This is a genomic window from Streptomyces sp. MS191 (assembly GCF_008042125.1).
Classification (GTDB): domain Bacteria; phylum Actinomycetota; class Actinomycetes; order Streptomycetales; family Streptomycetaceae; genus Streptomyces.
This window is the reverse complement of record NZ_RDBI01000081.1, coordinates 1763-57737: the sequence shown is the minus strand read 5'-3', so window position 1 is coordinate 57737 and position 55975 is coordinate 1763. Positions and strand designations below refer to the sequence as shown.

Annotated in this window: 51 protein-coding genes and 3 pseudogenes (1 of these 54 only partly in view); 19 read left to right on the top strand and 35 right to left on the bottom strand. The window is 73.4% G+C overall.

The window, feature by feature from the left end:
* From hydA to EAO71_RS34385, 6 genes are all read right to left on the bottom strand, one after another.
* Positions 1 to 481: the 5' end (the start) of a dihydropyrimidinase gene (gene hydA / locus EAO71_RS34410; RefSeq protein WP_147981752.1), read on the bottom strand. 923 nt of this gene lie to the left of the window's left edge; the window shows 481 of its 1404 coding nt (coding positions 1–481); its start codon is at positions 479 to 481; its stop codon lies off the left edge, out of view.
* A gap of 45 nt (positions 482 to 526) precedes the next feature.
* Positions 527 to 1807 carry an aspartate aminotransferase family protein gene (locus tag EAO71_RS34405; protein ID WP_147981751.1) on the bottom strand — a complete coding sequence of 427 codons (1281 nt, stop codon included), beginning with the start codon at positions 1805 to 1807 and terminating at the stop codon, positions 527 to 529.
* Positions 1804 to 2646 (bottom strand): nitrilase-related carbon-nitrogen hydrolase, encoded by an 843-nt coding sequence (locus tag EAO71_RS34400; protein WP_147981750.1) that lies wholly within the window; start codon positions 2644 to 2646, stop codon positions 1804 to 1806. The genes EAO71_RS34405 and EAO71_RS34400 overlap by 4 nt, the downstream gene beginning before the upstream one ends.
* Positions 2647 to 2834: 188 nt before the next feature.
* A complete protein-coding gene (locus EAO71_RS34395; RefSeq protein ID WP_187282939.1) occupies positions 2835 to 4112 on the bottom strand; it encodes a UL36 very large tegument protein in 1278 nt (425 codons plus the stop codon).
* 191 nt (positions 4113 to 4303) lie between these two features.
* The gene (locus tag EAO71_RS34390) at positions 4304 to 4684 is read right to left on the bottom strand and encodes a PPOX class F420-dependent oxidoreductase (RefSeq protein WP_147981749.1); all 381 of its coding nucleotides are present in this window, start codon (positions 4682 to 4684) and stop codon (positions 4304 to 4306) included.
* A gap of 107 nt (positions 4685 to 4791) precedes the next feature.
* On the bottom strand, positions 4792 to 5043 hold the full coding sequence (locus tag EAO71_RS34385; protein ID WP_147981748.1) for a helix-turn-helix domain-containing protein: 252 nt from the start codon (positions 5041 to 5043) through the stop codon (positions 4792 to 4794).
* A 32-nt stretch (positions 5044 to 5075) separates the two neighbouring features.
* Here EAO71_RS34385 and map point away from each other — a divergent pair, with 32 nt between their 5' ends.
* A complete protein-coding gene (gene map / locus EAO71_RS34380) occupies positions 5076 to 5843 on the top strand; it encodes a type I methionyl aminopeptidase (RefSeq protein ID WP_147981747.1) in 768 nt (255 codons plus the stop codon).
* A gap of 150 nt (positions 5844 to 5993) precedes the next feature.
* Here the strand turns inward: map and ggt are convergent, their stop codons facing one another.
* On the bottom strand, positions 5994 to 7796 hold the full coding sequence (gene ggt / locus EAO71_RS34375) for a gamma-glutamyltransferase (RefSeq protein WP_147981746.1): 1803 nt from the start codon (positions 7794 to 7796) through the stop codon (positions 5994 to 5996).
* Between the two features lie 104 nt (positions 7797 to 7900).
* Here ggt and EAO71_RS34370 point away from each other — a divergent pair, with 104 nt between their 5' ends.
* Entirely contained in the window at positions 7901 to 8653 is a 753-nt protein-coding gene (locus EAO71_RS34370; protein ID WP_147981745.1) for a hypothetical protein, read from the top strand.
* On the opposite strand, the gene EAO71_RS34365 is transcribed toward EAO71_RS34370, so the two are convergent.
* Positions 8586 to 9860 (bottom strand): cytochrome P450, encoded by a 1275-nt coding sequence (locus EAO71_RS34365; protein ID WP_147981744.1) that lies wholly within the window; start codon positions 9858 to 9860, stop codon positions 8586 to 8588. The two genes, EAO71_RS34370 and EAO71_RS34365, sit on opposite strands and share 68 nt — an antisense overlap.
* A gap of 128 nt (positions 9861 to 9988) precedes the next feature.
* Positions 9989 to 10666 carry a formylglycine-generating enzyme family protein gene (locus EAO71_RS34360; protein ID WP_147981743.1) on the bottom strand — a complete coding sequence of 226 codons (678 nt, stop codon included), beginning with the start codon at positions 10664 to 10666 and terminating at the stop codon, positions 9989 to 9991.
* 291 nt (positions 10667 to 10957) lie between these two features.
* On the opposite strand from EAO71_RS34360, the gene EAO71_RS34355 reads away from it, so the two are divergent.
* Positions 10958 to 12520: an alpha/beta fold hydrolase gene (locus tag EAO71_RS34355; RefSeq protein WP_147981742.1), complete on the top strand. Its 1563-nt coding sequence runs from the start codon at positions 10958 to 10960 to the stop codon at positions 12518 to 12520.
* A gap of 52 nt (positions 12521 to 12572) precedes the next feature.
* On the opposite strand, the pseudogene EAO71_RS39405 reads toward EAO71_RS34355, so the two are convergent.
* The 6 genes and pseudogenes from EAO71_RS39405 to pcaDC all read right to left on the bottom strand — a co-directional run.
* Positions 12573 to 12800, bottom strand: a pseudogene (locus tag EAO71_RS39405) (amino acid ABC transporter permease); the annotation flags it as partial.
* Between the two features lie 512 nt (positions 12801 to 13312).
* Positions 13313 to 13432: pseudogene (locus tag EAO71_RS34345) on the bottom strand (amino acid ABC transporter ATP-binding protein); the annotation flags it as partial.
* 245 nt (positions 13433 to 13677) lie between these two features.
* Positions 13678 to 14121, bottom strand: a complete 444-nt coding sequence (locus EAO71_RS34340; protein WP_147981740.1) for a DUF6278 family protein — start codon at positions 14119 to 14121, stop codon at positions 13678 to 13680.
* Positions 14122 to 14229: 108 nt separating this feature from the next.
* A complete protein-coding gene (locus tag EAO71_RS34335) occupies positions 14230 to 15009 on the bottom strand; it encodes an exodeoxyribonuclease III (RefSeq protein WP_147981739.1) in 780 nt (259 codons plus the stop codon).
* Positions 15010 to 15054: 45 nt separating this feature from the next.
* Positions 15055 to 15687: an MBL fold metallo-hydrolase gene (locus tag EAO71_RS34330; protein WP_147981738.1), complete on the bottom strand. Its 633-nt coding sequence runs from the start codon at positions 15685 to 15687 to the stop codon at positions 15055 to 15057.
* Positions 15688 to 15839: 152 nt separating this feature from the next.
* A complete protein-coding gene (pcaDC, locus tag EAO71_RS34325) occupies positions 15840 to 17102 on the bottom strand; it encodes a bifunctional 3-oxoadipate enol-lactonase/4-carboxymuconolactone decarboxylase PcaDC (RefSeq protein WP_147981737.1) in 1263 nt (420 codons plus the stop codon).
* A gap of 147 nt (positions 17103 to 17249) precedes the next feature.
* On the opposite strand from pcaDC, the gene EAO71_RS34320 reads away from it, so the two are divergent.
* The 4 genes from EAO71_RS34320 to EAO71_RS34305 are packed head-to-tail and all read left to right on the top strand — an operon-like array spanning position 17250 to position 23871.
* Positions 17250 to 17681 carry a hypothetical protein gene (locus EAO71_RS34320; RefSeq protein ID WP_187282938.1) on the top strand — a complete coding sequence of 144 codons (432 nt, stop codon included), beginning with the start codon at positions 17250 to 17252 and terminating at the stop codon, positions 17679 to 17681.
* Positions 17671 to 18324, top strand: a complete 654-nt coding sequence (locus tag EAO71_RS34315) for a hypothetical protein (RefSeq protein WP_147981736.1) — start codon at positions 17671 to 17673, stop codon at positions 18322 to 18324. Before EAO71_RS34320 ends, EAO71_RS34315 begins: the two co-directional genes overlap by 11 nt.
* A 2-nt stretch (positions 18325 to 18326) precedes the next feature.
* A complete protein-coding gene (locus tag EAO71_RS34310) occupies positions 18327 to 23099 on the top strand; it encodes a putative T7SS-secreted protein (protein ID WP_147981735.1) in 4773 nt (1590 codons plus the stop codon).
* A gap of 13 nt (positions 23100 to 23112) precedes the next feature.
* Positions 23113 to 23871: a hypothetical protein gene (locus tag EAO71_RS34305; RefSeq protein ID WP_147981734.1), complete on the top strand. Its 759-nt coding sequence runs from the start codon at positions 23113 to 23115 to the stop codon at positions 23869 to 23871.
* An 89-nt stretch (positions 23872 to 23960) separates the two neighbouring features.
* On the opposite strand, the gene EAO71_RS34300 is transcribed toward EAO71_RS34305, so the two are convergent.
* The 6 genes from EAO71_RS34300 to EAO71_RS34275 all read right to left on the bottom strand — a co-directional run bounded on the left by EAO71_RS34300 (position 23961) and on the right by EAO71_RS34275 (position 29423).
* Positions 23961 to 24536 (bottom strand): hypothetical protein, encoded by a 576-nt coding sequence (locus tag EAO71_RS34300; RefSeq protein ID WP_187282937.1) that lies wholly within the window; start codon positions 24534 to 24536, stop codon positions 23961 to 23963.
* Positions 24533 to 25711 carry an ROK family glucokinase gene (locus EAO71_RS34295; RefSeq protein ID WP_147981733.1) on the bottom strand — a complete coding sequence of 393 codons (1179 nt, stop codon included), beginning with the start codon at positions 25709 to 25711 and terminating at the stop codon, positions 24533 to 24535. Before EAO71_RS34295 ends, EAO71_RS34300 begins: the two co-directional genes overlap by 4 nt.
* A 37-nt stretch (positions 25712 to 25748) precedes the next feature.
* Positions 25749 to 26549, bottom strand: a complete 801-nt coding sequence (locus tag EAO71_RS34290; protein WP_147981732.1) for an ATP-binding cassette domain-containing protein — start codon at positions 26547 to 26549, stop codon at positions 25749 to 25751.
* A complete protein-coding gene (locus EAO71_RS34285; protein WP_147981731.1) occupies positions 26546 to 27595 on the bottom strand; it encodes an ABC transporter permease in 1050 nt (349 codons plus the stop codon). Before EAO71_RS34285 ends, EAO71_RS34290 begins: the two co-directional genes overlap by 4 nt.
* Positions 27592 to 28611, bottom strand: a complete 1020-nt coding sequence (locus EAO71_RS34280; protein WP_261992487.1) for a sugar ABC transporter substrate-binding protein — start codon at positions 28609 to 28611, stop codon at positions 27592 to 27594. Before EAO71_RS34280 ends, EAO71_RS34285 begins: the two co-directional genes overlap by 4 nt.
* A 92-nt stretch (positions 28612 to 28703) precedes the next feature.
* Entirely contained in the window at positions 28704 to 29423 is a 720-nt protein-coding gene (locus tag EAO71_RS34275; RefSeq protein WP_147981818.1) for a GntR family transcriptional regulator, read from the bottom strand.
* 140 nt (positions 29424 to 29563) lie between these two features.
* Between EAO71_RS34275 and EAO71_RS34270 the strand changes: the two genes are divergently transcribed.
* On the top strand, positions 29564 to 30574 hold the full coding sequence (locus EAO71_RS34270; protein WP_147981730.1) for a Gfo/Idh/MocA family protein: 1011 nt from the start codon (positions 29564 to 29566) through the stop codon (positions 30572 to 30574).
* A 136-nt stretch (positions 30575 to 30710) separates the two neighbouring features.
* Here the strand turns inward: EAO71_RS34270 and EAO71_RS34265 are convergent, their stop codons facing one another.
* The 4 genes and pseudogenes from EAO71_RS34265 to EAO71_RS39400 all read right to left on the bottom strand — a co-directional run.
* Complete coding sequence (locus EAO71_RS34265) at positions 30711 to 31127, bottom strand: PaaI family thioesterase (protein ID WP_147981729.1); 417 nt, start codon at positions 31125 to 31127, stop codon at positions 30711 to 30713.
* Between the two features lie 4 nt (positions 31128 to 31131).
* A complete protein-coding gene (locus EAO71_RS34260) occupies positions 31132 to 32310 on the bottom strand; it encodes a cytochrome P450 family protein (protein WP_147981728.1) in 1179 nt (392 codons plus the stop codon).
* Between the two features lie 9 nt (positions 32311 to 32319).
* Complete coding sequence (locus tag EAO71_RS34255; RefSeq protein ID WP_147981727.1) at positions 32320 to 32991, bottom strand: response regulator transcription factor; 672 nt, start codon at positions 32989 to 32991, stop codon at positions 32320 to 32322.
* Positions 32988 to 33131: pseudogene (locus tag EAO71_RS39400) on the bottom strand (sensor histidine kinase); the annotation flags it as partial. The pseudogene EAO71_RS39400 and the gene EAO71_RS34255, both read right to left, overlap by 4 nt.
* Before the next feature lie 14 nt (positions 33132 to 33145).
* On the opposite strand from EAO71_RS39400, the gene EAO71_RS34245 reads away from it, so the two are divergent.
* The 4 genes from EAO71_RS34245 (at position 33146) to EAO71_RS34230 (ending at position 37673) form a co-directional block, all read left to right on the top strand.
* Positions 33146 to 35581 (top strand): polysaccharide lyase 8 family protein, encoded by a 2436-nt coding sequence (locus EAO71_RS34245; RefSeq protein ID WP_147981726.1) that lies wholly within the window; start codon positions 33146 to 33148, stop codon positions 35579 to 35581.
* 288 nt (positions 35582 to 35869) lie between these two features.
* The gene (locus tag EAO71_RS34240; protein ID WP_147981725.1) at positions 35870 to 36127 is read left to right on the top strand and encodes a hypothetical protein; all 258 of its coding nucleotides are present in this window, start codon (positions 35870 to 35872) and stop codon (positions 36125 to 36127) included.
* Entirely contained in the window at positions 36124 to 37092 is a 969-nt protein-coding gene (locus tag EAO71_RS34235) for an ATP-grasp domain-containing protein (RefSeq protein ID WP_147981724.1), read from the top strand. Before EAO71_RS34240 ends, EAO71_RS34235 begins: the two co-directional genes overlap by 4 nt.
* 86 nt (positions 37093 to 37178) lie before the next feature.
* Positions 37179 to 37673 (top strand): hypothetical protein, encoded by a 495-nt coding sequence (locus EAO71_RS34230; RefSeq protein WP_147981723.1) that lies wholly within the window; start codon positions 37179 to 37181, stop codon positions 37671 to 37673.
* Between the two features lie 144 nt (positions 37674 to 37817).
* Here EAO71_RS34230 and EAO71_RS34225 read toward each other — a convergent pair whose 3' ends face one another.
* The 3 genes from EAO71_RS34225 to EAO71_RS34215 form a co-directional block, all read right to left on the bottom strand.
* Positions 37818 to 38180 carry a hypothetical protein gene (locus EAO71_RS34225; RefSeq protein WP_147981722.1) on the bottom strand — a complete coding sequence of 121 codons (363 nt, stop codon included), beginning with the start codon at positions 38178 to 38180 and terminating at the stop codon, positions 37818 to 37820.
* Between the two features lie 11 nt (positions 38181 to 38191).
* Entirely contained in the window at positions 38192 to 39118 is a 927-nt protein-coding gene (locus EAO71_RS34220; RefSeq protein ID WP_147981721.1) for a DMT family transporter, read from the bottom strand.
* A gap of 156 nt (positions 39119 to 39274) precedes the next feature.
* Positions 39275 to 39886, bottom strand: a complete 612-nt coding sequence (locus EAO71_RS34215) for a dihydrofolate reductase family protein (protein ID WP_147981720.1) — start codon at positions 39884 to 39886, stop codon at positions 39275 to 39277.
* 217 nt (positions 39887 to 40103) lie between these two features.
* On the opposite strand from EAO71_RS34215, the gene EAO71_RS34210 reads away from it, so the two are divergent.
* Positions 40104 to 40844 (top strand): SDR family NAD(P)-dependent oxidoreductase, encoded by a 741-nt coding sequence (locus EAO71_RS34210; RefSeq protein ID WP_147981719.1) that lies wholly within the window; start codon positions 40104 to 40106, stop codon positions 40842 to 40844.
* 102 nt (positions 40845 to 40946) lie between these two features.
* Here the strand turns inward: EAO71_RS34210 and alc are convergent, their stop codons facing one another.
* Complete coding sequence (gene alc / locus EAO71_RS34205; protein WP_147981718.1) at positions 40947 to 42062, bottom strand: allantoicase; 1116 nt, start codon at positions 42060 to 42062, stop codon at positions 40947 to 40949.
* Between the two features lie 3 nt (positions 42063 to 42065).
* Positions 42066 to 43400, bottom strand: coding sequence for an allantoinase AllB (allB, locus tag EAO71_RS34200; RefSeq protein WP_147981717.1), 1335 nt, complete (start codon positions 43398 to 43400; stop codon positions 42066 to 42068).
* A 348-nt stretch (positions 43401 to 43748) separates the two neighbouring features.
* Here allB and EAO71_RS34195 point away from each other — a divergent pair, with 348 nt between their 5' ends.
* Positions 43749 to 44558 carry an IclR family transcriptional regulator gene (locus EAO71_RS34195; protein ID WP_147981716.1) on the top strand — a complete coding sequence of 270 codons (810 nt, stop codon included), beginning with the start codon at positions 43749 to 43751 and terminating at the stop codon, positions 44556 to 44558.
* Between the two features lie 307 nt (positions 44559 to 44865).
* On the opposite strand, the gene EAO71_RS34190 is transcribed toward EAO71_RS34195, so the two are convergent.
* Together EAO71_RS34190 and EAO71_RS34185 are read right to left on the bottom strand one after the other, a co-directional pair.
* Complete coding sequence (locus EAO71_RS34190) at positions 44866 to 45564, bottom strand: ABC transporter ATP-binding protein (RefSeq protein ID WP_147981715.1); 699 nt, start codon at positions 45562 to 45564, stop codon at positions 44866 to 44868.
* The gene (locus EAO71_RS34185; RefSeq protein ID WP_147981714.1) at positions 45561 to 46646 is read right to left on the bottom strand and encodes an ABC transporter permease; all 1086 of its coding nucleotides are present in this window, start codon (positions 46644 to 46646) and stop codon (positions 45561 to 45563) included. The genes EAO71_RS34190 and EAO71_RS34185 overlap by 4 nt, the downstream gene beginning before the upstream one ends.
* A 112-nt stretch (positions 46647 to 46758) precedes the next feature.
* Between EAO71_RS34185 and EAO71_RS34180 the strand changes: the two genes are divergently transcribed.
* Together EAO71_RS34180 and EAO71_RS34175 are read left to right on the top strand one after the other, a co-directional pair.
* A complete protein-coding gene (locus tag EAO71_RS34180) occupies positions 46759 to 48069 on the top strand; it encodes a sensor histidine kinase (protein ID WP_147981713.1) in 1311 nt (436 codons plus the stop codon).
* Complete coding sequence (locus tag EAO71_RS34175; RefSeq protein WP_147981712.1) at positions 48066 to 48692, top strand: response regulator; 627 nt, start codon at positions 48066 to 48068, stop codon at positions 48690 to 48692. The genes EAO71_RS34180 and EAO71_RS34175 overlap by 4 nt, the downstream gene beginning before the upstream one ends.
* Before the next feature lie 75 nt (positions 48693 to 48767).
* Here EAO71_RS34175 and EAO71_RS34170 read toward each other — a convergent pair whose 3' ends face one another.
* Positions 48768 to 49088 carry a DUF5955 family protein gene (locus tag EAO71_RS34170; protein ID WP_147981711.1) on the bottom strand — a complete coding sequence of 107 codons (321 nt, stop codon included), beginning with the start codon at positions 49086 to 49088 and terminating at the stop codon, positions 48768 to 48770.
* 178 nt (positions 49089 to 49266) lie between these two features.
* Here EAO71_RS34170 and EAO71_RS34165 point away from each other — a divergent pair, with 178 nt between their 5' ends.
* From EAO71_RS34165 to EAO71_RS34155, 3 genes are all read left to right on the top strand, one after another.
* Positions 49267 to 49881, top strand: a complete 615-nt coding sequence (locus EAO71_RS34165; protein ID WP_261992485.1) for a nucleotidyltransferase family protein — start codon at positions 49267 to 49269, stop codon at positions 49879 to 49881.
* Between the two features lie 226 nt (positions 49882 to 50107).
* Positions 50108 to 51739 (top strand): malate synthase A, encoded by a 1632-nt coding sequence (aceB, locus tag EAO71_RS34160; protein ID WP_147981709.1) that lies wholly within the window; start codon positions 50108 to 50110, stop codon positions 51737 to 51739.
* Positions 51740 to 52010: 271 nt separating this feature from the next.
* Entirely contained in the window at positions 52011 to 53177 is a 1167-nt protein-coding gene (locus EAO71_RS34155; RefSeq protein ID WP_147981708.1) for a GDSL-type esterase/lipase family protein, read from the top strand.
* Positions 53178 to 53202: 25 nt separating this feature from the next.
* On the opposite strand, the gene EAO71_RS34150 is transcribed toward EAO71_RS34155, so the two are convergent.
* Together EAO71_RS34150 and EAO71_RS34145 are read right to left on the bottom strand one after the other, a co-directional pair.
* Entirely contained in the window at positions 53203 to 55056 is a 1854-nt protein-coding gene (locus tag EAO71_RS34150; RefSeq protein ID WP_147981707.1) for a hypothetical protein, read from the bottom strand.
* 59 nt (positions 55057 to 55115) lie between these two features.
* Positions 55116 to 55975, bottom strand: an 860-nt coding sequence (locus tag EAO71_RS34145) for a fibronectin type III domain-containing protein (RefSeq protein WP_147981817.1), incomplete at its 5' end; no start/stop codon positions are given.

Below are 55975 nucleotides of genomic sequence, written 5' to 3'. Positions count from 1 at the left end.
AGGCCATGAAGAGCTTGAAGGAGGTGATGCCCTCCTCGACCAGCTTGTCCATCTCCTTGAGCGTGTGCTCGTTCACGTCGGAGAGGATCATGTGGAAGGCGTAGTCGATGGCGCACCGGCCGTCGGCCTTCGCGTACCAGGTGTCGAGCCCCTCGCGCAGGGTGTGGCCGACGGTCTGTACGGCGAAGTCGACGATGGTGGTGGTGCCGCCCCAGGCCGCGGCCCGGGTCCCGGTCTCGAAGGTGTCGGAGGCCGCGGTGCCGCCGAACGGCAGCTCCATGTGGGTGTGCGCGTCGACGCCGCCCGGGATGACGTAGCGGTCGGTGGCGTCGATGGTCCGCGCCGCGGTCCAGCCGGCGGCGGCGTCCGAGCCGTGGGCGGCCAGGGCGGCGATGCGGCCGTCCTCGATCAGGACGTCGGCGTGCAGCTCGTCCGCGGCGGTGACGACCAGGCCGCCGCGGATGAGGGTACGGGTACTCACGGGTCTCCCCCTGACATGGGCCGGGCTGGGGTTGGGGTCGGGTGGCTACAGCGAGCGGAGGGCCTCTTCGATGATCGAGGCGCCTTCCTCGGCCTCGGCGACGGTGAGCGACAGCGGCGGGGCGATGCGCAGGGAGCTGGTGCTGTGGCCGCCGCCCTTGCCGATGAGCAGGCCGCCCTCGCGGGCCGCCTCCAGAACGGCGGACGCCGCGGCCGGGTCGGCCTCGTCGGTGCCGGGGCGGGTGAGCTCGATGCCGATCATGAGGCCGCGGCCGCGGACCTCCCGTACGGCCTCGACGCGGGCCGTGGCGGCGCGCAGCCGTTCGAGGAGCAGTCCGCCGACGCGGCGCGCGTTGCCCTGCAGGTCGTGTTCGAGCAGGTAGCCCAGGTTGGCGAGGCCGGCGGCCATGGTGACGGGCGAGCCGCCGAAGGTCGAGATGGAGTTGGCGTCCAGGCAGTTCATCACCTCGGCGCGGGCGACGACGCCGCCCACGGACATGCCGTTGCCGATTCCCTTGGCGAAGGTGAGGATGTCCGGCGGCCCGGCCTCGGCGTGCGCCTGCCAGCCCCAGAAGTGGTCGCCGGTACGGCCCCAGCCGGTCTGCACCTCGTCGCTGATCCAGAGGATGCCGTGCCGGTCGAGGACCCGGCGGAAGGCCGCGTAGAGGCCGTCGGGCGGGGAGGTGAAGCCGCCGACTCCCTGGACGGGTTCCGCGATCAGCGCGGCGACGTCGCGGGTGTGGCCGAGCAGGTCCTCCAGGTCGGCCACGCACGCCTCGATGAACTCCGCGTCGCCGTACCGGGCGTAGGGGCCGCGGGTGCGGACGCCGCCGTGCACGTACAGGGTCTGGAGCGGCGACAGGCCGGTGGGCGACCAGGACCGGTTCCCGGTGATGGAGACGGTGGAGAACGAACGGCCGTGGTAGCTGTTGCGCATCGCCAGGATCTGGGAGGACCGCCGGTACGCGGTGGCGAGCAGCAGGGCCGTGTCGTTGGCCTCGGTGCCGGAGGTGGTGAAGAAGACGCGGGCGTCGGGGATGCCGGAGAGCGTGGCGATCCGCTCGGCCAGTTCCACCATCGGGCGGTTGAGGTAGAGCGTGGAGGAGTGGATGATGCGGCCGGCCTGCTCGCTGATCGCCTTGGTGACCTCGGGCAGCGCGTGGGCCGTCATGGTGGTGAGGATGCCGCCGAAGAAGTCGAGGTACCGGCGGCCCTCGGCGTCCCAGACGTGGCGGCCCTCGCCGTGGGTGATCTCCAGCGGGTCGCGGTAGTAGAGGGCGACCCAGTCGGGGATGACGGCGCGATGGCGGTCGTGGAGGCTGCTCACGGCTGTACCAGCCCGTCGTACGCGTCGGGGCGGCGGTCCCGGTAGAACGCCCACTGCTGCCTGACCTCGTCGATGACGCCGAAGTCGAGGTCGCGGACGATCAGCTCCTCGGCCTTGTCGGAGGCGACCTCGCCGACGAACCGGCCGCGCGGGTCGACGAAGTAGCTGGTGCCGTAGAAGTCGTTGTCGCCGTACTCCTCCTGGCCGACGCGGTTGATGGCGGCGACGAAGTACTCGTTGGCGACGGCGGCCGCGGGCTGTTCCAGCTGCCAGAGGTAGCTGGAGAGGCCGCGCGAGGTGGCGGACGGGTTGTACACCAACTGGGCTCCGTTGAGGCCGAGTTGGCGCCAGCCCTCCGGGAAGTGGCGGTCGTAGCAGATGTAGACGCCGATCTTGCCGACGGCGGTGTCGAACACCGGCCAGCCGGCGTTCCCCGGCCGGAAGTAGTACTTCTCCCAGAAGCCCTTGACCTGCGGGATGTGGTGCTTGCGGTACTTGCCGAGGTAGCTGCCGTCGGCGTCGATCACGGCGGCGGTGTTGTAGTAGAAGCCCGAGTCCTCGATCTCGAAGACCGGGACGACGATCACCATGCCGGTCTCGCGGGCGAGGTCGCTCATCCGGCGGACGGTCGGCCCGTCCGGTACGGGCTCGGCCCACCGGTAGTGCTCCGGCTCCTGCACCTGGCAGAAGTAGGGGGCGTTGAAGACCTCCTGGAACCCGATGACCTTGGCACCCTGCCGGGCCGCCTCGCGGGCGTGCTCCTCGTGCTTGGCGATCATGGATTCGGTGTCGCCGGTCCAGGTCGCCTGGACGAGTGCGGCGCGTACGACGTCGGTCATGAGCTGCTCCTTCGGCGCGGCGTCAGAGAGCCTCTACGCCCGTAGACGCGGTGCGTAGGAGGTAGAACGTAAGCCCCGCCACACCGCGGAGCAAGACCGCCGCCGTGAACCGCCGGAGTCGATCATGTTTCATACCCGAGTGGTCCACGTCGGACACTCACCGACACGTCCGGATCTCTTCCGGTACGTCAGGCTCCGACGAGTCCGGCGACCCGGAGGGCGTGCAGGAGGTCCCGTTCCCGGGCCGGTGCGACCGCGCGCCCCGCGGCGAGGAGTTCCGGGACGAGGCCGTGCGGACCCGCGGCCGCGAGCCGGGCGGCGTCCTCGGGCGTACGGGCCCGGACGAACGCGGTGAGCAGCGCGTGCGCCTCGCGGTGGTGGCCCTCGGCGTGCAGGGCGGCGCAGGCACCGGCGAGCTCCTCGACGGGGCGGGCGACACCCTGGCGGAGCAGCTGGTCGCAGTCCTGCTCCCGGCCGGCGTCGGCCAGCGCGCCGGCGACGGCGGCGAGCCGGCCGGGCGGCAGGGAGGCCGCCTCCCAGAGGAGCGTGGCCCAGTCGGCCCCGAGCCCGACGCGGTGCAGTTCCGCGGCGACCGCGGGGAGCCGGCCCGGTGGCCCGGCGAGAGTTTCGCACAGCAGCGCGTGGGCCTCGCCACTGCGGCCCTGGGCGCGCAGCCGCCGGAGCGCGTAGACGGCGTTCGCGGCCGCGCGCGCCGCCTCCGCGGCCACCTCGGCCGAAACCGCGGGGCGGGGTTCGTCCGCGACCGCCTCGCCGCCGCCGAAGCGCGCCCCGCGGGGCGCCGTGCCGCTCACCGGCAGCAGGGGCACCGCGACGGCCTCCTGCACGTCCGGCGTCTCGTCCAGCCAGGCGTACCGGGCCCCGCGCGGACGCCGCCTGACCGCCGTCCGGCTCGGCGTCGGCGCGCGCCCCTCCCCCACGTCGGCGCCGGAGGCGGTCGCGCCGTCCGTACGCGCCGGCGCCAGGGCGGCGAGGCGAGCGGTCAGTTCCGCGACGCGGGCCGTGGCGCGGGCGTGGTCGTCGCGGGACCAGGCCAGTTCGTTGTCCAGCCGGGGCGCGTCCGCGGCGGCCGGGGCCGCCCGCAGCCGCTCGGCGAGTTCACGCGCGCGGCTCTCGGCGTACCACCGCTCCCGCTCCATCACACCCAGGCGCTCGCGGAGCGCGTCGGCGCCGCCGGGGCGCCGGTCGTGGGCCGCCGCCGCCGCGCCGTGCAGGACCCTGGCCCGCGCCGTCCCGGGTCCGGCGCCGTCGTCACCCGCGTCCTGGAGCAGCGACTCGACGACGTCCCAGGGCAGGATCTCCGTGCCCTCGAAGCAGGCCCGCAGCCCTTCCGGGTCGCGGTGCAGGAAGACGCCGTACCAGCCTTCGCCGGGCGCCAGCCGCGCCGCCAGATCCCGGAGGTAGTGCGCGAACGCGCCCACCTCCGCCGGGAGTTGATACACCGCCATACCGTCCGCACCGCCCGCGCACTCGACTGTGGCCTTCCGGTCCAGGGGTATTCGACCCCAGTCGTGTTACGGAACGGCTACGGACTGTTTTCGTCCGGAGCCCGTCCGTCCGCGAACGGAGGAGACGGAGCGGGGCGCCGGGGCGGGCGCCGGCGGACGTCCCGCCCTGAGGCCCGGTCGCCCCCTGCGGCTCAGAAGGTGACCGCGATACCCGTGTGGGGCCGCTTGCCGAGCCGGGCGACCATCGCCGGCCAGTCCACCAGCCAGAACTGCCAGGTGTACTTCCGCGCCAGCAGTTTCCGCACCCGGCGCAGCTCGTCGCCTTCCAGGAGCCGCGCCGTGCCCTCGACGCGCACCGCACCCTCGGTCACGTTCCCGCGGAGGTCGCAGACCTGCGCGACGATCCGCGGGTCGTTGCGCAGCCGCTTGACCTTCCAGGAGTCGCTGCGGGTCCAGGCGTACAGGACCTCGCCCTCCACCGCGTACCAGACGGGTGTCGCCACCCCCGTGCCGTTCTTGCGGAAGGTGGTCAGGCTGACGTAGCGGCCGCGCCGCAGCTCCTCGGGCATCATGCGGCCGAGACTACGGCGCCGCGCGGACCCCCGGGCCCGCGCCCCCTCGCCGCGCTCCGGGCCGGCCGGGCCTCGCTCCTCACCCCTCGGCGCGCTCCCGGGCCCGGTCAGACGGGCACCAGCGCGCACCGGACGACGACCTCGTCGAGGGACAGGCCGAGGACGCGGGCCAGCGCCGCGACGGTGAAGAAGGCGGGGGTCGGCGCCCGGCCGGTCTCGATCTTGCGCAGGGTCTCGGCGGAGAGCCCGGCGGCGGCGGCGATCTCGACCATGGACCGGCCGCCGCGGGCCTCGCGCAGCAGGAGGCCGAGGCGCTCGCCGCGCTCGCGCTCCTCGGGGGTCAGGGGTGTACGAACCATGCCGCCATTCTAATACCGGTATAGTAATTGGCATGGTTGAGATCAAGACAGACGAATCCCTGCAGGCCATGCGGGAAGCGGGGCGGGTCGTCGCCGAGGCCCTGGCGGCCGCGCGGGAGAAGGCCGCGCCCGGCGTGACGCTCCGGGAACTGGACCGGGCGGCGCGCGAGGTGCTGACCGCGGCGGGCGCCGGATCGCCGTTCCTCGACTACCACCCGGACTGGGCTCCGGTGCCGTTCCCGGCGGTCGTCTGCACGTCCGTCAACGACGCGATCGTGCACGGCATCCCGGGCGACCAGCGCCTCGCCGACGGCGACCTCGTCTCCGTCGACTGCGGGGCCCTCCTCCGCGGCTGGGCGGGAGACTCCGCCGTCAGCTTCACGGTCGGCCGCGCCCGGCCCGAGGACACCCGGCTGGTCGAGACCGCGTACGAGGCGCTGGAGGCGGGCATCGCGGCGGCCGTGGTCGGCAACCGCATCGGCGACATCGCGCACGCCGTCGGCCGCGTCTGCCGCCGCGCCGGCTACGGCATCCCGGACGGCTTCGGCGGCCACGGCATCGGCCGCGCCATGCACGAGGACCCCGGCGTCCCCAACGAAGGCCGCCCCGGCCGCGGCATGCCGCTGCGGCACGGCATGGTGCTCGCGATCGAGCCGATGCTGCTGGCCGGCGGCGACGACGACCACTACACGGCCGCCGACGGCTGGACCGTGCGCACGCTCGACGGCTCCCGCGCGGCCCACGCGGAGCACACGGTGGCCATCACCACCGACGGCCCGCGCATCCTGACGGCCCCGTAGCCGGGGACGCGGCCGGGACCCCGCCCGGCAGGACGGGCCCGGCCCCGGGTGCGGGCGCCCCCTGGCACCGGCGGCGCGCCGGGCCCGTCGGCGCCCGCACCGGGCGGGCCGCACCGCCCGCCCCCGGAGCCCGGCACCAGGGGCGGCGCCCTACCGGGCGGCGGGCCGCACCACCATCGCCGAGCCGCCGCCCCGGCGGACGGGTTCCGCCGCCGCCACCCAGCGCCCGTCGGGCAGGCGCTGCACGCCGGTGGCCGCCCCGATCTCCGGGTTCTGCCGGAAGCCGTGCCCGATGGCCTCCAGTTCCGCCCGCAACGGGCTGTTCCACAGCGCCGGTTCCAGCTCGGTCGTCGCCTGGTTGCGCTGACTGGCGCGCGGCGCGGCGATCGCGTCCCCGAGCGGCAGCCCGCGGTCCACGACGCCGGTCAGCGTCTGCAACACGGTGGTGATGATCGTCGCGCCGCCGGGGGATCCCAGGGCGAGCACCGGACGGCCGTGCCGGTCGAGGACGATCGTCGGGGAGATCGAGGAGCGGGGCCGCTTCCCCGGACCGGGCAGGTTGGGGTCGTGGACGGCCGGGTCGGCCGGTGCGAAGGAGAAGTCGGTCAGCTCGTTGTTGAGCAGGAAGCCCCGTCCCGGGACGGTGATCCCGCTGCCGCCCGTCGACTCGATCGTCAGCGTGTAGGCGACGACGTTGCCCCACCGGTCGGCCACCGTGAGATGCGTGGTGTTCTCGCCCTCGTACGTGGTCGGCGCCGCCGGGCCCGCGCTCGCGCAGGCGGCGGGGTGACGCGGGTCGCCCGGCGGGAGCGGGCTGGTCAGAGCGGCGTCGTCGCGGATCAGGCAGGCCCGGGAGTCCGCGTAGCGCTGGGAGAGCAGCTCCCTGACGGGCACGTCCTCGAAGGCCGGGTCGCCGACCCAGCGGCCGCGGTCGGCGAAGGCGATCCGGCTCGCCTCGATGAACCGGTGGAGGTACCGGGCGGGCGAGGCGCCGGACAGGTCGGTGCCCTCCAGGATGTTGAGCGCCTCGCCGACGCTCGTCCCGCCGGAGGAGGAGGGAGCCATGCCGTAGACGTCGAGGCCCCGGTAGGAGACCTTCGTGGGCCGGCGCCGCTCCGTGGCGTACCCGGCCAGGTCACGCTCCGTCAGGTCGCCGGAACGGACGTTGCGCGTGGCGCCGTCCCGCACCGGGGGCGTGCGGACGGTGTCGACGATGTCCCGGGCCAGCGGCCCGCGGTAGAGGGCCCCGACGCCCTCGCGGCCCAGCTTGTCGTACGTCCGGGCCAGGTCGGGGTTCCTGAAGACCGATCCGACCTCCGGGAGCCGTCCGCCGGGCAGGAAGAGGGACGAGGAGGCCGGGAAGTCGCGGAAGCGGGCCTCGTTGGCGGCCGTCTGGGCGCGGAAGGTGGCGTCGACGGTGAAGCCGTCGCGGGCCAGCCGGCTCGCCGGTTCGAGGAGGCCGCGCAGCGGCTTGCTGCCCCAGGCGTCCAGGGCCGTCTTCCAGGTCGCCGGGGTGCCCGGCGTGCCGACGCCCCGGCCGCTGGTCATCCCCTCCTCGAAGGGGATCGGCTTGCCGTTCTCCACGAAGAGGTTCGCGTCCGCCGAACGCGGTGCCGTCTCCCGGCCGTCGACCGTGTGGACGGTACGGCTCTTCGCGTCGTAGTAGACGAGGTACCCGCCTCCGCCGATGCCGGCCGAGTAGGGCTCCGTGACGCCGAGGGCCGCGGCCACCGCCACGGCGGCGTCGACCGCGTTGCCGCCCTTGCGCAGGACCTCGACGCCGGCGGCCGAGGCGTCGGCGTCGACGCTCGCGACGGCCCCGCCGTATCCGACGGCGACGGGCTCCTTGACCGGTGTCGCCGTCGCGGGTGTCGGCGGAGCCGCGGCCCCCACCGAGAGCACCGTCGCGGCGACGGCCAGAATCGGCACGGTCCGTGTGGCGGAACGACGCATCCTTACCTCCAGTCAACAGCCGTCCCCGCAGCGTAACTTCCCCCGGCGCCCCCCGTCAGGACCGCCTCGAACAACCGACCGCACGCCCGCTAGCATGCGCGCCCATGAATGAAGACCTGCGCAATGTGGTGCTGGGCGTGCTCGCCACGGGCGTCAGTGCCACGCTCGGCTGGCTCACCCGCACCTATCTCTGGCGCCGCAAGCTCCGTCGCAAGCAGGCCTTCTTCGGACTGCCGGGCGGCGCCGCGTGCCTGCTCGTGGTGAACCGGGAGGCGGGCAGCGACGGTGCCGTGCACCGCTTCGACGTGTTCGCGCTGCTCGAACTGGCGGCGCTCATCAAGGACTGCGGGGCGAACGCCGAGATCGTCCAGCACGATCTCGCCCGGCAGGGGTTCGGCGACCGCACCGAGTTCTGCCTCGGCGGCCCGTACTCCAACCAGCGGATGGCGGCCCATCTGCGCTCGCTCCTGCCGGGCCTGACCATGAACGTCGAGACCGACCCGGACCATCCGGACCGGGCCGCGCTCGTCGTCGGCGGGGAGTCCTACCTCCCGGAGAAGGGGCTGACGGAGTACGTCGTGCTCGCCCGGCTCACCGGCGGCGAGGGCGGCCGGCCGGTGTTCCTTTTCTGCGGCCAGCGCGCCATCACCAACCAGGCCGCGACCCGCTACCTCTTCCGGCACCACGAGAAGCTGGCGCGCAAGTACGGCTCCGGCCCCTTCGTGCTGCTCCTCAAGGTGGTCAACTCCCAGGCGTACGGGCCCGACGTGGTGGAGCTGGTCGCCGATGTCACGCGGGCGGCGCGGACCGCTCCCGCCCCCGAGCCCGAGCCCGAGTCCGAACCGGCAACGACTTGACGCCGTTGACGAAGTTGGAGACGAGCCGCCGGGGCGGACCCGCGAGGTCGAGGCCGGTGAGCGCGTCCCGCACCTCCTCGTGCAGGATCCGCAGCTGGAGCCGGGCGAAGTGGGCCCCCAGGCAGACGTGAGGGCCGTCGCCGAAGGAGACGTGCGGGTTGGGCGTCCGGCCGAGGTCGAGCCGGAGCGGGTCGCGGAAGACCCGCTCGTCGTGGTTGGCGGACGCGTGGAAGACCACGACCTTGTCGCCGGCGGCGATCGGCCGGCCCGCCAGCTCGGTGTCCCGGACGGCGGTGCGGCGGAAGGAGAGCACCGGCGGGTGGACGCGCAGCAGTTCGTCCACGGCCGTGTCCGTGCCGACCTCGCCGGACCACAGCCGCGCGCGCTCCCGGGGGTCCCGGGCGAGGGCGAGCAGGCCACCGGGGGCGGCGCTGCGGACGGTGTCGTTGCCGGCGACGGTGAGCAGGAAGAAGAACATCTCCAGCTCGCCGTCCCGGAGCCCGGAGGCCGCGAGCGTGGACATGATGTCGTCCGCGGGCCGGCGCCTCCGGTACGCGGCGAGGTCCTGGGCGTAGGCGAACATCTCCGCGAGCGCCGCCGGGGACCGCGGGTTCACCGGTCGGCCGTCCGCGTCGAGCACGGGCGGTTCGTCGGGGTCCTGGTAGGCGATGACCCGCTCGGTCCAGGTCAGCAGCAGTCCCCGGTCGGCGGCGGGCACGCCGAGGAGGTCGGTCAGGTTGAGCAGCGCGTAGTCGTCGGTGACCGCGTGCACGAGGTCGATCTCGTCCCCGGTCTCCAGCGCGTCCCGCAGCAGCTGCCGGGCCCGTAGCCGCGCCGTCCCGGCGAAGCGCTCGATCCGTCCCGGCGTGAACGCCCGGCTGACGAGGCGGCGCAGCCGGCCGTGCTCCGGCGGGTCCTGGTTGAGCATCATCCGCCGGATGAAGGGCAGGTCGGCGGGATCGGGGTCCCGGATCTGCGTGGCGCCGAGGCGGGAGGAGTAGTCGGCGGAGTCCTTCAGCACCCGGACCACGTCGGCGTGCCGGGTCACGGCCCAGAAGCCGGTGCCCGGGGGCCAGCCGAGGACCTCGTGCTCCTGCTGCCAGGCGACGGGGTGGCGGTCGCGCAGCACTCCGAACGCCTCGTGCGGCAGGCCGCGGGCGTAGATCCGGGGGTCGAKGACGTCGGGTACCTCTCCGGTGTTCTGCACGGCTCCCAGCCTGGGGCGCCGGCCCGGGGATTTCCAGAGGCCGGGGGCGCCTCCGGTCGCGGACGCCCGTCGGGTCCCGCGGGCGGGCGGACCGGCGGGACGCCGCGGCCGGCCTCCGTACCCGGGTGTCAGGCGGGGAGGGAGCGGGCGACGCGGAAGCCGACGTCGTCGACCCGGTAGCTCGGGTGGCTGCGGCGCCGGGCGGAGGCGCGGCAGCTCCAGTGCTCGTCGAACCAGCCGCCGCCGCGCAGCACCCGGTAGGCGCCGTAGACCTCGGCGTCGTAGACGTCCCAGCACCAGTTCCAGACGTTGCCCAGCATGTCGTGCAGGCCCCAGGCGTTGGGCAGTCTGCCGCCGACGTCGTGCGGGCGGTCGCCCGAGTTGCCGCGGTACCAGGCGATGTCGTCGAGGGGGCCGTAGTGCGGACCGGTCGTGCCGGCGCGGCAGGCGTACTCCCACTCCGCCTCGGTGGGCAGCCGGTAACCGTCGGCGGCGGCGTCCCACTCGATGCCCTCGTCGTCCCCCCGGATCCGGTACGCCGGGGCGAGTCCGTGCCGTACGGACAGGGCGTCGCAGAACCGGACGGCGTCCCACCAGGAGACGCCCTCGACGGGGAGGAGGTCCCCGGGTGCGGCGCTCGGCCGCAGTCCGCCGGTGACCTCGGCGTACAGCGCCTGGGTGACCGGGACCGCCGCGAGCTCGCAGGGCGTGATCTCGACCTGCCAGCGCCGCCGGGTCCGCCGGTCCGACAGAGTCACCCGTCCCGGCGGGAGGGCGACCATCGTGCTGCCCGTGTGCGCTTCCATGATCACAGGATCGCAGGCGGGACGTCGGCGACGGGCCGAACACCCCTGAAACGGCCGGGAGTCGCCGGGTGCCCGCGAGTCCGGCCGTATACACCCCGCGGCGCGCCGGGTGGCTGCGGAGCGCCCGCAACACGTCCCAGGAGCGCGTGGGCACCGGCCGCGCGCGCCGACCCGCGCACAATCGTTACCCGCACGTAACTTACCGACCAGTTACCGCAGGTAAGGCCGCGCGGTTACCGTCGGGTCACTTTCACTGCCCCCCATCAGTGACCCCCCAGTGAGGAGTGACCCGTGCGCACAGCTCCGGTCTTCGCCGTCTCGGCCGCCCTCGTGGCCGGAACGACCCTCGGACTCGCCCCCACCGCCCACGCGTCCGGGACAGCCGCCACCGGCACCACCGTCCGCTTCGTCGACATCGCCGGCGACGGAGGAACCGTCCTCAAGGCCAACGTCGTCACCCCGGCCGGCGCCGACGGCGCGTCCCGTTTCCCGGTGATCGTGCTCCCCACGAGCTGGGCCGTGCCCCAGATCGAGTACCTCGCGCAGGCCCAGAAGCTCGCCGACTCCGGTTACGTCGTGGTCAGTTACAACTCCCGCGGCTTCTGGCAGTCCGGCGGCGAGATCGAGACGGCCGGCCCGAAGGACGTCGCCGACGCCTCCCTGGTCATCGACTGGGCCCTCGCGCACACCCCCGCCGACCCGGACAAGGTCGGCATGGCGGGAGTCTCGTACGGCGCCGGCATCAGCCTGCTCGCCTCGGCGCACGACAGCCGGATCAAGGCCGTCGCGGCCCTCAGCGGCTGGGCCGACCTCATCGAGTCCATCTACAGCGGACGCACCCAGCACCTCCAGGCCGCCGCGGTGCTCGGCGGCGCCGGCTATCTCACCGGCCGTCCCGGCCCCGAACTCCGCCAGATCCTCGGCGACTTCCTCTCGTCCGACCTGGACAAGGAGGACGAGATGATCGCCTGGGGACGCACCCGCTCCGCCGCCACCCAGCTCGACCGGATCAACGCCAACGGCGCCGCGATCATGCTCGGGAACGCCTGGGGCGACACGATCTTCCCGCCGAACCAGTACGCGTCCTTCTACGAGAAGCTGACGGGCCCCAAGCGGCTGGAGTTCCGGCCCGGCGACCACGCCACCGCCGAGGCGACCGGTCTGCTCGGGCTGCCCAACGACACCTGGACCAGCGCCCATCGATGGTTCGACCACTACCTGAAGGGCGTCGACAACGGCATCGACCGCGAGCAGCCCGTCCGGCTCAAGCCCCGTTCCGACGGCGGCTACGAGAGCTATCCCGACTGGAAGTCCGTGGGCGCCGACGAACGGAAGATCGCCCTCGGCGGCACGCAGCGGATCTGGGCCAACGTCGACTCGGGCGCCAACGGCGGCCTGGTCTTCCTGTCCAACATCCTGGACCAGCTCGTCCAGGCCCCGCCGACGGCCTCCATCCCGCTGCTGCCCCGCGCCTTCGCCGGCGTCTGGCAGTCGGAGCGGTACGGCACCGCCCAGCAGGTGCGGGGCACCGCGAAGCTCCACACCACGGTCACCTCGACCAAGGAGAGCGGCACCCTCGTCGCCTATCTCTACGACGTGGGCCCGCTCGGCCTCGGCAAGTTGGTCAGCAATGCCCCGTACACCTTCCACGGGCAGACGCCCGGCAAGCCGTTCACCGTCGACCTGGAGCTCTTCTCCACGGCCTACGACGTGCCGGCCGGCCACCGTCTCGCCGTGGTCGTGGACACCGTCGACCCCCTCTACATCGAGCACAACCCGACCGGCGCACGGCTGACCTTCTCCTCCCCCGCGGGCGACCCGTCGTACGTGTCGGTCCCGCTGCGGGCGAAGTGATCACCGGCCGTCGCCGGACGGGCATGGCTCCTTGCGAGCTGCCCCGCGTCGGCTACCGGCCGAGCGGCGGGAGCAGCGTCCCTGGTCCGGCCGGGACGACGTCCCCGGCCCGTGTCCTCGGACTGCGCCGCTCCCTCCCGGCCACCCGGGTGGCGAACCAGGAGAGCAGCACGCACATCCCGATGCAGATCGGCGAGATCACCGGCGCCACGGGGATGAAGGGCAGATCGTAGTCGAGATCGGACGCGATGGGCCTGCCCGCGCGCAGGAACTCCTCGTAGGCGGAGGGAGACCACTCGGTGGCGGTGAACCGCCCCATGTCGAGGAGGAGATGGAGGATCCGGCCCGCCAGGGCGAGGAGCACGACCGTCGACAGGACGCCGTGGAGCGGGTGGCGTCCTGTCGACGGTCGTGCTCCTCCTGTCGACGGTCGTGCTCCTCGCCCTGGCGGGCCGGGGAGGTCGTGGGGGGTGGTGGACGTGGTCATCGGGCGACTCCCCGGCGCTTCTCCACGAAGGTGGAGAGCACGCTGATGGTGGGGGTGATGATCAGGTGGCCGACGGCGGTCCGGACGATGCCGTGGCCGAGTTCGCTCAGGGTCGGGCAGGTGCCGAGCGGGCCGGTGACGCCCTGAGGCGCCGGCGACCGCCGGGTTCTCGGCGAGCGCGACGGAGGTGGAGCCGAGGGGCCCCTCCTTCTCCGAGGCACCGGGTGCGACGGCCACGGCCGTCGGCAGCCGGGCGAGCAGGACGGGGGTGCGCTTCGTACGGTGCATGGAAAGGCCCGCCCCGGTCAGTGCGTGAGGATCTTGGACAGGAAGTCCTGGGCGCGCTCGCTCCGCGACCGGGTGGAGAACTCCTCGGGGGTGCGGTCCTCGACGACGCGTCCGTCGGCCATGAGGACGACGCGGTGGTCGGACGTCGGCTCGTCGAAGAGCGTCGACGTGTGGTCGATGTCCCGCAGGACGTGCGGGGTGCCGAGGTGCTTGTCGGCGCCACGCGGCTCGATCAACGGATCGACGACGGCCATACGCTGCCCTGCCCCCTTCTCGGCGATGTCGAGGTCAGCGCAAACTATTCACCACGAAAAGACACTTATCGACTGACACGCATAAGACGGGCATAAGCCGTATTTACTGCAAAGGGGTGGAGGTCCCGTCAGAACTCGGCGGCCTCCGCGTACACCTGGGAGAGCTCCGGCGAGCCGCTGATCGCCCAGTCGAGCCCGGCCTCCACGACGTTGATCTCCCGGCCCGAGGCCAGCCGGACCACCGGCTGGCCGCCCGGCCACACCTGCCAGGTCGCACCGGGCACGGTCCGCACGATGACCGTGCCCAGATAGAGGCCGGCGTCGTTGCCCAGCCAGGGAAGCTCCTCGGGATCGTCGCGCCAGCGCGGCGGGATCTGGTCGATCCGCTCCAGGGAGTACGGCGTGTCGTCCAGCTCGATCCCCGAGTCCTGGACGACCGTACGCAGCAACTCGCACTCGGCGAGCAGATCCGCCACGCCTTCGGGGTCCCGGTCGAAGGCCGAGACCAGCGGTGGCGCGGACGATTCGATCACGCGCCTCTTGCGCCAGTTGTCCAGGAATGGGATGTTCATCGGACCAGCGTCGCATTTTCCCGGGCCACCGCACCACCAGGCGCGCGGAGATCGCCGCGGCGGGGCGACCCTCGCGGACCCGACCCGCCGCGGACGACGGGACCGCCCTCAGACGTCCAGGTCGACGACGACCGGCGCGTGGTCGGACGCGCCCTTGCCCTTGCGCTCCTCGCGGTCGACGTAGCTGTCCGTGACCGCGTCGGCGAACGGCTTGTTGCCGTACACCAGGTCGATGCGCATGCCCCGGTTCTTCGGGAAGCAGAGCTGGCGGTAGTCCCAGTACGTGAAGGGGTGGTCGTACTTGAGGGGGCGCGGGACCACGTCCGAGAGCCCGGTCTCGCGCAGTCCGGCGAGCGCGGCCCGCTCGGGCTCGGTGACGTGGGTGAGGCCCTCGAAGGCCGCGAGGTCCCAGACGTCCTCGTCGGCCGGGGCGATGTTGTAGTCGCCGAGGACGGCGAAGGGCCGCTCCCCCGCCGCGTCGTCGGCCACGGCGGCCTTGAGCGCCTCCAGCCACAGCAGCTTGTACGCGTAGTGCTCGTGGGAGACCTCGCGGCCGTTGGGCACGTAGACCGACCAGACGCGGACCGGACCGCAGGTCGCGGAGATCGCGCGGGGCTCCTCCACGCCGTCGTACACGGGGCCGCCGGGCAGGCCCGTGACCACGTCGGCGAGGCCCGCCCGGGAGACCAGCGCGACGCCGTTCCACCGGCCGGTGGCGTTGACCACGGACTCGTACCCCAGCTCGCGCAGCTCGTCGGTGGGGAACTGCTCGGCGGTGCACTTGGTCTCCTGGATGCACAGCACGTCGGTGCCGCTGCTTTCCAGCCAGGCCAGGAGCCGGGGCAGCCGGGCGGTGATGGAGTTGACGTTCCAGGTCGCGATACGCATGGGGGGAAGCCTATCGGCGGGGTCCGACAGTCGCCGGTACGGCCGTCACAGCTCGGTGGAGTCGCCCGGGGTCAGCCTGCCGTGGTCGGTGCCGCCGAGCCCGCCGATCTGCCGGTCGTAGATCGGCCGGGCGAGGTCGGTGAGCAGGGCGTCGTGCACGTCGATGGCGCGGCGCGGCCGGACCTCGCGGACGTAGTCGATCACCTCGGAGATCTTGTTCCACGGGGCCATCACCGGGAGGAGCAGCGTGTCCACCGGCTGACCGGGGACGGTCAGCGCGTCGCCGGGGTGGAAGACACCGCCGTCCACGAGGTAGCCGACGTTCGTGATCCGGGGGATGTCCGGGTGGATGACCGCGTGCAGCTCGCCGTGCACCTGCACGTCGAAGCCGGCGGCGCTGAAGGTGTCGCCGTGACCCACCGTGTGCACCCGGCCCGGGAAGGCGGCCGCGAGCTGCTCGGCGACGCTCCGGAGCGTCCAGATCTCGGCGGCCGGGTCGGCCTCCAGGGCGGCCCGCAGCCGTGCCTCGTCGAAGTGGTCGGGGTGCTCGTGGGTCACGAGCAGCACGTCGGCGCCGAGGGCCGCGTCCTGCTCGCTGAAGCCGCCCGGGTCGATGACGAGCGTCCGCCCGTCCTTCTCCAGACGGACGCAGGCGTGGGACATCTTGGTCAGCTTCACGGGACTCGACCTCACGACGACGCGGACGGACCGATGGGCCGTCCGTGGACAGCCCCCCGGCCAGCGTACGCCCGGAGGACGTCCTGTCGATCAGGCCGGACCGGCGAGCGGAGGCCGGACGCCGGGGCCCTCGCGGGAGCGGCGGACACGCCCTACGGGGTGGTGTCCTCCCTGATCACCCGGCGCACCACGCGCAGCGCGCTGTCGGCGGCGGGCAGCCCGCAGTACACGCCGGTCTGCAGCACGATCTCCCTGAGTTCGGTGGGGGTCAGTCCGTTGCGCAGGGCGGCCCTCGTGTGGTCGGCGAGGGCGTCGAGGTGGCCGCCCGCGATCAGGGCGGTGAGGGTCACCGCGCTGCGCGTCCGGCGGTCCAGGGCCTCCCGGCTCCAGATCTCGCCCCAGGCGTACCGGGTGACCAGCGACTGGAAGTCCTCGTCGAAGTCGTCGCCGAGGGCCCGGTCCACATGGGCGTCGCCCAGGACCTCGCGGCGCAGCTTGAGGCCGCGCTCGTACGGGTCGGGGCGCGAGTCGTCCGCGGTCCCGGGCGGGATCTCTGCCGGGGCGATCTCGGCGCGGGGCACGACCGGGGCGGAGACCGGCGGCATCGGCGGGGCGGCCGGCGTGCTCTGGGTGTCGTGCGCGGTGCCGGCGAAGTGGCCGGTGAGCAGGTCGGTGACGGCGGCCGGCTGCTCGACGGGGGCGAGGTGCGAGGCGCCGGGGACGACCGCGAGCCGGGCCTCCGCTATCCCGGCGACCAGGGTGCGGGCCTCGGCGGGGCCGGTGACCTGGTCCTCGGAGCCGACGAGCACCAGCGCGGGGATCCCGATGCGTGCCAGGGCCTCGCGGACGTCGAAGACGGCGAGCGCCTCGCACGCGGAGATGTAGCACCCGGGGTCGGTCGTCCGCACCATCTGGACGGCCCATTCGACGATCGCGGGCTGGGCGGCGGCGAAGCCGGGGGTGAACCACTGCTCGGGCGCGGTGCGGGCCATCGGTTCGAGGCCGTTGGCGCGGACGACCACGCCGCGCTGCCGGAACTCGTCCGGGCTGCCGAACCGGGGCGAGGTGGCGACCAGGGCCAGGGAGGCGACCCGGTGGGGGGCGCGGAGCGCGAGGTCGAGGCCCACGGCACCGCCGAACGAGCAGCCGGCGTAGCCGAAGCGCTGGACGCCCAGGTCGTCGAGCGTGGTGAGCAGCCGGTCGCCGAGCTCGGCCACGGAGGCGAAGGGGTGGGCGGGGGCTCCGCCGTGTCCCGGCAGGTCGAAGCGGACGACGCGCCACTGACGGGTCAGCTCGGGGATCTGCCGGTCCCACATGTGCCATGTGGTGCCCAGCGAGGGCCCCAGGACCAGGACCGGGGCGTCTTCGGGTCCGTCGGTGCGGTATTGCAGGGTGTTCGGTGATGTCTGGCTCACGCCCTGCACCGTCTCATATCGCGCGGTCTCCCCCGTGCCCGGGTGGGAGCCGCGCACGGAGCCTCGCGAACCTTCACGAGAACCGCCCACTCCCCGGGCTGCGTCCTGCCCTACGGTGCCATCAGTCGCCTACGACGGGGAGGAACCGTGCAGCAGCCGAGGGCGGCGCTCGCCGAGCGCATCGCGGAGCGGAGGAGAGGGGGCGACGACCCTCGCGCCCTGGTCGGCGAGATGCGCCGGTCGGTGCTCCTGGTACCGGTGGCCGACGGGGGGTTGTGGTCGGTGCGTTCGGGCGGGGTGCGGTGGATCTGCGGGTTCACCGACGAGGCCGCGCTGGCGCGGTTCGCCCTGCACCACGGGCCCGGCGACCGGCCCATGGACTACGCGGCACTGCTGGGCGCGCGGATCGTCGACGAGATCGTGCCCGCGCTGGGCGAGCCCGCCGGGCTCGCCGTGGACATCGCCACCGAGGACGGGTCGATGTTCTTCCCGCCGGTCGTCGGGATCGTTCCGGACGCGGTCGCCGTCGACGCCGGTGCGGCGGGCACGACAGGAGGGGGACACGGGCATGAGCGGTGACGAGAAGGACCTGCAACTCGACAAGGCGTCCGTGGTCAGGTTCACGCAGGGCGTGGGCGCGACCATCGACGAGCTCGGCGATCTCGGCGGCTCGACCGGCTCGTTGCTGGGCAAGGGCTTCTCGTCGCTGGCCATGACCGGGATGGAGGCCGGACACCACGGTCTCTCGGTCGACTTCGAGGACTTCTGCGAACGCTGGGAATGGGGTGTGCGCGCGCTGGTGCGCGACGCCAGCGAGATCGCGAACCGCCTCGGCCTGGCGGCGGGCACCATGTGGGAGCACGACCAGTACATCGCGAGCACCCTCAAGGTCGGCGCCAACTCGCTGTTCGGCGGGAACCCGCACGCCAGTGAGGAGGAGATCGCCAAGCAGGGCTGGGGGGACATCTTCACGCCGGACTACCTGGACCCGGACTGGAGCCCCGAGTCGTTCGAGAAGGCCGGGCAGGACATGGAGCAGACCTGGAAGGACACCGGTCGCACCGTGCTCACCGAGGGCCAGGGCGGCCGGCAGTCGCAGATCCTGAACGAGGCTCTCGGGATATCCGACGACCGCTGGAACCAGGCACTGGACGACACCTTCGGCCCGTCGCCGGAGGAACGCGCGAAGCAGGAACAGCAGGGTGAGTCCGGGGGGAACTGACCATGGGTATCGGCGACTTCATCAGTGACATCACGCCCGACTCGGTCGAGGACGCGGTCGAGGACGGCGTCGAGTGGGTGGGCAACCGGGTCGAGGACGCGGGGAACTGGACCGCGGACCGGCTGGAGGACGTCGGCTGGGAGTCCGGCGCCGACTGGGTCCGCGAGCAGTCCCGCTCGGTCGCCAACCGCCTGGGCGCGGAGGTCGACGAGATGGACCTCGGGCAGACCGAGGACAAGACCAAGCTGATCTACGGCAGCGCGAGCAAGATCAACGCCGTCGCGGCGAAGCTGACCGCCTTCCAGTCGGCCTTCGACGACACCGGCGACGGTCTCCGGGGCCTGGACTCCGGGCAGCTCAAGGGCGAGACGGCCGACGCGCTGCGCACCGCGGTGAGCACCCAGCCGCCCAAGTGGTACAAGGCCGCCGACGCCAGCTCCAAGGCGCTCGGCGCCCTGGAGGCGTTCGCCGACACCGTCACCTGGGCTCAGGGGCAGGCGCAGACGGCGATCGACAAGTGGAAGGAGGGCGTCAAGGCCTCCGAGAACGCCGCCGACGCCCACCGCAAGAAGGTCGACGACTACAACGGAGCCGTCGACCGCTACAACGCCCAGCCCGCCGACAAGCGCGACCCGGCCTCGCTGCCTCCCAAGCCCGGCGCGACGTTCGAGGATCCCGGCAAGGCGCTGATGAAGGAGGCCCAGGACATCCTCGCCGAGGCCCGCAAGCAGCGGAACTCGGCGGCGGAGACCGCGCGCACGGCGATCCGTGCCGCCCGCGACATGGCGCCGGCGAAGCCGTCGTACGCCGAGCAGGTGGGCGACGGCCTCAAGGAACTGCAGATCATGGGCGACCACGTCGGCGGCGGCATCATCAAGGGCACGGCGGGGCTGCTCAACTTCGTCCGCAGCGTCAACCCGACGGACCCGTACAACATCACGCACCCCGCCGAGTACGCCACCTCCCTCAACAGCCTGGCCGCGGGGCTCGTGGTCGCCGTCAACGACCCCGTCGGCACCGGCACCCAGATGGTCAAGGACTTCATGAAGGACCCGGCCGAGGGCTTCGGCCGGCTGATCCCCGACCTCGCGCTGACCGCCGCGACCGGCGGTGGCGGCGCCGCGGTCAAGGGTGTGCGCATCGCCGAGGAGGCCGCGGACGCGGCCCGGCTGCGCCGGCTGGTCGACGACAGCCCGGACGGGACGCACCACACCCCCGACGGCGACCGCACCGCGGGCGGCGACCCGGTGGACCTCGCCTCGGGCCGGATGTACCTGCCGCAGACGGACCTGGAGATCCCCGGCATCCTGCCGCTGGCCTTCACCCGCCGCACCGAGTCCGGCAGCGCGACCGGCCGCTTCCTCGGGCCCGCCTGGTCGTCCACCGTCGACGAGCGTCTGGAGATCGACGCGATCGGCGTCGTCCACGTCACCGCCGACGGGCTCCTGGTCACGTACCCGCACCCGGTCCCGGGCGTGCCCACCCGTCCCTGGTCGGGCCGGTCCGGCACGCTCCTGGCCCGGGACGCCGACGGCGACTACACGGTCACCGCCCCCGACGGCGGCCTGATCTTCCGCTTCGCCGCCCCGTCCGGTGGCGAGCCGGGGGGTGACGGCACGGCCTGGCTGTCCACCGTGACCGAACGCAACGGTCACGTCGTCACCGTCGACCGGGCGGAGGGCGGTCTGCCGCTGGCGCTGGCCCACTCGGCCGGCCACCAGGTGACGCTGTCCCACGCCGACGGGCTGGTCACCGGCCTGTCCCTGGCCGGCGCCGGCGAGGGCGGCGGGGACCTGCCGCTGCTGCGCTACGGCTACCGGGACGGCGACCTGACGACGGTCACCAAGCCGTCGGGCGCCACCACGACCTTCGTCTACGACGACCGCCGCCGCGTCATCGCCTGGATCGACTCCAACGCGAGCCGCTACGACTACGTGTACGACGACCGCGACCGCGTCGTGGCGGAGGGCGGCGAGGCCGGGCACGTCCACATCACCCTGGCGTACACCGAGCCGGACCCCGAGACGGGCCGTCACACCACGACGCTCACCACCGCCGACGGGCACGCGACACGGCATCTCTTCGGACCGGGCTGCCGGCTCCTGGCCGTCACCGACCCGCTCGGCCACACCACGTCGTTCAGCTACGACGCGCGCGGCAACGCCCTGACCCGCACCGACCCGCTCGGCCACACCACGTCCTTCGCGTACGACGACGAGGGCCGGCTGACCTCCGCCGTCCGCCCCGACGGCAGCGAACTGCACACCGTGCGGGGCCTGTTCGGCCTTCCGGTGGAGGTCGTCGGCGCGGACGGGACACGGGTGCTCCACACGTACGACGAACGGGGCAACCGCACGGCGGTCACCGACGAGGCCGGCACCACCACCCGCTACACCTACGACCACGGCGGACGGCTCACCTCGATCACCGACGCCCTCGGCGCGACGACGCGGGTGGTGTGCGACGCGGCCGGGCTGCCCGTCGAGGTGACCGACCCGGCCGGCGGCACCACCCGCACGGAACGCGACGCCCTGGGCCGCCCGGTCCGCGTCACCGACCCGGTGGGCGGGCTCACCCTCCTGGAGTGGAGCGCCGACGGGCACCTGGCCCGCCGGACGGGACCCGACGGCGCCACGGAGACGTGGACCCACGACGGCGAGGGCAACGTCCTCACCCATACCGACGCGGCCGGCGGCGTCTCCCGCGTCGAGTACACCCACTTCGACCTGCCGGTGGCCCGTACCCGGCCCGACGGCGCACGCTACGAGTTCGAGCACGACGCCTCCCTGCGGCTGACCCGGGTCACCAACCCCCAGGGTCTGACCTGGGACTACACCTACGACGCGGCCGGCAACGTCGTCTCCGAGAGCGACTTCGACGGCCGCGTCCTGAGCTACCGGGTGGACGCGGCCGGCCGGCTCGCCGCCCGTGTCGACGCGCTCGGCGGCACCCTGGCCTTCGCGCGCGACGCCCTCGGCCAGGTGGTCGCCAAGGACGTCGACGGCCGGGTGACGACGTACACCCACGACCGGGCCGGGCGCCTGCTGGAGGCCGCCGGCCCGGACGGCGAACTGCGGTACCAGTACGACCAGCGCGGCAACACCAAGACGGAACTGGTGGACGGACGACCCGTCGTCTACGCCTACGACGTCCTCGGCCGCCGCACCCGTCGCACCACCCCGACCGGTCACGTCACCTCGTACGCGTACGGCGCCGCCGGACGGCTCCACCAGGTCACCACCGGCGGCCGTCGGGTCGGCTTCGCCCACGACGCCGCCGGCCGCGAGCTGGCCCGGGTCTTCGACGACACCCTCAGCATGACGTCCGCCTGGGACGAGGCCGGACGGCTCTCCGCGCAGCACGTCGCCGTCGGCGGGCGTACCGTCAACAGCCGCTCCTACGCCTACCGCGCCGACGGCCACCTGGTCTCCGTCGCGGACCGGCTGTCGGGCACCCGGGCCTTCGACCTCGACCCGGCCGGGCGGGTCACCGCCGTCCGCGCCGGGGACTGGACGGAGCGGTACGCCTACGACGCCGCGGGCAACCAGACCTCCGCCTCCTGGCCCTCCGGCCACTCCGGCGGCGAGGCCACCGGGCCGCGCGCCTACACCGGCACCACGCTGACCCGCGCCGGCGGCGTCCGCTTCGAGCACGACGCGCTCGGCCGGGTGACCCTGCGGCAGAAGACCCGGCTGTCCCGCAAGCCGGACACCTGGCGCTACACGTGGGACACCGAGAACCGACTCACCGCCGTGACCACCCCCGACGGCACCCGATGGAGGTACCGCTACGACCCCCTCGGCCGCCGCACCGCCAAACAGCGCCTGGCGCCGGACGGGGAGAGCGTGGTCGAGGAGGTCCGGTTCACCTGGGACGGCCTGACCCTGTGCGAACAGACCAGCCATGAGCCGGACCGGCCCCACTCCGTCGCCCTCACCTGGGACCACCGCGGCCTCGTGCCCCTCGCCCAGACCGAGCGCGTCCTCACGGCCGACGAGGCCCGGGCCGAGGTCGACCGCCGCTTCTTCGCCATCGCCACCGACCTGGTCGGCACCCCCACCGAGCTGATCGACGAGTCCGGCGAGATCGCGTGGCGCTCCCGGGCCACCGTGTGGGGCGCCACCGCCTGGGCCCGCGGGAGCAGCGCGTACACCCCCCTCCGCTTCCCCGGGCAGTACGACGACCCCGAGACCGGCCTCCACTACAACCACTTCCGGCACTACGACCCGGAGAGCGGCCGGTACGCGTCCCCGGACCCCCTCGGTCTCGCGCCGGCCCCGAACCCCGTCGCCTACGTGGACAACCCGTACTCCGGGTGCGACCCGCTGGGCCTCATGCCCAAGTACACGAAGGAGGAGAAGGCCGCGCGGGCCCGGCAGGAGGCCGTCGACACCGCGGACGAGGTGATCGAGAGGGCCCAGGGCGACCGGATGCGGAAGGCCGGCAACTACCACGCGGACACGTCGCACAACTTCTCCGACGAGCGGGTCCTGGAGATCCTCAAGAAGCCCGACGCGGTCTACCACTCGACGGCCGGCAGCGGGAACCTGATCTTCCGGCAGGGCGACGACATCGTCGTGACGAAGGGAGGCGGAGCCGGCGGCGGCAACGTCATCACCGCCTACGGACCCTCGGGCCTCAAGGGCGAGTCCGGGGTGAACGCCCTGGGCGGTCTGCCCACCGACCCCGGTGGGCCGATTACCCACCTGGACGTGGTGGAGGGCAGGATTCCCGCCAAGACCGGCTACATGGCTCCCGCAGTGCAGATCAAGTGAGGCGGCACCCACCGTGAGACTCACCCTCGACGACACCTGGCAGGCCACCGTCACGGACGAGCCGCTGAGCGTCCTGCCGCGCTTCGACTTCCGGGACTTCCGGGTGCGCGTGGCGGCGTACGCCGACGTGGCGGAGCGCGAGCGGTTCCTGCTGGACACCTTCGGCAGTCGGCCGTGGCTGTGGGACACCCCCGACGAGCTGCGGTTCGACCCGGAGCGCCGGGAGCTGGCCGGCGCCGAGTTCCAGCTGGCCGACGAGATCGCCTCGGCCGAGGACGCCGCGCGCGTCCCGGCCGGGCCCCTCGTCCGGCCCGGCGGTCTGCGCGCGGACGAGGCCCGGGACTTCCGGCTGGAGGTGACCGCGGAGCTCTGCCGCGGCCCCGGCGACACCGTCGTCACCTGTCTGCGGGACCTCGACGTGCTCGACGAACCGCTGACCGCCCGGATCGGGATCGCCCCCGACGTGGCCCTCCTCGTCCAGGGCGGCACGGTCGTCGGCTGGAGCCTGACCGACCCGGCCCGCTACCTGACCTCGGGGTTCGCCGCCCCCGACCCCGAACCGCCGGCCCCGGCCACCCGGCGGCTGCTCACGGAGTGCATGGACCTGGTCACCACACCGGGGCGCCGGGCGCTCAGGAAGCGGGAGCCGGCGGCCCTGGCCCGCCTCCGGGCGGTCGACGAGGCCCTGCGGGGCCGGCGCGAGGACCGGCGGCGGACCGAGGCGCTGCTCGCGCCCATCGCCGAACTCGTCGAGGACTACGGCGACGGGTGACCCGCGCGACGGCCGGGTGCCGGCCGGGTGCCGTCGCACACGGAGGCCCCGCCGGATTCCCGGCGGGGCCTCGTCGCTCCGTAGGCCCCTCAGGGGGTGGTCGTGGAGACCACGTAGACCCGGGGCGCGGCCGGGTCGGTGAGGTCGACGGTGATGTCGTGGCCGGGCCGGGGCTTGTCCCGGCCGATGGAGGTGGCCGACCAGTCCCGGCCCGGCGGGAACTCCCAGCCCACGATGTCGGCGTCGCGTTCGCTGACGGTGACCTTGCCCGGCTCCAGCCGGGAGCGGCTGGTGCCGACGTCCTCCAGGAAGGAGTCGAGCTTGCCGGCGCTCGTCGTGAACTGGACGTAGAGCCGGCTCGTCTTCCAGTTGCTGGTCTCGTAGTAGGCGACGTCCGTGGACCGGCTGGGGATGGGCACCTCGAAGATCCGGCGCTTCATCTGGGAGGGCCAGTTGTCCTGGAGGCCGCTGCCGGAGGACTCGCGTTCCTTGTCGCGACCGCTGTCGCGGCTCTGCCCGGCGGAGATCACCAGGTAGCCGGCCGGGATGCCGACGAGCAGCACGATGGTCAGCGCCGTCAGGAAGCGGCGCTTGATCATGTGGCGCCGGTCCTCCGGGAGCTTGCCGCGTCGGTCGGGCGAGACGGACTGGGTGGGCACGGTCATGAATTCGGGTCCTGGGGGGTGGTGCGGGAGGTACGGCCCTCGACGCCGCCCCGCAGGGCCTGGGCGTAGCGCTCGTACCGTTCGTAGCGTTCGAGGCGGCGGCGGTTCGCCCGGCGGAAGCGGCGGGCCACGAGCCGGGCCAGGTCGGCGGCCCCGACCATACCGGCCTCGGGGCCGAGCTGCGCCTTGGCGATCCGGGCCTCGGGGCGGTATCCGCGGCCGGTGAGGTGACGTCGGAAGGCGTCCCGGGCCGGGCCGATCAGCAGGTCGTCGGCGGCGCTGACACCGCCGCCGACGACGAAGCAGGAGGGGTCGAGGGCGGCGGCGAGGTTGGCGATGCCGACACCGAGCCACTGGCCGATGTCCTGGAACAGCTCGACGCACATGGCGTCGCCCTCGCGGGCCAGCTCGGTGATGAGCGGGCCGGTGATCTCCGGGATCTGGCCCTTGACGCGCTCGATGATGTTGTACGCGACCGGGGAGTCGGCGGCGGCCAGTTCACGGGCCTCGCGGACGAGGGCGTTGCCGGAGCTGTACTGCTCCCAGCAGCCGCGGTTGCCGCAGGGGCAGCGGTGGCCGCCGGGCACCACCTGCATGTGGCCGAACTCGCCGGCCACTCCGAACTTGCCCCGCTTGACCTGGCCGTCCTCCAGGATCGCGCCGCCGATCCCGGTGCCGAGCGTGATCATGACCAGGTGGTCCTCGCCGCGGCCGGCACCGAAGCGCCACTCCGCCCAGGCGGCGGTGTTGGCGTCGTTGTCGACCATCACGGGGACGGCGAGCCGGGACTGCAGCGAGTCGCGCAGCGGCTCGTTGCGCCAGGCCAGGTGGGGGGCGAAGAGCACGGTGGCCCGCTCGGCGTCGACCCAGCCGGCCGCGCCGATGCCGACGGCGTGCACGTCGTGGCGGTCGGAGAGGTCCAGGACCAGCTCGACGATGGTGTCCTCGACGACCTTGGGGCTCTTGGACTTGTCCGGGGTCTCGGTGCGGACCTTCTCCAGGATGATGCCGTCCGCGTCGACGACCCCGGCCATGACCTTCGTACCGCCGATGTCGATGCCGACGGTGGGCACCCGGGGAGCGGTCAGGTGGGAGCGGCGCTCTCGGGTGCCGACGGTCCGCAGCACGGTGGCCCGGGCGGAGCCGCGGTGGGTGAGGTCGCGGTAGGTACTCATCGCCTCGATTCTGCCAGGTGCGGTGGCGGGGGGCCGGTCACGAGCGTTCCAGCTCGTGGCGGAGGTCGTCCAGCTCGCTGCCGCCCGCCATCTGGCGGGTCAGCTCGTCGAGGGTCACCGAGCTCTTGGTGTGGCTGCCGGCCATGACGCCCCGCTTGAGCAGGACGAAACGGTCGCCGACGAGATAGGCGTGGTGCGGGTTGTGGGTGATGAGCACCACTCCGAGACCCTGGTCACGCGCGGCAGCCACGTACTTCAGCACGACCCCGGACTGTTTCACGCCGAGCGCGGCGGTCGGCTCGTCGAGCACCAGGACCTTGGCGCCGAAGTGGACGGCGCGGGCGATGGCCACGCACTGGCGCTCGCCGCCCGAGAGGGTGCCGATGGGCTGGTCGACGTCGCGCAGGTCGATCCCCATGCGGAGCAGCTCGGCACGGGTGGTCTCGCGCATCAGCTCGACGTCGAGCCGCTTGAACGGGCCCGCGCCCTTGGTCGGCTCGGAGCCGAGGAAGAAGTTCCGCCAGACGGGCATCAGCGGGACGACCGCGAGGTCCTGGTAGACGGTGGCGATGCCGCGGTCGAGCGCCTCGCGCGGATTGGCGAGCGTGACCTCCTCGCCGTCGATGCGGAAGGTCCCGGCGTCGTGCCGGTGCAGCCCGGCGACGATCTTGATGAGGGTCGACTTGCCGGCGCCGTTGTCGCCGAGCACGCAGGTGATCTCGCCGGCGCGGACCTCCAGCGAGACGCCTTCCAGGGCCCGGATGTTGCCGTAGTACTTGCTGACGTCGTCCAGCTCCACCAGCGGGGTGGACGGCGCCGTCATCGGCTCGGTGGTCATTTCACGGCCTCCACGCGCCTGCGGATCCAGGCGTTCAGCAGCGTCGCCAGGAGCAGCATCGCCCCCAGGAAGAACTTGAACCAGTCCGGGTTCCACTCGGCGTAGACGATGCCCTTGCTGGTCATGCCGAAGATGAAGGCGCCGATCGCGGAGCCGATGGCGGAGCCGTAGCCGCCGGTGATCAGGCAGCCGCCGATCACGGCCGCGATGATGTAGATCAGCTCGTTGCCGACGCCCTCGCCGGACTGGACGACGTCGAACGAGAAGAGCAGGTGCTGGCCGGAGATCCAGGCGCAGAAGCCCACGCCCAGGTAGAGGCCGATCTTCGTGCGGGCGACGGGGACGCCGACGGCCCTCGCCGCGTCGGCGCCGCCGCCGACCGCGAAGACCCAGTTGCCGGAGCGGGTGCGCAGCAGGATCCAGGTGGCCAGGGCCACCAGGGCGAACCACCACAGGATGGTGACCTTGAGCTCGACGCCGCCGACGGTCCACTCGGACGCGAACAGCTTCCGGGCCGAGGGGAAGCCCTCCATGTCGGCGATCGACTTGGTGGAGACCGTCCCGCTGATCAGCTTGGTGAAGCCGAGGTTGAGGCCGGTCAGCATCAGGAAGGTGCCGAGCGTGATGATGAAGCTGGGCAGTCCCGTGCGCGTCAGCATGAAGCCGTTGAAGGCCCCCACGGCCAGGGTGACCAGCAGGGAGACACCGACGCCGACCCAGACGTTCGCGGTCATCTGGTAGCTGAACATCGCCGAGACGAGCGCCGAGGTCGTCACCAGGACGCCGGCCGACAGGTCGAACTCGCCGCCGATCATCAGCAGGGCGACGGGCACGGCCATGATGCCGATGGTGGAGGCCGCGTAGAGGACGGTGCCGAGGCTGGAGGCGCGCAGGAAGCCGTCGGCGACGACCGAGAAGAAGAGGAAGACGGCGATCGCGCCGACGACCGAGCCGAGCTCGGGGCGGGCCAGCAGCTTCGCCAGCCGGGAGGTGCGCAGCAGCCGCTCGTCGACGTGGTCGATCTCCGGTGGGGCGGTGGCGCTCATCGGGTGCCCCGCTCGGTGTACTCCTGGAGCGCGGCGGCCTGGTCCTTGGTGATGATCTGCGGTCCGGTGAGGACCGGCTGTCCACCGCCGAGGACGTCGGCGTTGTACTTGTACAGCCAGAGCAGGTCGACGGCCTCGTAGCCCTGGAGGTAGGGCTGCTGGTCGACGGCGAAGCCGAGGGTGCCGGCGGCGAGCGCCCCGGCGACCTTGGCGTTGAGGTCGAAGGTGTCGATCTCGGCCGTGCTGCCGGCGGTCTTCTTCGCCTGGACGGCGGCGTCCGCGAAGGGCGCGCCGAGGGTGACGACCGCGTCGACGGACGGGTCGGCCTGGAGCTTGGCGAGGATGGACGCCTGGACGTCGGGCATGTTGGTGCCGTCGACGTACAGGTTCTGGAGCTCGCCGCCGAAGGTCTTCTTCGCCCCGGCGCAGCGCTGCTCGTGGCCGACGTTGCCCTGCTCGTGGAGCACGCACAGGGCCTTCTTGCGGCCCCGCTTGTCGAGCTCCTCGCCGACGGCCTCGCCCGCCACGGTCTCGTCCTGGCCGATGTGGGTGAGCGCCCCGTACGCCTTCGAGCGGTCGGCGCCGGAGTTGACGGTGATGACCGGGATGCCGGCCTTCACGGCCTTCTCGACGGCGGTCTTCATCGCGTCGGGCTTGGCGAGGGTGACGATCAGTCCGTCGACGCCCTTGGCGATGTAGGAGTCGACGAGCTGCGCCTGCTGCTGGGCCTCGTCGCTGTGGGCGTAGAGGAAGTTGATGTTGTCCTTGACGGCCGCCTGCTTGGCGCCGTTCTGGACGATGTCCCAGAAGGTGTCGCCGTCACCCGAGTGGGTCACCATGGCGAAGGTCCACCGCGGGGTGTTCACGGCGGCCCTGCCCTGGGCGGCGGCGGCCTTGCGGGCGTCCTCCGCCCGCTTGCCGCCGGTGCTGCTGCACCCCGCCAGTGTGGCGGTGAGCGCCATCGCGAGCACGGCGCCGACCGCCGCGCGTACCCCTCCTGTCCGAACCCTGGTCACGAGGCCGTGCCCTCCTTTGTGTCCTTCTGCGTGCATTGCAGTATCGGTCATGGGGGTCGCGCGGATCGTCAGCGGGTCGGGGAATCCTCAGGTCAGGGGCGCACCAGCAGCTGGAAGTCGAAGGAGTACCGCGACGCCCGGTACAGGTGCGAGCCGAACTCGACGGCACGTCCGGTGTCGTCGAAGGTGGTGCGTTCCATCGTCAGGAGCGGGGCTCCCTCCCGCTCGGCGAGCAGGTCCGCCTCGGCCGCCGAGGCGGCGCGGGCGCCGACCGTCTGGCCGGCGCTGTGCAGGGTGACCCCGGCGCCCCGCAGCAGACGGTAGAGACCGGTGTCCTCCAGGCGTGCCGTGTCCAGGTCGAGCAGGCCGGCGGGCAGGTGGTTGCGCAGCCGGGCCACCGGTTCGCCGTGCGTGGTCCGCAGCCGCTCCAGGCAGTGGACGTCGCTCCCCTCCGGCACGCCGAGGGCGGCGGCGACCTGGGCGTCCGCCGGTTCGAGGCGGTTGGCCAGGACGATGGTGGCGGGCAGTCCGCCCGCCGCCTCCAGGTCGTCGTAGAGGCTGCTCAGTTCCAGCGGACGCCGCACGTGGCGGTGCACGACCTGGGTGCCGACGCCCCGGCGGCGCACCAGGAGGCCCTTGTCGACGAGCGACTGGATGGCCTGGCGGACGGTGGGCCGGGACAGGCCGAGGCGGGTGGCGAGGTCGATCTCGTTGCCGAGGAGGCTCCCGGGTGTGAGCGCCCCGTCGCCGATGGCCGCCTCCAGCTGCCGGGCGAGCTGGAAGTAGAGGGGGACCGGGCTGGTGCGGTCCACGGAGAGCGGCGGCAGAACGGCGGACGGCGGCTTGGACACGGAGGGGAGCGTAGCCGCAGGGGCGCACGACAGGAAGTGGTGAAGTCCGGTTGTCCTGACAAATCCTTGACAGGATGCCCCCTCGGCACCACCTTGGGGCCATGCGCATCGGACTGATCGGAACGGGACGTATCGGGGCCTTCCACGCGGGTGTGCTCGCCCGGCACCCGGAGGTCGAGTCGCTGGTCCTGGCGGACGCCGACGCCACCCGGGCCGCCCGGGTCGCCGGGGCGCTCGGCGCCGAGGCCGCCCCCACCGTCGACGCCCTCCTCGACCACGCCCTCGACGCCGTGGTCATCGCCTCCGCCACCGCCGCCCACGCCGAGCTCATCGGCCGCGCCGCCGGGGCCGGGCTCCCCGCCTTCTGCGAGAAGCCGATCGCGCTCGACGTGCCCGGCACGCTGGCCGCGCTGCGGGCCGTCGAGTCCGCGGGCACCGAACTGCAGCTGGGGTTCATGCGCCGCTTCGACGCCGGCTACCGGGCCGCGCGCGAGGTCGTGGCCGCGGGCGGGCTCGGCAGACTGCACACCGTCCGCACCGCCTCCTCGGACCCGGCGCCGCCGCCGGCCGGGTATCTGCCGCTCTCCGGTGGCCTGTTCCGGGACTGTCTGGTGCACGACTTCGACATTCTGCGCTGGGTCACCGGGCGCGAGGTCGTCGAGGTGTACGCGAACGGCTCGGACGCCGGGCCCGCGATGTTCCGCGAGGTCGGCGACGTCGACACGGCAGCGGCGCTGCTCACCCTCGACGACGGCACGCTCGCGACGGCGACGGCGACCCGCTGCAACGGCGCGGGCTACGACGTGCGGATGGAACTGGCCGGGGAGCTGGACCAGATCGCCGTCGGCTGGGACGACCGCACCCCGCTCACCTCGGTCGAACCGCAGGGCCCGCCCTCCCCCGGCAAGCCCTGGCCCGGGTTCCTGGAGCGCTTCGCCCCCGCGTACGAGGCCGAACTCGACGACTTCGTAGGGCTGGTACGGGGCGAGCGGGCGAATCCGTGCGACGGCCGCGAGGCGCTGGAGGCGCTGCGCGTCGCCGAGGCGTGCGAGCGCTCGCGCCGCGAGCGCCGCCCGGTGGCCCTGGCCGAGATCCCCTCGGCCGGCACCTGAGGCCCGAGGCTCAGGGAGGCGGGCAGCAGGGGCGGCTCGCGGACGGCTCGGCTCGACACCGCCGGGACGCGAGGGGCCGGGACGGGACGAGGGGCCTGCTCCGGGCCCGGTCCGGGACGGGGCAGCGGCTCCGGGCTCAGCCGCCGGCCGCGAGCACCGTCCCCTGGGCCACCGCGCAGAGGGTCTCCTCCCCCGCCGCGTCCACGGCCAGCAGGTCGCACCGGACGACCGCCTGGCGCCGCCCCGCGTGGACCACGGCCGCACGGGCGACCAGCGTGACGCCGACGGCGGGGCGGACGTACTGGATGGAGAAGCCGGCGGTCAGCACCGCCGCCCCCAGCGCCGTCCCGGCGGCGAAGGTCAGCGCGTTGTCGGCGGCGTACGAGAGCACCCCGCCGTGCACGAAGCCGTTCTGCTGGAGCAGGTCCTCGCGCACGTCGAGCTCCAGGGTGGCCCCGCCCTCGCCGAAGGCGGTGATCCGGGCGCCGAGGAGCCGGCTGAACGGCTGCGCCTCCAGGACCTTGCGGGCGAGGGCGGTGTCGAGTTCGGTCATGCCCTCACCATCGCACGGGCAGATGCCGCACCCCGTGCATGAGTCCGCCGGGGAGCCACTCCAACGGGCCCGCCCCGGGGTCGAGTTCCAGCCCCGGAAGGCGTTCCAGGAGCGTCCGGATCGCGATCCTGGCCTCCATGCGGGCGAGCGGGGCGCCCAGGCAGAAGTGGATGCCGTGCCCGAAGGCGAGATGGCCCCGCGGGTCGCGGCGGATGTCGAAGCGGTCGGGGTCGGGGAAGCGGGCCGGGTCGCGGTCGCCCGACGCGAGGCAGACGAGCACGACGCTGCGCGCGGGGACGACGACGTCGCCGAAGGCGACCGGCTCCCGGCTGAAGCGCAGGGTGGCGTTCTCCACCGGCCCCTCGTACCGCAGCCCCTCCTCCACCGCCCCGTCGATCAGCTCGAAGTCGGCGCGCAGGGCGGCGAGTTGGTCCGGGTGCGTGAGCAGCGCCCGCACGGTGTTGGTGATCAGGTTGACCGTGGTCTCGTGACCGGCGATGAGCAGCAGATAGACGAAGGCGCGCAGTTCGCTCCGTGACAGCCGGTCGCCGTCCTCGGCGCTGTGCGCGAGCAGCGCGGAGAGCAGGTCGTCGGTGGGGCGGGAGGCCCGCCGGTCCTCGATGAGTTCGTCGAGGTAGGCGGCGAAGCCCTCGACGGCCTCCTGCTCCGAGATCTCCCCGCTCGGCGTCACCAGCTCGTTCGACCAGCGGCGGAAGGTGTCGCGGTCCTCAGCCGGCACCCCGAGGAGTTCGCAGATGACGATGATGGGCAGCGGGAAGGCGAACGAGTCGACGAGGTCGGCCCGGCCGGCCGGCAGCATCGCGTCGACCAGCTCGTCGGCGAGCCGCTGGACGCGCGGCCGCAGGTTCTCCACCCGGCGGCCGGTGAACGCCCCCGCCGCGAGCTTGCGCAGCCGGGTGTGGTCGGGCGGGTCCACGGCGAGCAGATGGAGGCCGACGGCCTCCTGCTCCAGGGGGACGAGGTCGACGACGGACGCCGACTTGGACAGCCGTGGGTCGGTCAGGGCGGCACGGGCCTCCTCGTGCCCGACCACCAGCCAGGCGTCCGTCCCGTACGCGGTACGCACCGCGTGGACGGGGCCGGCCTTCCTGAGCTCGGCGTAGTACGGATAGGGGTTCGCGATGAAGTCCGGCCCCAGTTCGCCCAGATCGATGACGCTCATGTCCGCACCCTACGGACTGCCGTCGTCCTCCAGCAGGCCCGCGTCGTGGACCAGGAGAGCGATCTGGACACGGTTGTTGAGGCCGAGTTTGGCCAGAATGCGCGAGACGTGCGTCTTGACCGTCGGCACGCCCATGTACAGCGCGGCCGCGATCTCGGCGTTCGAGCGGCCGTGTCCGACGGCGACGGCCACCTCCCTCTCCCGCTCGGCGAGGGCGGCCAGCCGGGCCGCGGCGCCGGCCCGCCGGGGCGGCTCCTGGTGACCGGCGACATGGGTCATCAACTGGCGGGTGACGGCCGGGGAGAGGACGGGTTCGCCCGCGGCCACGCGGCGGACGGAGGCGACGATCTCCGCGGGCGGCGTGTCCTTGAGGACGAAGCCGGCCGCGCCCGCGCGCAGGGCGCGCAGCACCTGCTCGTCGGCGTGGAAGGTGGTGAGGACGACGATCTCGGGTGCGCCGGGGAGGGCGCGGAGCCGTTCGGTGGCGGTGAGGCCGTCGACCCGCGGCATGCGGATGTCCATCAGGACCACGTCCGGGCCGAGCCGGGCGACGAGTTCGGGGACCTCGTGGCCGTCGGCCCCCTCGCCGACGATCTCGATGTCCTCGGCGCCGCCGAGCATGAGGGTGAGTCCCGCGCGGACGAGGGGGTCGTCGTCGACGATGAGCAGCCGGATGGTCATGAGGGCCACGGTAGCCAGGCCTGCAGGGCGAATCCGCCGTCGGGGGCGGGGCCGTGCTCCATCCGGCCACCGGCGAGGGTGGCGCGTTCGGTGAGGCCGATGAGTCCCTGGCCCGAGCCGGGGACGTGCGGGACGGGGCCGGTGGTCCCTCCCCATGCACCCCTCCGTTCCCGCCTCCCTGCCGTCCCGACGCGCCCTGCTGCGGGCGGCCCTCGGCACCGCGGCTCTCGCGCCGCTCGCGCTCCCCGGCGCCGCGGCGCCCGCGCACGCCACGGACGCCTTCGACGCGCTGCGCCTCACCTGGCGCGAGCTGCTCCTCGGCACGGGATTCGCCCCGGCCGCCGAGCCCTTCGCGTCGAAACTCGCGCAACTCGGCGACACGGCCCGCGATCTGCGTGCCTCGATGGCCCCCACCGCCGGCTCCCTCTGGCCGGACCTCCCGTACGCGGATCCCGAACCGGACACGGACGCCGAGTCGTACACGTACTCCGGGAACCTGGGCATCAGTCACCAGCGGCTGCGCACCCTGGCCGAGGCGTACGCGCAGCCCGGGACCGGCCTCACCGGCGACACCGGGGTCCGGGACGACGTCCTCGCCGGTCTCGACCATCTGCACGACCAGGCGTACCACGCGAACCAGACCGGCTACGGCAACTGGTACGACTGGCAGATCGGCATCCCGCAGGCGCTGCTCGACATCGACGTCCTGCTGTACGACTTCCTCGGCGCGACCCGGATCGAGCGGCACTGCGCCGCCGTCGACCGCTTCGTGCCGGACGGCGCCGTCGCGAACTACGGCGGCACCTCGACCGGTGCCAACCGGGTCGACCTGTGCCGCGTGCTCGCCCTGCGCGGCGTCCTCGGCAGGTCCGCCGCCAAGCTCGCCCTCGCCCGCGACGCCCTCTCGCCCGTCTTCCCGTACGTCACGTCCGGAGACGGCCTCCACGCCGACGGCAGCTTCGTCCAGCACACCCACGTCCCGTACGCCGGCGCCTACGGCGCCGTCATGCTCGGCGGACTGTCCCTGCTGTTCGCCCTGTTCAGGGGTTCGGCGTGGGAGGTGACGGACGGCGGGCGGCAGGCGGTGTTCGACTCCGTCGAGAAGGCGTACGCGCCGTTCCTCTTCAACGGCCTGGCCATGGACGCCGTGTCGGGCCGGGCGGTCAGCCGGGGGGTGCGGGCGACGGACACCCGCCGAGTCCACCAGGACGACCATCTGCGGGGTCACGGGATCATCGCCTGTGTCGCGCTGCTGGCGCGGAGCGCGTCCGCCGCCGAGCGGTCCCGCTGGGAGGGCCTGATCAAGGGCTGGATCGCCCGCGACCACTTCAGCCCGGTGCTCGACAGCCCGGCGCTCGACGTCGCCGCGCTCGCCCGGCTCGAGAGCGTCGGCGACGGCACCGCGACGGCGAGCCCCGAACCGACCGGCCACCGGCTCTTCCCCGGCATGGACCGCGCCGTGCACCGGCGGCCGGGCTGGGCGGCCGGGCTGTCCATGGCGTCGAACCGCATCACGTACTACGAGAACGGCAACGGCGAGAACCTCCGCGCCTGGCACAGCGGCTCCGGAATGCTGTACTGGTGGGGCGACACCTACGCCAACGGGCAGTACACCGACGACTTCTGGCCGACGGTCGACCCCTACCGGCTGCCCGGCACCACCGCGTCCCGCAAGCCGCTCGCCGACGGCGAGGGCGGCACCTGGGGCGCGGCGCGGCCGGACGTGCGCTGGGTCGGCGGGACGACCGACGGGACGTACGCGGCGGTCGGCCAGCACCTCAGGGGACTGTCCTCCACCCTGCTGGCGAAGAAGTCCTGGTTCTTCCTGGACGACTCCGTGGTGTGCCTCGGGGCGGGCATCCACGGCCGGGACGGCACGGGCGTCGAGTCGGTCGTCGACAACCGCAACCTCGGCGCGAACGGCGTCCACGCCCTCACCGTCGACGGTACGGCCCGGTCGACCGCGCTCGGCTGGTCCGCCACCCTCACCGGCGCCCGCTGGGCCCACGTCGCCGGGCACGCCGGCTATGTCTTCCCCGGCGGCGCCGGTCCCCTGAAGGCGCTGCGCGAGGCACGGACGGGGCGCTGGTCGGACATCAACCGGGACGCGGTGCCGGACCCGGTGACCAGGCGGTACCTCACGCTCTGGTTCGACCACGGCACCGATCCGACGTGGGCCGCGTACGCCTACGTCCTGATGCCGGGCGCCGATCAGGCCCGGACGGCCGCCCGCGCCGCCGACACCGGCTGGCTCTCCGTCCTCGCCAACACCGACGAGCGGCAGGGGGTCCGGGTCCCCTCCCTGGGCTTCACCGGGATCAACCTCTGGCTGGCCGGCACGGTGGGCGAGGTCACCGCCTCCGCTCCCGCCTCGGTCCTGATCCGCGAGTCCGGTGGCACGGCCACGGTCTGTGTCTCCGGTCCGCTGCGCGACGGTGCGGCCGTCGACCTCACCTGGAACCGTCCGGTGTCCTCGGTGACCTCGGCCGATCCGTCGGTCCAGGTGCTCGGCACGGGTTCCGCGCTCCGGCTGCGCGTCACCCCGGGAACGCTCGCGGCCACGCACCGGGCGGTGGTCGCCCTGACGTGACGGCCGTTCGCGGCGCCGGACGCGGCCGCGCGGGGGATACCCCTCCCGGGGGCGCGCAGGAGCGCGAGGGTCGCTCATTCGCGCGCCGGAGCCTGTGGAAGCGCGCCCCCAGCGCGCCCCTTCCCCCACGCGCGGCGGCCGGTCCGACGACCTGTCAGCCGCTCGTCCGCGCCCGCCTGTCGGTCGGGGACGCGCCGCCTGCCGGCGCCGCTCCGACATGCACCGGATCGCCCGGAGTGGAATCGTGGAGACGAGCGAAGAATCCCCTACCGATCCGAGGTGGGCGTCATGCCTGACTTCAAGCTCGGTGACTCGCTGGACGGGTACGACGAGGACGTCGTGAAGATGGCACCCCCGGTGGTCTTCCATTCCCAGCCCGACCGCTACGTGGTCCTGAAGACACCCGAGCAGCTGCGCGCCTGGGAGCAGGCGGTCCGCCAGACCACCGGTCTGGAGATCGTCGCCGACAATCTCGCGGGCGTGGCGGCCGAGACCGGCTGCTCGTACGGCGAGGCGAGCCACAGCGACGACTGCGGCGTCGCGTGATCCTGACCGTCTCCGTCCGCGAGGACCTCCACGCCCTGGCCGTGCAGCACGCCGTGCGCGGGCGCGGGCGGGAGCTGCACATCGTGGAGAGCGACACCATCGGAGGACGGCGGACGCTGTCCTGGCGCTCGCACCGGGACGGGCCGGCCGGTTCGGGCCGGCCGGCCACCGTCCTGACCTCCGAGGGTGTCGAGGTGGCCGTGGAGGGGGCGGACGTCCTGTGGTGGCGGCGCCCCCGGGCCGATCAGGCCGTGTCGGCGGGGGCGGGCAGCGCGCACGAGCGCAGTCTGGTCGACAACGACTGCCGGGGCGCGCTCGGCGGCATCCTCGCCGCGTCCTTCCGCGGGCGCTGGATCTCACCGGCGGACGCCACCGACCGGGCCGCCGACAAGGTCTTCCAGCTGGCCGTGGCCCGGGACTGCGGGTTCCGGGTGCCGCGGACCCTGATCTCGCAGTCACGCGCGGAGGTGGTCGACTTCGTGCGCGAGACGGGCCGGACGATCGTCAAGCCCGTGGTCGGCGCCCGGGGGCCGTCCCTGTGGACCCGGATGCTGGACGATCCCGGATCGATCCCCGCCGCCTCGTTCGAGGTCTGCCCCGCCGTGTACCAGGAGTACATCGAGGGCTGCCGGCACATCCGCCTCAACTCCTTCGGCGAGCGGATGTACGCGGCCCTCATCGAGACGGAGGACCTGGACTGGCGCCCCGACCTGGAGGTGCCGATCCGTCCGTGGCCCGTACCCGCCGAGCTCCACGCCCGGGTGTCCGAGGTGCTGCGGCGCCTGGGGCTGCCGATGGGGATCGTGGACCTGAAGCTGACCCCGGACGACGAGCCGGTGTGGCTGGAGGTGAACCCCCAGGGGCAGTTCCTGTTCCTGGAACCGCTGACGGGCGAGCCGCTGACCGAGCACTTCGCCGACTTCCTGCTGTCGGCGCCGGCGGCCGGGAGCGCGGAGAATCCCTGAGGCCGCGTGTGAGAGCTCATTCCACGCGGATGGGTGGCGAGGGTCACCACCCCCTGTTGTCCCAGGTAGCGCCTATGGTTCCGCCCATGAGCGTTCCCGGGATCATCCCGATCAGACACGAACCTGACTACCGCACGAGCACCATCGGGCGGTGGCAGGGCGGCCAGTTCTTCGCCTCGGTCACCGCGGCCTTCCCTGAGGGCTGGAGCGGTGACGACTGGCAGTCCCAGAAGCGGTGGTGCGCCGTGCTCCATCGGTTCGACGGGGCCGGCCGGCACCTGGACTCGCGTATCCGGTTCACCGGCACCACTGCGGACGGCGAGGAGAAGGCGATCGACGCGGCCCGGCTGCTGCTTGCCGAGTGGCTGAACGCCCTGCCGGAGCGGCAGTACCAGGACATCGCGATCGCGCCCTTCGAGGTCCGGCTCGAGGGAGCCCTGTTCGGCCTGGTCGTGGAGGAAGACGTGGACGAGGCGGACGAGGAGGACGAGGAGGACGAGGAGGACGACGGTGTGCGGGCCGAGTTCCATCCCGACGGCCTGGGCTTCAACGCGCCATGGAACGGTAGTTACGACACCTGAGCCGAGCCGCCCAGACCTTCTGAAGTGTGCATCTGCCGGAGCTTGGTTACACCGGGGCCTGGGTCTTCTGCTTGAGGCGTTCGTAGGGTGTTTGGCCGCCGAGGCCCGCCCTCCGGGCGGACGGCGCTCCTTTCGCAACACCCCCTAGGCGGAGGCCTCGTTGAGGCGGGTGACCTCCGCGAGGTGCTCGGCCATGCGGTGGGAGACCGAGCCGCTGGTGTAGAGGACGGAACCGACGACGGCGAGGGGTACGGACGCGCCGAGCACGGCGAGCAGTTCGGGCCAGTCGCGCTCCTCGACACACCTGCTGCCGTCGCTGTGCAGGTTCTCCGAACTCCAGCGGGACAGGCACTCCTTGGATCTGTACTCGCCCACCTCGTAGGGCGCGAACAGGAGTACGGCGAGCCAGATCCACAGCAGGCCGGCGAGCGCGAGCAGGCCGAGCCCCCAGCCCTGGGTGCGGCGTGCGCGGGCGCGGAACTCTATGTCGTACGGGAGTGAACGCATGGGGCAGGAACCTACCGGTCGCCCTCGTCGGCGGCGCGGCGGCCCCAACTCGTCCCGGCGAGCACGAGGGCGGCCCCCGCGACGCCGAGGACGCCGAGCCGGTCGCCCGCGAGCGCGATGCCCGCGGCGGCGGCCCACAGCGGTTCCGTGCCCAGCAGGAGGCTGACCCGGGAGGGGGAGGTACGGCGCACGGCCCACATCTGCACGAAGAAGGCGAAGAGGGTGCAGAAGACCGAGAGGAAGACCAGCCCGGCCCATTCCCGGGGCCCGAACCCGGCCGCGACCGACCATGGTGCGGCGCCGGTCCCGGGGACGGACGCGAGGACGGCGAAGACGGCGACCGCTGAGCCGAGCTGGACGGTGGTCAGGGAGAGGGAGTCGGCGCTGCGCACCGCCTTGATCCGGGACATGGCCAGGACGTGGACGGTCCGGGCGAGGGCCGCCAGCAGCATGAGCAGGTCGCCGGTCGACGGGGTGGTGAAGCCGCCGCCCTGGGTCAGCAGCACCACGCCCGCGACCGAGAGCGCGGCCGCGGCGAGGAAGGCGCGCGGCGGCCGCCTGCGGGTGACGGCGGCCTCGGCGAGCGGGGTGAAGATCATGGTGAGGCTGATGATCAGGCCCGCGTTGGTGGCGGAGGTGTGGACGACGCCGTACGTCTCCAGCAGGAAGATGCCGCTGAGGATCAGGCCGAGGAGGCCGGCGCCGCGCCACTGGGCGGCGTTCAGCGCCCTGAGCCGGCGCCACCCCGCCGCGACCAGGACCGGGAGGACGACGGCGAACCGCAGGACCAGGACCGCGATGACGGTGTGCGTGGTGGTGATGCCCTTGGCCGCGAGATAGCTGGTGCCCCAGACGACGGCGACGAGGAGGACCGGGAGGTCGGTCAGCCAGGCGCGGCGCGGGGCGCCGAGCGGGACGGAAGCGGCGATCGAGGACATGGCGGGCCTGCTCCAACGTGTCTGACGGGGTGGAGACTTCGACGGCTCGCACGCGGACGATCACCCTACCCGGCACGACGGATGGGGGCTACACCTTTCCGTGGGGCGGACGGCCCGGCGGCCCGGCCCGCGGCCTCGGACCCGCGCCGCGGGTGCTCAGTAGCTGCCGTACTCGGGCCGGCCGGCGAGTGTGTAGGTGTGGATGGCGACGCCGGAGCCCGTGGTCGTGGCGTCCTCGTGCCGGAAGGCGGTCGGCCGCGCGCCGTCGACGAAGAGGCGGCGCCCGTTGCCGAGCACGACGGGGAAGACCAGCAGGTGGAGCGTGTCGATCAGGTCGTGCGCCATCAGGGAGCGGGCGAGCCCGCCGCTGCCGTGCATCTGGATCTCGCCCTCGGTGCGCTCCTTGAGCGCGGCGACCTCCTTGGCCGCGTCGCCGCCGAGGACGGTGGTGCCGGCCCAGTCGGCCGTGTCGAGGGTGGTCGAGGCGACGTACTTGGGGAGGGCGTTGAGCTTGCCTGCGATCGGGTCGGCGGGGTCGGTCTGCTTCGGCCAGTAGCCCGCGAAGATCTCGTAGGTGCGGCGCCCCAGCAGGAAGGCGGTGGGCCGCTCGAAGACCCCGGCCATGAACCTGCCGAAGTCCTCGTCCCCGTACGGCACGGACCAGCCGCCCTGGCCGAAGCCGCCGCTGGGGTCCTCCTGCGGGCCTCCGGGCGCCTGGTGGACGCCGTCGAGCGAGAGGAACTGGGTGAGGCTGAGCGTGGCGGTCATGACGGGCCCTTTCGGTTCGACCGGGGGTCCCCGGTCCCTCGTGTCTCACCTGCTTCGACTCCACCGCCCGGCGGAACTCATCGGTGACGCCGGAGCGGCGCCGTCCGTCCGGTGCCGGCGCCGCCGATCGCCGCGTCCGTTTCCCGCCGGTGCCCGCGCCCCCCGCCGCCTTTCATTGAACGCGAAACCACGTACGCGTTCTCCCTGGAGGTTCGACATGTCCACGATGTACGGCAAGGCGGTCCTGGTGACGGGCGGCAGCCGCGGCATAGGGGCCGCGACGGCCCTGCGGCTGGCCCGTGAGGGGGCCGACGTCGCCTTCACCTACGTCCGGGGCGAGGAGCGCGCGCGGGAGGTCGCGGCGGCGATCGAGGTGCTGGGGCGCAGGGCTTCGGCCCTGCGGGCCGACGCGGCCGACGCCGGGGACGCGGCGGGCGCGGTGGAGTGGGCCGCCGACGCGCTCGGCCGGCTCGACGTCCTGGTCAACAACGCCGGTATCGGCGTCCTCGGCCCGCTGGAGAGCCTGTCCCTGGCGGACGTGGACCGGGTGCTCGCGGTCAACGTGCGGGCGGCCTTCCTGGCGGCACAGGCGGCGGCGGGCCGGATGGGGCGCGGCGGCCGGATCATCACGATCGGCACCTGTATGACGGCGCGGGTGCCGGGACCCGGCGGAACCCTCTACGCGACGAGCAAGTCCGCGCTCGTCGGCCTGACGAAGGGGCTGGCCCGGGACCTGGGCGGGCGCGGTATCACGGCCAACCTGGTCCATCCGGGCCCGGTCGACACCGACATGAACCCGGCGGACGGCCCGTACGCGCCGGGGCAGACGGCGCTGACGGCGCTGGGCCGGTTCGGTGTCCCGGACGAGGTCGCCGCGATGGTGGCGTTCCTGGCGGGTCCGGGAGCGGAGTACGTGACGGGCGCCGAGTTCTCGGTCGACGGCGGACACGCCGCCTGAGGGCTGCGGCGCTCCGGGGCGTCCGGGAGTGTCGGGCGGATAGCGCGAAGGCGCACCGGGGCTGTCGGGCCGGTGCGCCTTCGCGTGCCGGGCGGGGTGTCGTTACCCGCCCAGTTCCTGGTGGCGGGCCGTCAGCCGCGCCGTGCCCGCTTCGGTGAGGGAGCCGAAGAGACGGAGGCGGGAGATGCCGCCGTCGGGGTAGATGTCGATCCGGACGCGGGAGCCGACGGCCGGGGTGTCCAGGACGAACCGGTGGTTGGTGTCGGGCTGGAGGCGGGTCCGGGGCAGGATCTCGGTCCAGTCCTCGGAGCCCTCGGCCGCCACGGAGAGCGCCGCCCAGCCCGCGCTGTTGCCCTTGAGGTAGGCCGTGTCGATCTCGACCGCGCGGATCTCGGACTCGGCCGCCAGGCTGTAGCGGATCCAGTCGTTGCCCTTGTCCCGGCGGCGGCGGGTCTCCCAGCCGTCGTCCATCTTGCGGGACCGGCCGGGCTGGATGGTGTTGGTCGCCGGCGAGTAGAAGCGGTCCGAGGCGTCCTCGACCTGGCCGCCGTTCTCCAGCGCCGCGAGGTCGAAGGTGCCGAGCACGCCGAGCCAGCGCGGGTCGGGGGCCACCTCTCCGTACACGCGCAGCCGCGCGATGCCGCCGTCGGGGTGCTGGTTGACCCGCAGGTGGGTGAAGCGCTGCTCGACGGCGACGGCGAAGCCGTTGGCCGCGTGGCCGCCGATCGCGGTGCGCGGGACGAGGGTCGTCCACTTCACGTCGTCGGCCAGCAGCTCCTCGGGGGAGGGCGAGCCCGCGACCGAGGCCGCCTCGACCGACACGGCCTGCGGGTAGTTGCCGCGGAAGTGCGCGGTGTCGACGACGACGCCGCGGACGACGCCCGGGGCGCCGAGACGTACCAGCGCCCAGTCGTGGTCGTCGGCGGTGGGGTGCGGCTCCTGGGCGGACACGCCGCGGCGGCGGCGGGTCTCCCAGCCGTCCATGATCTTGCCCTTGTGCCCGAAGTGCTCGGGGTCGAACTCGGCGGCCTCCGGCTTGAGCATGTTCTCGCGCTCGGCGAAGAACTCGTCGTTCGCGGCGATCACTCCGGCGCCGAGCCGCCGGTCGGCGAGGTCGGCGTACTGCGTGAAGGGGAAGTCGGCGGTGCGGTAGTCCGCGTACGGGTCGCCGCCGCCGTAGGGGCTGGCGTCGCCGGTGAAGGAGGGTATGCCGGTCACGGGTCAGTTGTTCCTTTCGAGGAGGCGGCCGGAGGGCTCGGCGAGGGTGCCGTCGACGGCGATGCGCTCGCCGCGCAGCCAGGTGGACCGCACGACGCCGTGCAGGGTCCGGCCGGCGTAGGCGGTGACCCGGTTGCGGTGCTCCAGCTCGGCGGGGTCGACGGTGAAGGTGGCCTCGGGGTCGAGGACCGCGAAGTCGGCGTCGCGGCCGGCCTTGATGGCGCCCTTGCGGTCCAGGCCGGCGAGCCGGGCCGGGCCTTCGGACATCCAGCGGACGATGTCGGTCAGGTCGTGGCCGCGGCGGCGGGCCTCGGTCCAGATCGCCGGCAGGCCGAGCTGCAGGGAGGAGATGCCGCCCCAGGCGGAGGCGAAGTCGGGGGTCTTCAGGTCGGCGGTGGAGGGCGAGTGGTCGGAGACGATGCAGTCGATCGTCCCGTCCGCCAGGCCCTGCCAGAGCGCGTCCTGGTTCGACGCCTCCCGGATCGGCGGGCAGCACTTGAACTCCGTCGCGCCGTCCGGCACCTCCTCCGCGGTGAGGGTGAGGAAGTGCGGGCAGGTCTCGACCGTCACGGAGAGCCCCTCGGCCTTGGCCGCGGCGATCAGCGGCAGCGCGTCCGAGGAGGACAGGTGCAGGACGTGGACGCGCGCGTCGAGACGGCGGGCCTGGTCGATCAGGTTCCCGATCGCGGTGTTCTCGGCGTCCCGCGGGCGGGACGCGAGGAAGTCGGCGTACCTGCCGCCGCTCTTCTGCGGGGCGGCGGCGAGGTGGTGCGGGTCCTCCGCGTGCACGATCATCAGCCCGTCGAAACCGGCGACCTCGGCGAGGGAGTTCGCCAGCTGCTCCTGGTCGAGCTCGGGGAACTCGTCCACGCCGGACGGCGACAGGAAGCACTTGAAGCCGAAGACGCCGGCGTCGTGCAGCGGGCGCAGGTCCTTGACGTTGCCGGGCAGCGCGCCGCCCCAGAAGCCGACGTCGATGTGCGCCTTCGTCCGGGCGACCTCCTGCTTGATCCGCAGGTGCTCGACGGTGGTCGTCGGCGGCAGGGAGTTGAGCGGCATGTCGAGCAGGGTGGTGATGCCGCCCGCCGCGGCGGCGCGGGTGGCGGTCCAGAACCCCTCCCACTCGGTGCGGCCCGGGTCGTTCACGTGCACGTGGGTGTCGACGAGCCCGGGGAGCACGACGTCGTCGCCGACGTCCTCCAGCCGGGCACCGGCCGGGACCTCGGCGTCGTACGGCAGCACCGCGGCGATGGTCCCGCCGGCGACGGCGATCGACGCGGGGCGTGTCCCCTCGGGGGTGATGACGCGTGTCGAGCGCAGTACCAGGTTGACGTCCACCCGTACCCCTTCTTCTTCCACCCAGCAGAAATTCAACGAACTGTTGAAGGAGTCTGAACTCAGGACGACATGCCGTCAAGGGCACGCTTCCAGCATGACGCCGCCCCGCCCCGGCGCGACCGGGCGTTCTTGGACGTTTCCATGAAGTGGAATCGAAATTTCGTACAGTAGAACGTAGCTCCGCACATGCGGGGAGGTCCGGGGACCCCTCCGGGCAGCCGTCGACACCGGACAAACACCCCCGTCGCGCACCCGGCACCGGCCCGGGCGGCGGCACCGGGGCCGTGTGTACGACGGGGTCGCCCGGTAGGCTGCTGACCTGCCCGCCCGCCTCGAAAGGACCTCGACGTGCCGACGTCCAACGCCAGCACCACCGACGCCGCAAAGCCCGCTGCCGCGAGCGGTGGCGTCCAGTCCCTTGAGCGCGCCTTCGACCTCCTGGAGCGGATGGCCGACGCCGGCGGCGAGGTCGGGCTGAGCGAGCTCTCCGCCAGCAGCGGGCTGCCGCTGCCCACCATCCACCGGCTGATGCGCACCCTGGTGGCCTGCGGGTACGTACGCCAGCAGTCGAACCGCCGGTACGCGCTCGGCCCCCGGCTGATCCGGCTCGGGGAGTCGGCCTCCCGGCTGCTCGGCACCTGGGCCCGGCCCTATCTGGCGCGCCTGGTCGAGGAGACCGGCGAGACCGCGAACATGGCCCTGCTCGACGGGGACGAGATCGTCTACGTCGCCCAGGTGCCGTCGAAGCACTCGATGCGGATGTTCACCGAGGTCGGCCGGCGCGTCCTGCCGCACTCGACGGGCGTGGGCAAGGCGCTGCTCGCCCACACCCCGGCGGACGAGGTCCGCGCGCTGCTCGCCCGGACGGGCATGCCGGCCGCGACCGAGAAGACCATCACGACGCCCGAGGGTTTCCTGGACGCGCTCGCGGTGGTGCGCGACGCCGGGTACGCGGTCGACGACAACGAGCAGGAGATAGGGGTCCGCTGCCTCGCGGTGTCGGTGCCCGACTCCCCCACTGCGGCGGCGATCTCGATCTCCGGCCCGGCGGGCCGCGTGACGGAGGCGGCGACGGAGAAGATCGTCCCGATCCTCCAGGAGGTGGCCCGGGAGCTGTCGGCGGCCCTCGCGAACACGGCGGGCAACGGACAGGCGTAGCCGCGGAGCACGACGACAAGGGGCGCCCCGGGCCTGGAGGCCCGGGGCGCCCCTGGGTCCTGTCCGGGCGATCGTGGAGGATCGGCCCGCGGCGTCGGATGTGGTGCATCGCAAGGCGGAGGATCGCCCTCGTACCGGGTGTACTCGGGCGACTCCGACAACGCCGCGAGGGGCCGCAGCCGTCGTCGCGGGCCCGAGAAGATCGCCCGGACAGGACCTGGTCGCGTCCGGTGCCTCCGGCCGGCGGCACGGCGGCCAGGCCGGGAGCCCCGACGTGGCCGCGCGCCACCGCCACTCCGCCGCGTCGTCAGGCCGCCGCCCCGCCCGGCACCGTCACGGGGTCCACCAGCCGGCCGTCCCGTACGAGGACGGTCGCGTCCGCCCGCTCCAGGTGCGTGCGGTCGTGGGTCACCAGCACCGTCGCCGTGCCGCGTTCCGCGGTCAGCGTCGCGAGCAGGTCCACCACCGCCGCGCCCCGCTCGTGGTCCAGCGCGCTGGTCGGCTCGTCCACGAGCAGCACGGCGGGCTCGTTCATCAGGGCCCGGGCGATGTTGACGCGCTGGCGCTGGCCGCCGGAGAGCTGGTGCGGGCGGCGGCCGGCGAGGTCGGCGAGGCCGACGGCGTCGAGCAGGTCCGCGGCCCGCGCGCGCGCCGCCTTCGGCCGGCCCCCCGAGAGGTGCGCCATCACCTGCAACTGCTCCGCGGCCGTCAGGGACGGCAGCAGGTTGGGCTGCTGGAAGACGATCCCGATCCGCTCCCGCCGCAGCGCCGCCCTGGCCGCCGCGTCCAGCGGACCGGTGTCCGTGCCGGCCACGACCACCCGGCCCCGGTCCGGGGTCACGAGCGTCGCCGCGACCGCGAGCAGGCTGGACTTGCCCGATCCCGAGGGCCCCACGACGGCCGTGACGCTGCCGGCCGGGACCTCCAGCCCGATCGCGTCGAGGGCGGTGAGCCGCCCGTCCCCGTCGGGGTAGGTCAGCGTGACATCGTCGAGGATCAGGCTCATCGGGCGCTCCCGAGTGCGGTCAGAGGGTCGACGGCGGTGATGCGCCGGATGGAGAGTCCGGCGCCGAGCACGCCGAGGAGGATCATCACGGCGGCCGGGCCGAGCACGGTCGCCGGTTCCAGGACGAAGGGCACGTCGCCGCCGCTGACGAGCGCGCCGATGGAGACCGCGAGTCCGGTGCCCAGCAGCGTCCCGGCGCCGAGCATCAGCACCGCCTGCCCGAGGGCGTCCCTCAGCAGGTACGGCGTGGAGGCGCCCAGCGCCTTGAGGACGGCCACGTCGCCGCTGCGCTGGATCGTCCAGACCGTGAAGAAGGCTCCTATGACGAGCGCGGAGATGGCGAAGAGGAAGCCTCGCATCAGCTGCAGGGAGCCGTTCTCCGCCTGGTAGGACCCTATGGCGGTGAGCGCCCCGTCGACGCTCCTCGCCTCGGTGCCCGACGCCCGGTCGCCGGCCCCGAGATCGGCGCCGTCGCCTGCCCTCAGGACGATGACGGTGGCCTGCTCGTCGGGCGTGGTGCCGCTGTGCCCGATCTTCTGCCAGTCGTCGAGCGAGGTCCACACGACGGGCGTGTGGCTGTACGAGGCGTCGCCCGCGACCGCCGCGACGACGGCCTCCAGCGGTCCGAGGCGCACGGTGCCGCCCACCGCGGTCCCCAGCTCCTCGGCCGCGGACCGCGACAGCACGACCCGGCCCGGCCCGAGCCGTTCGCTCTCGGGGCCGAGACCCGATCCCGGCTCCGTGCCGAAGGCGGAGACGGAGGCCGTCCGGTCCCCGGCGACGCCGCCCAGTGTCCGGATCCCGAGCGGCTCGGCGCTCGTCACCCCGGGCCGCTCCGCCCACCGGCGCCACTGCGCCTGCGTCACCGTCGAGTCGGTGAAGGAGACCGGCCGGCCGGCGGGTGGCGCGGCGAAGGCCAGCCGGTCGGCCGGCAGTCCCGTGATCGCCGAGACGTTCTCGCGGGCGAGTCCGGCGGTCAGCCCGGACAACAGGCCGACGAGCAGGGTGATCAGCACGATCACCGTGCCCATCAGGGTGAATCGCCCCTTGGCGAATCTCAGGTCTTTCCAAGCCACGAACATGGGACCAAGACTGCTGGCCGGGGCCCGGGCCGGGCATCGCGCCACGGATGGCTCCGCAATCAAACTTTCGGTTGAGTCCGGATGGTCGGCCCCGGCCTACGCTGGACAGATCATGGATCCCCGTTCCCTCACCCCTGCCCTGCGCGTGGTGCGCCTGTGCCTGCACCTGCTGATGGCGGGCCTGCTGGTCCTGGCGGCGGTCCGGGCGGACTCCGCCGCCGGGGTGGCGGCGGCCGCGGTCACCGGCGCGGTCTACGCCGCCGGTTCGCTGCTGCCGTCGGTGCGCACCTCCCGGCGCGCGGCCGGCCTGTGGCTGGCGGCGCTGTGCGCCTCGTGGCTCGTGCTGCTGTGGCTGACGCCGGAGGGCCTGTGGGTGGCGTTCCCGCTGTACTTCCTCCAGCTGCACCTGCTGCCCGTGCGCTGGTCGCTGCCCGCGGTGGCGCTCACCGCCTGCGCGGCGATCCTCTCCTACGTGCGCCGCGGCGACGCCCTCAACCCGGGGGTGTTCATCGGTCCGCTGCTCGGGGCGGCCGTGGCGGTGGCCACGGTGCTCGGCTACCAGGCGCTCTACCGCGAGAGCGAGCGGAGGCGGCGGCTGATCGAGGAGCTCCTGTCGACCCGGGCGGAGCTGGCGGCGGCCGAGCGGCACGCCGGCACGCTGGCGGAGCGGGAGCGCCTGGCCCGCGAGATCCACGACACGCTGGCGCAGGGACTGTCCTCGATCCAGCTGCTGCTGCGGGCCGCGCAGCGGACGCTGCCGCCGGACTCCCCTGCGGCCGGCCACGTCGAACGGGCCCGGCGGGCGGCGCAGGACAACCTGGCCGAGGCGCGCCGGTTCGTCCGGGCGCTGGCGCCGCCCGGCCTGGAGCACGGCTCGCTCGCGGCGGCGCTGGAGCGACTGTGCGAGCCGGGCCCGGCACGGCTGCCCGAGGAGGAGCCCGGACGGCTGTCCGCGGCAGGCCCGGGACAGGCGTCCACGACCGGCCGGGAGCAGACGTCCACGACCGGCCGGGAGCAGGCGTCCACGACCGGCCGCGGCCCCGCGGAGGAGCCGGCTCCGGGCCGCCCGCTGCGGGCCCGGTTCACGCTGAGCGGCACGCCGGTGGAGCTGCCGACCCCGTACGAGGTGGCCCTGCTGCGGATCGCCCAGTCGGCGCTGGCGAACACGGTCCGGCACGCGGACGCCTCGCGGGCGGAGATCACGCTCTCCTTCATGGACGCCTCGGTGACGCTGGACGTGGTGGACGACGGCCGGGGCTTCGATCCGGCCCGGCTCTCCCCCTCGGCGGAGGGCGGCTTCGGGCTGCCGGCGATGCGGTCACGGGCCCGGTCGCTTGGCGGCACCTTCACCGTGGAGTCGGCGCCCGGTCAGGGCACGGCGGTCGCCGTGTCCCTCCCTCTTCCCGCTGGAGCGCCGTCATGACGATCCGTCTTCTTCTGGCCGACGACCATCCGGTGGTCCGGGCGGGACTCCGCGCGGTCCTGGACACGGAGCCCGACTTCGCCGTGGTCGGCGAGGCGGCGACGGCCGAGCGCGCGGTGGAGCTGGCCGCGGCGGGCGGGGTGGACGTGGTGCTGATGGACCTGCAGTTCGGGGCGGGTATGCACGGCTCGGAGGCGACCGCGGCGATCACGGCCGTACGGGGCGGGCCGCGGGTGCTGGTCCTGACCACGTACGACACGGACGCCGACATCCTGGCGGCGGTCGAGGCGGGAGCCTCGGGCTATCTGCTCAAGGACGCGCCGCCCGAGGAGCTGGCCGCCGCCGTCCGCACGGCGGCCGCCGGCCAGTCGGCGCTGGCCCCGGCGGTGGCGCACCGGCTGATGGACCGGATGCGGACGCCCGCGGAGGCGCTGACGAAGCGGGAGCTGGAGGTGCTGCAGCTGGTGGGCGAGGGCCTGTCGAACCAGCAGATCAGCAAGCGGCTCTTCCTGAGCCAGGCGACGGTGAAGTCCCATCTGGTGCATGTCTTCGCCAAGCTGGGGGTCGACTCGCGCACGGCCGCGGTGGCGGCGGCGACGGCACGGCGGCTGATCCGGCGGTAGTCGTGCGGGGCGCCCCCGGCCGGTGGCACCGGCCGGCAGGCCTCGGTGCCGCGCCTCGGCCGCCGCCGGAGTGCCTCAGGCGCCCCGCGGCGGCTCGCCGAACAGTTCCACGGCGTTGCGGACGCCCGCGAGGCCGTTCGCCAAGGCGCTGACGGAGCCGACCGCACCCGCGATCAGCAGCAGGGACCGGCGCAGCCTGCGGATCTCCGGCACGCCGCTCACGGCCATCGCGTCCAGCGACGCGAGCTCGTCCTCGGCGATGCCGCGGTCGGCGAACTCGGCGCGGTGGCCGGCGAGTTCACGGCGCAGTCGGGAGACGGCGGCACGCAGCTCCGCCACTCTCGGGTCCTCGCCGCTGCCGGTTGTCACACGCCTCTGCCCAACACTTCGCAACAAAGTTCTCCCCCTCGCACGACATCGCGCGCCGAACGCCCACTCCGAACCGGACCCTTCGAACGGTGGTCAGGCGCCGGGGGTCGCGGGCCAGTTAACGCCATCGCGCGCCCGCCGCGCCACTCCGCGGACGCAATTTCAGGCATCCGTGTCCCGGGCCGTCATGCGGTATGCATCCCTCATGACGGATGCACAGCACACCCGGCCCCTGGTGGCCGGTCTCCTCCTCGCCGCGGGCGGCGGGCGCCGCCTCGGCGGGCGACCCAAGGCCCTGCTCCCCCACCGCGGCCGGCCGCTGGTGGAGCACGCGGTGCGCGCGCTGCGCGATGGCGGCTGCGAGGTGGTCCACGTGGTTCTCGGGGCCTCCGCCGAGCTCGTACGCGAGCGGGCGGTCCTGCCCGGCTGCGTCCTGGTGGACAACCCGGACTGGGCCGAGGGCATGGGCTCCTCGCTGCGCGTGGGCCTCGGCTCGCTGGCAGCCGAGGCGCTGCCGGTGGACGCGGCCCTGGTGAGTCTGGTGGACCAGCCGGGGATCGGGGCGCCGGCGGTGGCGCGGGTCCGGTCGGCCTACCGCTCCCGCGGTTCCCTGGCGGCGGCCTCGTACGACGGCAGACGCGGCCATCCGGTGCTCTTCGGCGCGGACCGCTGGGCGGCCGTCGCGGGGGGTGCGGTCGGCGACCAGGGGGCACGCGACTTCCTGAAGGCCCATCGGGATGCGATCACGCTGGTGGACTGTTCGGATGTGGCCGAGCCCTACGACATCGACACGGAGGCCGATCTGGCGCACCTTGAGTGAGAGACCTGGCACCGAGCGCCACGGTCTGTCGATCCGGAGTATCTCGACATCAACAAACCATTGAACTTCCACCATGAGGAAACTAGTATCCACTGTTCAGAAGCGCCTGATACCTCTGACGGCGCTCGCGGCCGTATCCCGGCACCGTGGCACGCAGTGCCGCTTCCGTGACGCCCGGCGGCCGCAAGGCACCGCCCGTGAAGCCCGCTGAAGGAAGTGACAGTTCATGTCCGCACCAGCGCCGTCCCCCCTGGCCGTCGTCGAAGCCGAGCCCCTGCCGCGGCAGGAGGAGGTGCTCACCGACGCCGCCCTCGCCTTCGTGGCGGAGCTGCACCGGCGGTTCACGCCGCGCCGGGACGAGCTCCTCGCCCGCCGGGCGGAGCGCCGCGCCGAGATCGCCCGCACGTCCACCCTCGGCTTCCTCCCGGAGACCGCGGCCGTCCGTGCCGACGACTCCTGGAAGGTCGCGCCCGCCCCGGCGGCCCTGAACGACCGCCGCGTCGAGATCACCGGCCCGACGGACCGGAAGATGACGATCAACGCGCTGAACTCGGGTGCGAAGGTCTGGCTCGCCGACTTCGAGGACGCCTCGGCGCCGACCTGGGAGAACGTGGTCCTCGGTCAGGTCAACCTGATCGACGCCTACACCCGGAAGATCGACTTCACCGACCCGAAGTCGGGCAAGTCCTACGCGCTCAAGCCGGCCGAGGAGCTGGCCACGGTCGTCATGCGCCCCCGCGGCTGGCACCTGGAGGAGCGGCACCTGACCTTCGAGGGCCGCCCGGTCCCCGGCGCCCTGGTCGACTTCGGCCTGTACTTCTTCCACAACGCCAAGCGCCTCGTGGAGCTCGGCAAGGGCCCGTACTTCTACCTCCCGAAGACGGAGTCGCACCTGGAGGCCCGCCTCTGGAACGACGTCTTCGTGTACGCGCAGGACTACGTCGGCCTCCCGCAGGGCACCGTGCGCGCCACCGTCCTGATCGAGACGATCACGGCCGCGTACGAGATGGAGGAGATCCTCTACGAGCTCCGCGACCACGCGGCGGGACTGAACGCGGGCCGCTGGGACTACCTCTTCTCCATCGTCAAGAACTTCCGTGACGGCGGCGCCAAGTTCGTGCTGCCGGACCGCAACCTGGTCACCATGACCGCGCCGTTCATGCGCGCGTACACCGAACTGCTCGTCCGCACCTGCCACAAGCGGGGCGCGCACGCGATCGGCGGCATGGCCGCCTTCATCCCGTCGCGGCGCGACGCCGAGGTCAACAAGGTCGCCTTCGAGAAGGTCAAGGCGGACAAGGACCGCGAGGCGGGCGACGGCTTCGACGGCTCCTGGGTCGCCCACCCGGACCTGGTCCCGATCGCGATGGCCTCCTTCGACGCGGTGCTCGGCGACAGGCCGAACCAGAAGGACCGGCTGCGCGAGGACGTGCACGTCGAGGGCCCGGAGCTGATCGACATCGCCTCCCTGGACGCGCGGCCGACCTACGAGGGCCTGCGCAACGCCGTCCAGGTCGGCACCCGGTACATCGAGGCCTGGCTGCGCGGCCTCGGCGCCGTCGCGATCTTCAACCTGATGGAGGACGCGGCGACCGCCGAGATCTCCCGCTCGCAGATCTGGCAGTGGATCAACGCCGGTGTCGAGTTCGAGCACGACGGCGAGACGGTGAAGGCCACGCCGGAGCTGGCGCGCGAGGTGGCCGCCGAGGAACTGGCCGCGATCCGCGAGGAGATCGGCGAGGAGGCCTTCGCGGCCGGCAAGTGGCAGCAGGCCCACGACCTCCTGCTGCACGTCTCGCTGGACGCCGACTACGCCGACTTCCTGACCCTCCCCGCGTACGAACAGCTGGTCGGCTGACCCGCACAGCAGCCGCGCAGCACCCGTACCCCCCGGCTCCCTACGGCTCCTCCGGGACTCCCGTACGTCGGCCCGCACACAGGCTCCGCCCCCGGTGACGCACAGCACCGGGGGCGGAGCCCTTTTCGCTCCGGTGCGTTTCACAGGGCATGTGACGCAACCGAGATACGCAGCTACCTAGCGGTAACAAGCCACGGCATGCGAGATTCCGCCATGCCACCGGCCGGCGGCAGTCCCCCGCTCCTCTGCACCGACGCAGGAGAACTCCGCCATGCGCACCACCCCCCACCGCGCACTCCACAGACCCGCCGCCGCCGCGCTCGCCCTGCCCCTCGCCCTCGGCGGGCTGGTCGGCACCGGCGCCGCCCCCGCCGCCGCGAGTCCCGGCTCCGGCCCCACCGCCGTCGTGACCATGGGCGACAGCTACATCTCCGGCGAGGCCGGACGCTGGCAGGGCAACAGCCTCACCAACACCGGCAGTCGCAACGGCACCGACCGGGCTTGGACGGGCAGCACGTACGACCCCGCCCGCGTGTACGGCGCCACGGCGGCCAACGGCTGCCACCGCTCCGACTCCGCCGAGGTGCGCAGCGCCGGCGCGATCGCCGCCACCCTCGTCAACCTGGCCTGCTCCGGCGCCACGACGCAGAACGTGTTCCGGTCCTCGCAGGGCGGACAGGCGTACAAGGGCGAGGCGCCGCAGGCCGACCAGCTCGCGGCGGTCGCCGCCGCGAACGACGTCCGGATGATCGTGCTGTCGGTCGGCGGCAACGACCTGGGCTTCTCGGACATCATCCGCACCTGCGCCACCGACTACATCGTCTGGTACTCCTACTGCCACGACGACCAGCAGGCCGAGGTCGACGCCAGGATCGACGGCGCGATGGCGAACGTCGCCAAGTCGGTCGACGAGATCCGCGCGGTGATGTCCGGCGCCGGTTACGCGGCCTCCGCCTACCGGATCGTGCTCCAGTCCTACCCGTCCCCCATCCCCCGCGCCGCCGACAACCGCTACACGGAGAGCGGCTGGAGCCGCGTCAACACGGGCGGGTGCCCGTTCTGGAACCTCGACTCCGACTGGGCGCGGGACTCGCTCGTCCCGCAGGTCTCCGACCGGCTGAAGGCCGTCGCCGCCGCCAAGGGCACCCAGTTCATGGACCTGCGGGACCTGCTCCAGGGCCGTGAGGTCTGCGCCAAGGCGTCGAAGCAGGTGAGTGCCACGGTGCCGGCCTCGATCACGAGCAGCGAGTGGGCCCGCTGGATCGACAGCAACGAAACCCAGGGACCGGTCCAGGAGTCCGTGCACCCCAACTACTACGGCCAGCTCGCCCTCGGCCGCTGCCTGGCCCTGATCCAGGCGCGACCGACCGGCAACCACAGCTGCCGCAACACGGCGGGGGCGGGCACGTCCGGGATCTACCTCTCGGCGCTCTCCTGACCCCTCTTCCGACCCCCCACGGGGTTCAGCGGGCGCGGCGCCTCACCCGGCGTCGCGCCCGTCGCTCCGTGCGCGCCTGCGGACGGGCCACCCCCAGGCGCACCAGGGTGCGTTCGGCCTGGTGCGGATCGGCCGCCACCATCTCCTTGATCAGGGCGGTCGCGCCGCCGGGCCACCCTTCGGCCGCGACGTCGAAGGCGGCCCGGCCGGGCGCCCGGGTCAGCTCGTCCAGTACGGCGAGGGCGTAGGCGGACAGCGGTACGAGGGTCTCGTCCACGGTCTCGCCCCGGGCGCGGAGGGTGTCGGCCACGGACGCGCCGACGACCGGGTCGGCGACGGCGCCGCGCAGCGCCTCCAGGGGGGCCGCGGCGCCGTCCAGGAGGCCGAACAGCGCGCGGGTGTCGGAGGCCTCGTGGGTCCCGGCGTTGACGGTGCCGAGGGCGGCGAGCAGCGCCGACCACGCGTCGGCGTCGTCACCCCGGGCGCGGAGCCAGTCGGCGAGGACGCGCGCGGCGGCGGGACCGGACCAGCCCTCGGCCGCGGCGACCACCGTCGGGGCGTCCCAGGCGGCGGCCTCGGCGGCGTCGGGGGCCGCGACGTGCCGGACCCTCAGCAGGTAGTGGAGGACCTCGACGCCCTGCGGGGTGAGGCCGAAGGCGTCACCGGCGCGGAAGACCATGCCCGTCCCGGTGAGCCGGTCGACGGTGTCGGCCATGGTCCGGGCGGACGGCTCCAGCCGCGCCCGGTCGTCGTCGGTGACGGTCCGCCCGACGAGCCGGGTCAGCTCCTCGGCGGAGGGCAGCCGGTAGTCGCCGGGGGCCTGGGCCGTGGCCGGTACGGGTACGGGCGCGTCCTCCAGGCGCGGATCGACCGGCCAGTCCTCGAACTCGGCGGCCCTGCGGGCCACCGACTCGGCGCTGGAGCCGCGCTGGTAGAGCGCGTACAGCAGGTGGGCGGCCTCGCCGTCGTAGAGCCCGCCCGTCTCGGCCTTCATCTCGTCGACGGCCGCGGCGAGCAGGTCGGCGGCGGCCTCCACGGAGCGCTGCGGATCGTGCGGCTCCGCGGGCGGTGGCGGGAGGGGCACGGTGGAGTCCCCGTAGTAGTCGAGGTGTTCGTCCAGAAGGGTGTCGGCCAGGACCAGATGGGGGAACGCCTCCGGCCCGGGGGCCAGATGGGCGTACGGCCCCGAGAGCGCCCCGGCCAGGCCCTCGGCGGTCCAGCGGTCGACCAGTTCGCCCGCCACCCGGCCGACGCCGTGGGCGACGTCCGAGTCGGAGAGCAGCGGCCCGGCGGGCGAGGGCGCCTCGGCGTCCCGTACGTACGCGCCGGTCAGGGCCTCGGCGAGGATGGCGTCGGCGAGTTCGCTCCGGTTCATCAGGTCGGCGCGGCGCAGCCCGTCCGGGGTCGTGACGCCCTCGTGGGCGGCGAGCCAGCCGAGGACGGCGGCCGCGTCGCCGGGGTCGGTGCCGTCGGCCCGCAGCAGCGAGGCGTACCAGCGCTGCCAGGTGAGGTTGCCGGGGTCGTTCATCGCCCGCTCGAAGTCGGGCACGGTCTCCTCGATCGCGGTCACGATCCGGGCCTGCCGCTTCCCGTTGAGCCGCCCGGCCTCCCGGATCCGCTCGGTGAGCGCGACGAGCACGGCGGGGTAGGCCGCCAGCTCCTCGGGCGTCGCGTAGACGAAGGTCGGCGCGTCCTCGACGAGCAGATGCCGCACCAACTCCACGGTCGGCTCGGGCAGGCCCGCGCGCCGTTCGGCCCCGCGCAGCGCCAGGAGCCCGAGCACGGCGTCGGCGGCCCGCACGTAGGAGGGGTCGTGGCGCTCGGGGGCGCCGTCGAGGAACGTGTCGAGCCCGGTGTTGGAGAGCACGGTGGCAGCCACGCCTCCAGGGTAGTTCCGGAGGGCGGAGGACGTCGTTCCACGACGGGCGCGCCGGGGTGTCAGCGCGCCGGCACCACCACCGTCCGCTGCGCGGAGAAGTCGCCCCAGGTGCCGTCCGGGAGCCTGGCGCGCAGGGTGACGCTGTAGCGGGTGCCCGGTGGGTCCTGGACCGTGAAGGTGTAGGTGGCGCGGCCCGGTGGGGGCTCCGCTCCCCAGACGACGGTCGTGGCGAACCTGCCGTTCAGGTAGAGCTGGTGCTGTTCGATCGGGGCGTCGGTCCTCGGCGGGGTCCAGGTCAGGGTGATCTCGCCGCGCCCGGCCGTCGCCTCCAGGTCGGTGGGGGCGGTGTTCGGGGGCGCGCCGGGAGCGGCGGCGGTGGTGACGTCGAGGGTGTTGCTGTCCGGGGAGGAGTTCTCGGCGGCGTCGCGGGCGCGGACCGTGAAGGAGTAGATCGTGCCGGGGCGGAGCGTCGTGACGCGGGTGGTGGTGACGGTGCCGGGGACGGTGTGGACGCGGGTGTCCGCCTGGTAGACGTCGTAGGCCGTCACTCTCGTGTCGTCGCGGGCGGGAGTCCAGGTCAGGGTGGCGGCGCGGCTGCCGTCGGCGGCGCCGCGCAGGGATGCCGGCGTGGTCGGGGGGGTGCGGTCGCGCGCGCTCGCGGCGAGGGTGGTCGCCGGGACCGTCACGCTGTGTGGCGAGCGGTTCCCGGCGGCGTCGCGGGCGCGGACCGTGAAGGAGTAGGGGGTGGCGGGCGTCAGGTTCACGATGTCGGTCATGAGGGTCGTGGCCGGCAGGTCTCTCACCTTGCGGCCCCGCTCGTAGACCTCGTAGCCGGCCACGGCGCGGTCGTCGGTCGCGGCGCTCCACATGACGTGGACGGTGGTCGCGCTGCCGGAGGCCGCCGTGACGCCGGTGGGGG

Excerpts from the sequence above, each read along its gene's own strand:
- EAO71_RS34245 (WP_147981726.1), top strand. The coding sequence starts at position 33,146 with ATGCACCCCTCCGTTCCCGCCTCCCTGCCGTCCCGACGCGCCCTGCTG.
- EAO71_RS34185 (WP_147981714.1), bottom strand. The coding sequence starts at position 46,646 with ATGTTCGTGGCTTGGAAAGACCTGAGATTCGCCAAGGGGCGATTCACC.
- EAO71_RS34190 (WP_147981715.1), bottom strand. The coding sequence starts at position 45,564 with ATGAGCCTGATCCTCGACGATGTCACGCTGACCTACCCCGACGGGGAC.
- map (WP_147981747.1), top strand. The coding sequence starts at position 5,076 with ATGGTTGAGATCAAGACAGACGAATCCCTGCAGGCCATGCGGGAAGCG.
- EAO71_RS34360 (WP_147981743.1), bottom strand. The coding sequence starts at position 10,666 with ATGGAAGCGCACACGGGCAGCACGATGGTCGCCCTCCCGCCGGGACGG.
- EAO71_RS34260 (WP_147981728.1), bottom strand. The coding sequence starts at position 32,310 with ATGAGCGTCATCGATCTGGGCGAACTGGGGCCGGACTTCATCGCGAAC.
- EAO71_RS34285 (WP_147981731.1), bottom strand. The coding sequence starts at position 27,595 with ATGAGCGCCACCGCCCCACCGGAGATCGACCACGTCGACGAGCGGCTG.
- EAO71_RS34175 (WP_147981712.1), top strand. The coding sequence starts at position 48,066 with ATGACGATCCGTCTTCTTCTGGCCGACGACCATCCGGTGGTCCGGGCG.
- EAO71_RS34270 (WP_147981730.1), top strand. The coding sequence starts at position 29,564 with ATGCGCATCGGACTGATCGGAACGGGACGTATCGGGGCCTTCCACGCG.
- EAO71_RS34300 (WP_187282937.1), bottom strand. The coding sequence starts at position 24,536 with ATGACCGTGCCCACCCAGTCCGTCTCGCCCGACCGACGCGGCAAGCTC.
- EAO71_RS34310 (WP_147981735.1), top strand. The coding sequence starts at position 18,327 with ATGGGTATCGGCGACTTCATCAGTGACATCACGCCCGACTCGGTCGAG.
- EAO71_RS34395 (WP_187282939.1), bottom strand. The coding sequence starts at position 4,112 with ATGGCGGTGTATCAACTCCCGGCGGAGGTGGGCGCGTTCGCGCACTAC.
- EAO71_RS34340 (WP_147981740.1), bottom strand. The coding sequence starts at position 14,121 with ATGAACATCCCATTCCTGGACAACTGGCGCAAGAGGCGCGTGATCGAA.
- EAO71_RS34165 (WP_261992485.1), top strand. The coding sequence starts at position 49,267 with ATGACGGATGCACAGCACACCCGGCCCCTGGTGGCCGGTCTCCTCCTC.
- ggt (WP_147981746.1), bottom strand. The coding sequence starts at position 7,796 with ATGCGTCGTTCCGCCACACGGACCGTGCCGATTCTGGCCGTCGCCGCG.
- EAO71_RS34155 (WP_147981708.1), top strand. The coding sequence starts at position 52,011 with ATGCGCACCACCCCCCACCGCGCACTCCACAGACCCGCCGCCGCCGCG.
- EAO71_RS34255 (WP_147981727.1), bottom strand. The coding sequence starts at position 32,991 with ATGACCATCCGGCTGCTCATCGTCGACGACGACCCCCTCGTCCGCGCG.
- EAO71_RS34400 (WP_147981750.1), bottom strand. The coding sequence starts at position 2,646 with ATGACCGACGTCGTACGCGCCGCACTCGTCCAGGCGACCTGGACCGGC.
- EAO71_RS34385 (WP_147981748.1), bottom strand. The coding sequence starts at position 5,043 with ATGGTTCGTACACCCCTGACCCCCGAGGAGCGCGAGCGCGGCGAGCGC.
- EAO71_RS34265 (WP_147981729.1), bottom strand. The coding sequence starts at position 31,127 with ATGACCGAACTCGACACCGCCCTCGCCCGCAAGGTCCTGGAGGCGCAG.
- EAO71_RS34210 (WP_147981719.1), top strand. The coding sequence starts at position 40,104 with ATGTCCACGATGTACGGCAAGGCGGTCCTGGTGACGGGCGGCAGCCGC.
- EAO71_RS34295 (WP_147981733.1), bottom strand. The coding sequence starts at position 25,711 with ATGAGTACCTACCGCGACCTCACCCACCGCGGCTCCGCCCGGGCCACC.
- EAO71_RS34290 (WP_147981732.1), bottom strand. The coding sequence starts at position 26,549 with ATGACCACCGAGCCGATGACGGCGCCGTCCACCCCGCTGGTGGAGCTG.
- EAO71_RS34335 (WP_147981739.1), bottom strand. The coding sequence starts at position 15,009 with ATGCGTATCGCGACCTGGAACGTCAACTCCATCACCGCCCGGCTGCCC.
- EAO71_RS34370 (WP_147981745.1), top strand. The coding sequence starts at position 7,901 with ATGAATGAAGACCTGCGCAATGTGGTGCTGGGCGTGCTCGCCACGGGC.
- EAO71_RS34390 (WP_147981749.1), bottom strand. The coding sequence starts at position 4,684 with ATGATGCCCGAGGAGCTGCGGCGCGGCCGCTACGTCAGCCTGACCACC.
- EAO71_RS34240 (WP_147981725.1), top strand. The coding sequence starts at position 35,870 with ATGCCTGACTTCAAGCTCGGTGACTCGCTGGACGGGTACGACGAGGAC.
- EAO71_RS34180 (WP_147981713.1), top strand. The coding sequence starts at position 46,759 with ATGGATCCCCGTTCCCTCACCCCTGCCCTGCGCGTGGTGCGCCTGTGC.
- aceB (WP_147981709.1), top strand. The coding sequence starts at position 50,108 with ATGTCCGCACCAGCGCCGTCCCCCCTGGCCGTCGTCGAAGCCGAGCCC.
- EAO71_RS34215 (WP_147981720.1), bottom strand. The coding sequence starts at position 39,886 with ATGACCGCCACGCTCAGCCTCACCCAGTTCCTCTCGCTCGACGGCGTC.
- EAO71_RS34225 (WP_147981722.1), bottom strand. The coding sequence starts at position 38,180 with ATGCGTTCACTCCCGTACGACATAGAGTTCCGCGCCCGCGCACGCCGC.
- EAO71_RS34230 (WP_147981723.1), top strand. The coding sequence starts at position 37,179 with ATGAGCGTTCCCGGGATCATCCCGATCAGACACGAACCTGACTACCGC.
- EAO71_RS34220 (WP_147981721.1), bottom strand. The coding sequence starts at position 39,118 with ATGTCCTCGATCGCCGCTTCCGTCCCGCTCGGCGCCCCGCGCCGCGCC.
- EAO71_RS34315 (WP_147981736.1), top strand. The coding sequence starts at position 17,671 with ATGAGCGGTGACGAGAAGGACCTGCAACTCGACAAGGCGTCCGTGGTC.